General features: G+C 57.0%; 70 protein-coding genes (1 of these 70 cut by a window edge). 56 read left to right on the top strand and 14 right to left on the bottom strand.

The window, feature by feature from the left end; genetic code table 11:
• The 9 genes from L4923_RS18800 to L4923_RS18765 all read left to right on the top strand — a co-directional run.
• On the top strand, positions 1-470 hold the 3' portion of the coding sequence (locus L4923_RS18800; RefSeq protein ID WP_239367891.1) for a siphovirus Gp157 family protein. Its footprint begins 40 nt before the window's first position; 470 of the gene's 510 nt are visible here — the last part of the coding sequence; the start codon falls outside the window, past its left edge; the stop codon is at positions 468-470.
• Between the two features lie 333 nt (positions 471-803).
• Positions 804-2,156: a DNA-methyltransferase gene (locus L4923_RS18795; RefSeq protein ID WP_239367889.1), complete on the top strand. Its 1,353-nt coding sequence runs from the start codon at positions 804-806 to the stop codon at positions 2,154-2,156.
• Complete coding sequence (locus L4923_RS31225; protein WP_425530973.1) at positions 2,153-2,488, top strand: DUF6511 domain-containing protein; 336 nt, start codon at positions 2,153-2,155, stop codon at positions 2,486-2,488. Before L4923_RS18795 ends, L4923_RS31225 begins: the two co-directional genes overlap by 4 nt.
• Before the next feature lie 50 nt (positions 2,489-2,538).
• Positions 2,539-4,884, top strand: coding sequence for a bifunctional DNA primase/polymerase (locus L4923_RS18790; RefSeq protein ID WP_239367887.1), 2,346 nt, complete (start codon positions 2,539-2,541; stop codon positions 4,882-4,884).
• 270 nt (positions 4,885-5,154) lie between these two features.
• Positions 5,155-5,640 carry a VRR-NUC domain-containing protein gene (locus L4923_RS18785; protein ID WP_239367885.1) on the top strand — a complete coding sequence of 162 codons (486 nt, stop codon included), beginning with the start codon at positions 5,155-5,157 and terminating at the stop codon, positions 5,638-5,640.
• A 61-nt stretch (positions 5,641-5,701) separates the two neighbouring features.
• The gene (locus L4923_RS18780) at positions 5,702-5,857 is read left to right on the top strand and encodes a hypothetical protein (protein ID WP_239367883.1); all 156 of its coding nucleotides are present in this window, start codon (positions 5,702-5,704) and stop codon (positions 5,855-5,857) included.
• A 292-nt stretch (positions 5,858-6,149) separates the two neighbouring features.
• Entirely contained in the window at positions 6,150-6,347 is a 198-nt protein-coding gene (locus L4923_RS18775) for a helix-turn-helix domain-containing protein (RefSeq protein WP_239367881.1), read from the top strand.
• 150 nt (positions 6,348-6,497) lie between these two features.
• Positions 6,498-7,052, top strand: coding sequence for a GIY-YIG nuclease family protein (locus L4923_RS18770; protein ID WP_239367879.1), 555 nt, complete (start codon positions 6,498-6,500; stop codon positions 7,050-7,052).
• The gene (locus tag L4923_RS18765) at positions 7,039-8,004 is read left to right on the top strand and encodes a hypothetical protein (protein WP_239367877.1); all 966 of its coding nucleotides are present in this window, start codon (positions 7,039-7,041) and stop codon (positions 8,002-8,004) included. The genes L4923_RS18770 and L4923_RS18765 overlap by 14 nt, the downstream gene beginning before the upstream one ends.
• A 401-nt stretch (positions 8,005-8,405) precedes the next feature.
• On the opposite strand, the gene L4923_RS18760 is transcribed toward L4923_RS18765, so the two are convergent.
• On the bottom strand, positions 8,406-8,585 hold the full coding sequence (locus L4923_RS18760; protein WP_239367875.1) for a hypothetical protein: 180 nt from the start codon (positions 8,583-8,585) through the stop codon (positions 8,406-8,408).
• Positions 8,586-8,631: 46 nt separating this feature from the next.
• Here L4923_RS18760 and L4923_RS30960 point away from each other — a divergent pair, with 46 nt between their 5' ends.
• The 16 genes from L4923_RS30960 (at position 8,632) to L4923_RS18685 (ending at position 19,662) form a co-directional block, all read left to right on the top strand.
• Positions 8,632-8,766, top strand: a complete 135-nt coding sequence (locus L4923_RS30960) for a hypothetical protein (protein WP_275448473.1) — start codon at positions 8,632-8,634, stop codon at positions 8,764-8,766.
• Positions 8,759-9,076 carry an HNH endonuclease gene (locus tag L4923_RS18755; protein ID WP_239367873.1) on the top strand — a complete coding sequence of 106 codons (318 nt, stop codon included), beginning with the start codon at positions 8,759-8,761 and terminating at the stop codon, positions 9,074-9,076. The genes L4923_RS30960 and L4923_RS18755 overlap by 8 nt, the downstream gene beginning before the upstream one ends.
• A gap of 196 nt (positions 9,077-9,272) precedes the next feature.
• The gene (locus tag L4923_RS18750; protein WP_239367871.1) at positions 9,273-9,665 is read left to right on the top strand and encodes a hypothetical protein; all 393 of its coding nucleotides are present in this window, start codon (positions 9,273-9,275) and stop codon (positions 9,663-9,665) included.
• The gene (locus L4923_RS18745; RefSeq protein WP_239367869.1) at positions 9,631-11,532 is read left to right on the top strand and encodes a terminase large subunit; all 1,902 of its coding nucleotides are present in this window, start codon (positions 9,631-9,633) and stop codon (positions 11,530-11,532) included. Before L4923_RS18750 ends, L4923_RS18745 begins: the two co-directional genes overlap by 35 nt.
• Complete coding sequence (locus tag L4923_RS18740; RefSeq protein ID WP_239367867.1) at positions 11,533-12,831, top strand: phage portal protein; 1,299 nt, start codon at positions 11,533-11,535, stop codon at positions 12,829-12,831.
• Positions 12,828-13,451 carry an HK97 family phage prohead protease gene (locus L4923_RS18735; protein WP_239367865.1) on the top strand — a complete coding sequence of 208 codons (624 nt, stop codon included), beginning with the start codon at positions 12,828-12,830 and terminating at the stop codon, positions 13,449-13,451. The genes L4923_RS18740 and L4923_RS18735 overlap by 4 nt, the downstream gene beginning before the upstream one ends.
• Before the next feature lie 95 nt (positions 13,452-13,546).
• Positions 13,547-14,824, top strand: a complete 1,278-nt coding sequence (locus tag L4923_RS18730; protein WP_239367863.1) for a phage major capsid protein — start codon at positions 13,547-13,549, stop codon at positions 14,822-14,824.
• Positions 14,825-14,875: 51 nt separating this feature from the next.
• Positions 14,876-15,250: a hypothetical protein gene (locus tag L4923_RS18725; protein WP_239367861.1), complete on the top strand. Its 375-nt coding sequence runs from the start codon at positions 14,876-14,878 to the stop codon at positions 15,248-15,250.
• The gene (locus L4923_RS18720) at positions 15,250-15,477 is read left to right on the top strand and encodes a hypothetical protein (RefSeq protein WP_239367859.1); all 228 of its coding nucleotides are present in this window, start codon (positions 15,250-15,252) and stop codon (positions 15,475-15,477) included. The genes L4923_RS18725 and L4923_RS18720 overlap by 1 nt, the downstream gene beginning before the upstream one ends.
• Positions 15,437-15,970: a head-tail connector protein gene (locus L4923_RS18715; protein ID WP_239367857.1), complete on the top strand. Its 534-nt coding sequence runs from the start codon at positions 15,437-15,439 to the stop codon at positions 15,968-15,970. Before L4923_RS18720 ends, L4923_RS18715 begins: the two co-directional genes overlap by 41 nt.
• Before the next feature lie 9 nt (positions 15,971-15,979).
• Complete coding sequence (locus L4923_RS18710; RefSeq protein ID WP_239367855.1) at positions 15,980-16,393, top strand: hypothetical protein; 414 nt, start codon at positions 15,980-15,982, stop codon at positions 16,391-16,393.
• A 4-nt stretch (positions 16,394-16,397) separates the two neighbouring features.
• On the top strand, positions 16,398-16,736 hold the full coding sequence (locus L4923_RS18705) for a head-tail adaptor protein (RefSeq protein WP_239367853.1): 339 nt from the start codon (positions 16,398-16,400) through the stop codon (positions 16,734-16,736).
• Positions 16,736-17,191 (top strand): HK97-gp10 family putative phage morphogenesis protein, encoded by a 456-nt coding sequence (locus tag L4923_RS18700; RefSeq protein WP_239367851.1) that lies wholly within the window; start codon positions 16,736-16,738, stop codon positions 17,189-17,191. Before L4923_RS18705 ends, L4923_RS18700 begins: the two co-directional genes overlap by 1 nt.
• Positions 17,184-17,591, top strand: a complete 408-nt coding sequence (locus tag L4923_RS18695; RefSeq protein ID WP_425530972.1) for a DUF3168 domain-containing protein — start codon at positions 17,184-17,186, stop codon at positions 17,589-17,591. Before L4923_RS18700 ends, L4923_RS18695 begins: the two co-directional genes overlap by 8 nt.
• A 241-nt stretch (positions 17,592-17,832) precedes the next feature.
• The gene (locus L4923_RS18690; RefSeq protein ID WP_239367847.1) at positions 17,833-18,279 is read left to right on the top strand and encodes a phage tail tube protein; all 447 of its coding nucleotides are present in this window, start codon (positions 17,833-17,835) and stop codon (positions 18,277-18,279) included.
• A 1,023-nt stretch (positions 18,280-19,302) separates the two neighbouring features.
• Positions 19,303-19,662, top strand: coding sequence for a gene transfer agent family protein (locus L4923_RS18685; protein ID WP_343303610.1), 360 nt, complete (start codon positions 19,303-19,305; stop codon positions 19,660-19,662).
• Between the two features lie 196 nt (positions 19,663-19,858).
• Here the strand turns inward: L4923_RS18685 and L4923_RS18680 are convergent, their stop codons facing one another.
• The gene (locus L4923_RS18680) at positions 19,859-20,182 is read right to left on the bottom strand and encodes a hypothetical protein (protein WP_239367843.1); all 324 of its coding nucleotides are present in this window, start codon (positions 20,180-20,182) and stop codon (positions 19,859-19,861) included.
• Positions 20,183-20,230: 48 nt separating this feature from the next.
• Between L4923_RS18680 and L4923_RS18675 the strand changes: the two genes are divergently transcribed.
• The 28 genes from L4923_RS18675 to L4923_RS18540 all read left to right on the top strand — a co-directional run bounded on the left by L4923_RS18675 (position 20,231) and on the right by L4923_RS18540 (position 42,253).
• Complete coding sequence (locus L4923_RS18675) at positions 20,231-23,179, top strand: tape measure protein (RefSeq protein WP_239367841.1); 2,949 nt, start codon at positions 20,231-20,233, stop codon at positions 23,177-23,179.
• A 1-nt stretch (position 23,180) separates the two neighbouring features.
• Complete coding sequence (locus L4923_RS18670; RefSeq protein WP_239367839.1) at positions 23,181-23,867, top strand: hypothetical protein; 687 nt, start codon at positions 23,181-23,183, stop codon at positions 23,865-23,867.
• A gap of 71 nt (positions 23,868-23,938) precedes the next feature.
• Positions 23,939-24,550 carry a hypothetical protein gene (locus L4923_RS18665; RefSeq protein WP_239367837.1) on the top strand — a complete coding sequence of 204 codons (612 nt, stop codon included), beginning with the start codon at positions 23,939-23,941 and terminating at the stop codon, positions 24,548-24,550.
• A complete protein-coding gene (locus tag L4923_RS18660; protein WP_239367835.1) occupies positions 24,550-24,945 on the top strand; it encodes a DUF6950 family protein in 396 nt (131 codons plus the stop codon). The genes L4923_RS18665 and L4923_RS18660 overlap by 1 nt, the downstream gene beginning before the upstream one ends.
• Before the next feature lie 14 nt (positions 24,946-24,959).
• Entirely contained in the window at positions 24,960-27,056 is a 2,097-nt protein-coding gene (locus L4923_RS18655; protein ID WP_239367833.1) for a phage tail protein, read from the top strand.
• 52 nt (positions 27,057-27,108) lie between these two features.
• On the top strand, positions 27,109-29,781 hold the full coding sequence (locus tag L4923_RS18650; RefSeq protein WP_239367831.1) for a NosD domain-containing protein: 2,673 nt from the start codon (positions 27,109-27,111) through the stop codon (positions 29,779-29,781).
• Between the two features lie 74 nt (positions 29,782-29,855).
• Positions 29,856-31,205 carry a hypothetical protein gene (locus L4923_RS18645; RefSeq protein WP_239367829.1) on the top strand — a complete coding sequence of 450 codons (1,350 nt, stop codon included), beginning with the start codon at positions 29,856-29,858 and terminating at the stop codon, positions 31,203-31,205.
• A gap of 491 nt (positions 31,206-31,696) precedes the next feature.
• Positions 31,697-32,284, top strand: coding sequence for a carboxypeptidase (locus L4923_RS18640; RefSeq protein ID WP_239367827.1), 588 nt, complete (start codon positions 31,697-31,699; stop codon positions 32,282-32,284).
• Complete coding sequence (locus tag L4923_RS18635; RefSeq protein WP_239367825.1) at positions 32,281-32,517, top strand: hypothetical protein; 237 nt, start codon at positions 32,281-32,283, stop codon at positions 32,515-32,517. Before L4923_RS18640 ends, L4923_RS18635 begins: the two co-directional genes overlap by 4 nt.
• A complete protein-coding gene (locus L4923_RS18630; RefSeq protein ID WP_239367823.1) occupies positions 32,517-32,924 on the top strand; it encodes a hypothetical protein in 408 nt (135 codons plus the stop codon). The genes L4923_RS18635 and L4923_RS18630 overlap by 1 nt, the downstream gene beginning before the upstream one ends.
• Positions 32,921-33,121, top strand: coding sequence for a hypothetical protein (locus L4923_RS18625; protein WP_239367821.1), 201 nt, complete (start codon positions 32,921-32,923; stop codon positions 33,119-33,121). Before L4923_RS18630 ends, L4923_RS18625 begins: the two co-directional genes overlap by 4 nt.
• Positions 33,122-33,293: 172 nt before the next feature.
• The gene (locus L4923_RS18620; RefSeq protein WP_239367819.1) at positions 33,294-33,938 is read left to right on the top strand and encodes a S1 family peptidase; all 645 of its coding nucleotides are present in this window, start codon (positions 33,294-33,296) and stop codon (positions 33,936-33,938) included.
• Entirely contained in the window at positions 33,938-34,261 is a 324-nt protein-coding gene (locus tag L4923_RS18615) for a hypothetical protein (RefSeq protein WP_239367817.1), read from the top strand. Before L4923_RS18620 ends, L4923_RS18615 begins: the two co-directional genes overlap by 1 nt.
• The gene (locus L4923_RS18610; protein WP_239367815.1) at positions 34,258-34,761 is read left to right on the top strand and encodes a hypothetical protein; all 504 of its coding nucleotides are present in this window, start codon (positions 34,258-34,260) and stop codon (positions 34,759-34,761) included. The genes L4923_RS18615 and L4923_RS18610 overlap by 4 nt, the downstream gene beginning before the upstream one ends.
• On the top strand, positions 34,761-35,327 hold the full coding sequence (locus L4923_RS18605) for a hypothetical protein (protein ID WP_239367813.1): 567 nt from the start codon (positions 34,761-34,763) through the stop codon (positions 35,325-35,327). The genes L4923_RS18610 and L4923_RS18605 overlap by 1 nt, the downstream gene beginning before the upstream one ends.
• A gap of 85 nt (positions 35,328-35,412) precedes the next feature.
• A complete protein-coding gene (locus tag L4923_RS18600; RefSeq protein WP_239367811.1) occupies positions 35,413-35,562 on the top strand; it encodes a hypothetical protein in 150 nt (49 codons plus the stop codon).
• Positions 35,549-35,767, top strand: a complete 219-nt coding sequence (locus tag L4923_RS18595; RefSeq protein ID WP_239367809.1) for a hypothetical protein — start codon at positions 35,549-35,551, stop codon at positions 35,765-35,767. Before L4923_RS18600 ends, L4923_RS18595 begins: the two co-directional genes overlap by 14 nt.
• Positions 35,764-36,216 carry a hypothetical protein gene (locus tag L4923_RS18590; protein WP_239367807.1) on the top strand — a complete coding sequence of 151 codons (453 nt, stop codon included), beginning with the start codon at positions 35,764-35,766 and terminating at the stop codon, positions 36,214-36,216. Before L4923_RS18595 ends, L4923_RS18590 begins: the two co-directional genes overlap by 4 nt.
• A 4-nt stretch (positions 36,217-36,220) precedes the next feature.
• A complete protein-coding gene (locus L4923_RS18585) occupies positions 36,221-36,778 on the top strand; it encodes an RNA ligase family protein (RefSeq protein WP_239367805.1) in 558 nt (185 codons plus the stop codon).
• Positions 36,778-36,978: a hypothetical protein gene (locus L4923_RS18580; RefSeq protein WP_239367803.1), complete on the top strand. Its 201-nt coding sequence runs from the start codon at positions 36,778-36,780 to the stop codon at positions 36,976-36,978. The genes L4923_RS18585 and L4923_RS18580 overlap by 1 nt, the downstream gene beginning before the upstream one ends.
• A 342-nt stretch (positions 36,979-37,320) precedes the next feature.
• Entirely contained in the window at positions 37,321-38,547 is a 1,227-nt protein-coding gene (locus L4923_RS18575; RefSeq protein ID WP_239367801.1) for a helix-turn-helix domain-containing protein, read from the top strand.
• 282 nt (positions 38,548-38,829) lie between these two features.
• Positions 38,830-39,033: a hypothetical protein gene (locus L4923_RS18570; protein WP_239367799.1), complete on the top strand. Its 204-nt coding sequence runs from the start codon at positions 38,830-38,832 to the stop codon at positions 39,031-39,033.
• The gene (locus L4923_RS18565) at positions 39,030-39,863 is read left to right on the top strand and encodes a hypothetical protein (protein ID WP_239367797.1); all 834 of its coding nucleotides are present in this window, start codon (positions 39,030-39,032) and stop codon (positions 39,861-39,863) included. Before L4923_RS18570 ends, L4923_RS18565 begins: the two co-directional genes overlap by 4 nt.
• The gene (locus L4923_RS18560) at positions 39,860-40,138 is read left to right on the top strand and encodes a hypothetical protein (RefSeq protein WP_239367795.1); all 279 of its coding nucleotides are present in this window, start codon (positions 39,860-39,862) and stop codon (positions 40,136-40,138) included. The genes L4923_RS18565 and L4923_RS18560 overlap by 4 nt, the downstream gene beginning before the upstream one ends.
• A gap of 187 nt (positions 40,139-40,325) precedes the next feature.
• Positions 40,326-40,523, top strand: coding sequence for a hypothetical protein (locus tag L4923_RS18555; RefSeq protein ID WP_239367793.1), 198 nt, complete (start codon positions 40,326-40,328; stop codon positions 40,521-40,523).
• 237 nt (positions 40,524-40,760) lie between these two features.
• Complete coding sequence (locus tag L4923_RS18550) at positions 40,761-41,126, top strand: CAP-Gly domain protein (protein WP_239367791.1); 366 nt, start codon at positions 40,761-40,763, stop codon at positions 41,124-41,126.
• The gene (locus L4923_RS18545) at positions 41,123-41,617 is read left to right on the top strand and encodes an HNH endonuclease (RefSeq protein WP_239367789.1); all 495 of its coding nucleotides are present in this window, start codon (positions 41,123-41,125) and stop codon (positions 41,615-41,617) included. The genes L4923_RS18550 and L4923_RS18545 overlap by 4 nt, the downstream gene beginning before the upstream one ends.
• Positions 41,618-41,677: 60 nt before the next feature.
• Positions 41,678-42,253: a hypothetical protein gene (locus L4923_RS18540; protein WP_239367787.1), complete on the top strand. Its 576-nt coding sequence runs from the start codon at positions 41,678-41,680 to the stop codon at positions 42,251-42,253.
• Positions 42,254-42,549: 296 nt separating this feature from the next.
• Here L4923_RS18540 and L4923_RS18535 read toward each other — a convergent pair whose 3' ends face one another.
• The 5 genes from L4923_RS18535 to L4923_RS18515 form a co-directional block, all read right to left on the bottom strand.
• Positions 42,550-42,969 carry a hypothetical protein gene (locus L4923_RS18535; RefSeq protein ID WP_239367785.1) on the bottom strand — a complete coding sequence of 140 codons (420 nt, stop codon included), beginning with the start codon at positions 42,967-42,969 and terminating at the stop codon, positions 42,550-42,552.
• A 732-nt stretch (positions 42,970-43,701) separates the two neighbouring features.
• Positions 43,702-43,920, bottom strand: a complete 219-nt coding sequence (locus L4923_RS18530) for a hypothetical protein (RefSeq protein WP_239367783.1) — start codon at positions 43,918-43,920, stop codon at positions 43,702-43,704.
• On the bottom strand, positions 43,920-44,183 hold the full coding sequence (locus L4923_RS18525) for a hypothetical protein (protein ID WP_239367781.1): 264 nt from the start codon (positions 44,181-44,183) through the stop codon (positions 43,920-43,922). The genes L4923_RS18530 and L4923_RS18525 overlap by 1 nt, the downstream gene beginning before the upstream one ends.
• The gene (locus L4923_RS18520; protein ID WP_239367779.1) at positions 44,180-44,386 is read right to left on the bottom strand and encodes a hypothetical protein; all 207 of its coding nucleotides are present in this window, start codon (positions 44,384-44,386) and stop codon (positions 44,180-44,182) included. The genes L4923_RS18525 and L4923_RS18520 overlap by 4 nt, the downstream gene beginning before the upstream one ends.
• A gap of 702 nt (positions 44,387-45,088) precedes the next feature.
• A complete protein-coding gene (locus L4923_RS18515) occupies positions 45,089-45,361 on the bottom strand; it encodes a hypothetical protein (RefSeq protein WP_239367777.1) in 273 nt (90 codons plus the stop codon).
• A gap of 179 nt (positions 45,362-45,540) precedes the next feature.
• Here L4923_RS18515 and L4923_RS18510 point away from each other — a divergent pair, with 179 nt between their 5' ends.
• The 3 genes from L4923_RS18510 (at position 45,541) to L4923_RS18500 (ending at position 47,313) form a co-directional block, all read left to right on the top strand.
• On the top strand, positions 45,541-45,891 hold the full coding sequence (locus L4923_RS18510) for a hypothetical protein (RefSeq protein WP_239367775.1): 351 nt from the start codon (positions 45,541-45,543) through the stop codon (positions 45,889-45,891).
• Between the two features lie 79 nt (positions 45,892-45,970).
• Entirely contained in the window at positions 45,971-46,405 is a 435-nt protein-coding gene (locus tag L4923_RS18505; RefSeq protein ID WP_239367773.1) for a DUF4440 domain-containing protein, read from the top strand.
• Entirely contained in the window at positions 46,402-47,313 is a 912-nt protein-coding gene (locus tag L4923_RS18500; protein WP_239367771.1) for an alpha/beta fold hydrolase, read from the top strand. Before L4923_RS18505 ends, L4923_RS18500 begins: the two co-directional genes overlap by 4 nt.
• 148 nt (positions 47,314-47,461) lie before the next feature.
• Here the strand turns inward: L4923_RS18500 and L4923_RS18495 are convergent, their stop codons facing one another.
• From L4923_RS18495 to L4923_RS18465, 7 genes are all read right to left on the bottom strand, one after another.
• Positions 47,462-48,487 carry a COG3904 family protein gene (locus tag L4923_RS18495; RefSeq protein ID WP_239367769.1) on the bottom strand — a complete coding sequence of 342 codons (1,026 nt, stop codon included), beginning with the start codon at positions 48,485-48,487 and terminating at the stop codon, positions 47,462-47,464.
• 166 nt (positions 48,488-48,653) lie between these two features.
• A complete protein-coding gene (locus L4923_RS18490; protein ID WP_239367767.1) occupies positions 48,654-49,457 on the bottom strand; it encodes a MipA/OmpV family protein in 804 nt (267 codons plus the stop codon).
• 53 nt (positions 49,458-49,510) lie between these two features.
• Entirely contained in the window at positions 49,511-50,887 is a 1,377-nt protein-coding gene (locus tag L4923_RS18485) for a sigma-54-dependent transcriptional regulator (RefSeq protein ID WP_239367765.1), read from the bottom strand.
• A complete protein-coding gene (locus tag L4923_RS18480) occupies positions 50,880-52,625 on the bottom strand; it encodes a sensor histidine kinase (RefSeq protein ID WP_239367763.1) in 1,746 nt (581 codons plus the stop codon). Before L4923_RS18480 ends, L4923_RS18485 begins: the two co-directional genes overlap by 8 nt.
• Positions 52,626-52,860: 235 nt before the next feature.
• The gene (locus L4923_RS18475) at positions 52,861-53,328 is read right to left on the bottom strand and encodes a DUF2147 domain-containing protein (RefSeq protein ID WP_239367761.1); all 468 of its coding nucleotides are present in this window, start codon (positions 53,326-53,328) and stop codon (positions 52,861-52,863) included.
• A gap of 218 nt (positions 53,329-53,546) precedes the next feature.
• Positions 53,547-53,933 carry an EamA family transporter gene (locus tag L4923_RS18470; RefSeq protein ID WP_239367759.1) on the bottom strand — a complete coding sequence of 129 codons (387 nt, stop codon included), beginning with the start codon at positions 53,931-53,933 and terminating at the stop codon, positions 53,547-53,549.
• Positions 53,930-54,925, bottom strand: a 996-nt coding sequence (locus tag L4923_RS18465) for a GNAT family N-acetyltransferase (RefSeq protein WP_239367757.1), incomplete at its 5' end; no start/stop codon positions are given. The genes L4923_RS18465 and L4923_RS18470, both read right to left, overlap by 4 nt.

Below are 54,925 nucleotides of genomic sequence, written 5' to 3'. Positions count from 1 at the left end.
AGGCGCACATTCATGCGCTTACGATGCAGTTTCCGGAACTTGCGGAAGACGAAGACTTGCGCCGAGATATGCTGGAGGGCGAAACGGATATGGACTCTGTGTTGACGCGCCTTCTCTCCATGCAGCGTCATTCGGCAAGCATGGCTAAAGCAAGGGCGGACCGCATTAAAGACCTGCAGTCGCTTAAGGCCAAGGACGAACGGCGAGACGAGATTGCGCGCGCCATGCTGTACCGCGTGCTTAAGGCGGCCGGCCTGCCGAAAGCACAGCTTGTCGAAGGCACGGTTAGCATTGCTAAGGGCCGCGACAGCGTCGAGGTGACGGACGTCATGAAGCTTCCGAAGTGGGCTTATGTGACGGAACGCAAGCCGGACAAGAAGGCAATCATGGAGCGCTTGGCTGCTAACGAGTCGGTCAAGGGTGCGGCGCTCAAGACGGGGCAGGAAACGATTTTGATAAGGGCGGCGTGATGGTTGGCGGACCGTATTACTATATGCCGACGCCTGTTGATAATAACGGCAACGGGCCGGCTGGCGCAACAGAAACCGTACGCGTTCTTCACGAAGTGTGGGACGCTCATTGCAACACAGTTTGTTCATGTTCCGACGAATCGATGGCGCGATGGGTTGCACAAACGCTAACCGCCGCCGCTACGCAAGTTGAGGCAGCGGAATGAGTTACGCTTGGCTAATGGCGCCGCACGAATACGAGCCGGATTATGACTTGTATCTAGCCGACCTGTGTTCATTGGAAGATGCAATGATGAACATCGCCACGTACGCCGACTATTTTGTGGAGTGGGAATGACAACGAAACTTGCACCAGCGCAAATTTTTCTCGACGGCAAGGTTGAATTGCGTCCAGGTGATTGCCGCGACGTTATCCGGGCTATGCCAGACGACAGCATTGACAGCGTTGTGACGGATCCGCCGTATGCGCTGGTGTCCATTCAGAAGCGGTTCGGCAAAGAGGGCAGCGCGCCGACGCGGGATGGCGATGTCTATTCGCGCTCATCGGCTGGCTTCATGGGTAAACAATGGGATACCGGCGAGACAGCGTTTGCCGTCGAGTTTTGGGCAGAGGTGTTTCGTGTTCTAAAGCCGGGCGGGCATGTCGTGGCGTTCTCCGGCACGCGTACCTACCACCGTATGACTGTTGCGATCGAGGACGCCGGCTTTGAAATTCGCGACCAGTTGGCTTGGGTTTATGGGTCGGGATTTCCGAAGTCGCATGATGTGTCGAAGGCGATTGACAAGCACTTCGGCGCGGAGCGTGAGAAGGTGCGCGTTGACGCATCGAAGCTTGGCAATCCGCCCAATCTAGTCGGCGGCGCGATCAAAGGCGATGATCGCCCTTGGCGGTTGGAGGCCCTTGAGCGCGGCTATCACGAAAAAGCAGGAGACGAAGCCGCCACTCCGCAGGCTGCGGAGTGGCAAGGATGGGGCACAGCGCTCAAGCCCGCGTGGGAGCCGATCTGCCTCGCGCGCAAGCCGTTGATTGGCACGGTTGCCGCAAATGTGCTCGAGCACGGGACGGGCGCGCTGAACATCGACGGCTGCCGGGTTGGTGATGAGGAGCGGTTTAACCCTAGCGCCAGCAGCAATGACATCTACGGTCAGTTCAAAGGAGACGAGAGTGGTGGCCGGGCCACCACTGGCCGCTGGCCCGCCAACATCGCGCACGACGGCAGCGACGAGGTGCTTGCGGGGTTTCCTGACAGCAAGGCGGGCACCGAAACGACCGCCCGCGGCACGGGCGGCATCTGGTCCGACGTCAGTAATTCGCCCTGCGGGCCGCAGTACGGCGACTCCGGCTCCGCCGCCCGCTTCTTCTACACGGCCAAAGCCGACAAGCTAGACCGCATAGGCAGCAAGCACCCGACCGTAAAGCCGGTCGTCCTGATGCAATGGCTGGTGCGACTGGTCACACCGAAAGGCGGCCTCGTGCTGGATCCCTTCGCGGGCAGTGGCAGCACGGGCGAGGCGGCATGGCGCGAGGGCATGCGGTGCATCCTTATCGAGCGCGAGGAAGAATACCAGTCCGACATCGCCGAGCGGCTTCGGCTTGCGGACAAAGGGCCGGCAACCCGCCGTGCAAAAGCAATAAAGCAGGTAGCAAACGACAATCTGCCGTTGTTCTCAACAGGTGCAGCATGAGCGAACATGACCCAGCCGAATGCTGGTTTTGCGGCGATCGCGCTTCCGGCATTGGTATCGGCCTGACAAACTCCAGAGACAACGACCCTAAATGGCTATGCGTATCCTGCGTGCCTCTAATTGACGACATTCGACGCCTTAAGCGGCCGGACGCATACAAGCTCAAAGCAAGGGAGGGTGGTATGGATGCGGCTGCCCCGCTTGTCGAGGAGTTCGGCACTGACCTTGGCGAGTGGGACCAGGAACAAGTCCTAATGTTCGTCGGCGCCATTTGGGATGGGTGTTCGAAAAGATTGAGGCAACTTGTTAGAGATAGAGACGCGCCTTTCTAGGCGTGTCTCTTTTTGACTTTCTGAATAGACCTTTCACCAAAGGCATGAAATTGACCACACCTCGTGACGTCGCCCTTTCGTATGCGGGCGCCAACGTTCCCGTTTTCCCGTGCCGTGAGGCGGATGAAACAACGAACGAATTCGATCCTGAAACCGGCGAAATCATCGTTCTTAAGGCCAAGACCCCGAGGCTAAGCAACGGATTTAAAGGCGCCACTTTAAGCCCCCGCATCATTAATATTTTGTGGGAAAGAAATCCCGGTTCAATGATTGGATCGCCAACCGGCGAACAATTGGGCGCGTGGGTGTTGGACATCGACGTTCACAAGGACGACGATGGCAATATCATCAACGGCTATGAAACTTTGGCGGCGCTTGAAGAGAAACACGGCGCTCTGCCCGCCACTGCAACAGCGAAGACCGCGGGTGGCGGCGAACACCGGTTCTTCAAACACAACCAAGGCATTCGCAACCGTGGTGGCCTAGGGCGCGGCTTAGACGTGCGCTCAAGTGGCGGCTATGTGGTAATGCCTGGCAGCCGCACGGCAGATGGTCGCGAGTACGTATGGGTCGACTATGACGGTGAGGGCTTGCCGCCTCTAGCTGAGGCTCCGGACTGGCTTTTGGGGCTCGTGCTGCCAAAGCAAGCGCCCACCATCTGTGGAAACTATACCTATACACCAGGAGAAAACACGGTCTATGTGGAGCGCGCCGTAGAAGCTGAGTTGCGCGAGTTGGCGACGGCTCAACAAGGCGGACGGGGCGAGGCGGTAAACCGCAGCGCATTCAACTTGGGCACATTGGTCGGAGCAGGTGCCTTGTCTCGCTCCGAGGCCGAACACGGTTTGTACGACGCCGCTTATGCTAATGGTGTTGTGGCCAAGGATGGTGAAAGAGAAATCCGCGCCAAGATCCGGCGCGGTCTAGACGCGGGAATCAAGCAGCCAAGAGCAATACCGCAGCCGGAATATCAAGACGACGGCACGCGGGACGTCGACATTACACCCATGGTTGAGCGAGCCTTGGCTAAGCAGAAAAGGGCAGCCCAGCCTGTCGCGGACACCCCAGCGCCCGAACCAGAGCCGGAACATGAAGAAGACGAACATACACTGGATTACAAACTTGAGGCTATTTCGGACCTCGAGGCACTTACGCGGCCGGGCGGCTTGGTTGAGGATATCATAGACTGGATCGTGTCTTCGTCCGAACAGCCATGCCGCGCTTTGGCCCTGGCTGCAGCGCTGCCGTTGGTGGCATCCCTCGCCGGATCCCGTTTTTCGACGGGCGGCAGGGACACGCGGCCGAACATCTACACGGTAGCTTTGGCTGAGTCCGGTTTCGGTAAAGAACACGCGCGCAGCCAGATCAAGCGGCTGCTTATGGCAAGCCAGGGCGTCTTTGAGAGGTTCGGCGGTCCAGCGCGAATTATGTCGGCGTCCGCGTTGCGAGAGGTGTTGGAAGAAAACCAGTCGGTGAACTGCCAGATTGACGAGTTTGGTGGTTTCATTCGTGACATTACAGATCGAAAGGCCGGAAGCCACCAGCGTGCCATTTCCACTGATTTGCGCGACTACTATTCGGCAAGCTCAACCTATTTTGAAGGAGCAGCGTACCGCGGAAGTCCGCCCAAGCGCATCTACAACCCAAACCTGTGCATTCATGGCACTTCAACTCCAGAGCAATTCTGGAGCGCCCTGTCATCGGCCAGCGCAGAAGATGGGCTGTTGCCTCGGCTGGTGCTTTTCCATGTTACCGGAAGTCGGCCCGATCCAGTAAAGCCAAAGCGCGACGTTCGTTGGGTACCGCACGACATCCTTATGAAAATGGCTGACGTGGCCGGCATCGATGTCGCAAAACAACGCGGCAACCTCGCTAAGGCAAAGATTAAGGTCGCCCCGTTTGGTGAGAACAAGCCGTACGTCGTGCCGTGGACTGAAGATGCAGTTGGTTTGTTTGCGTCGGTAAAGGAGTCGATTGACGAGCGCAGTCGTAAGGTCAATCCAGAATCGCGGCCATTCATGCAGCGTATTCTTGAGAACGCCATCAAGCTTGCGCTTATCGTTTCTGTCGGCACCAACCCGGAGACTCCGGAAATATCTGAAGCCAACATAGAATGGGCGGCAACGCTTGCCTGGACGTGTGCTGCGTCCATGCTTGCCGAGGTGGAGGACAGGCTTTCCGATAACCAGCGCGAGGCCAATTACAAGCGCATTGCCGGCCTCATTCGTAGCGCTGGAAAGAAGGGCATAACGCGCGGCCGGTTGGCCGACCGTTTGAAGGCGATCGACGCGCGTCAGCGTGATGAAATCCTGAAAGACCTAATGGCGGCGGGCAAGGCGATGGAGGTTGAATTGGAGACGAAGGGACGGTCAAGCAAGCGCCTTGTTTGGTGCTAGGAACTTTCGTCCGAAAATGCCATCCAAGGGTACCCTTTCGTCCATGGATGAAAGAAAACTTTCGTCCGTTTTGTCCACTTTCGTCCATACCCAAAATTGACGAAAGGGTACCCAATAATCTATATATAATACAATACCTTATATATATATTATACCCTTTTATCCATTCATCCATAGAGATTCATTAAGAGGTGTTTTTAAGGGGTTTTCCGACCCCTGTATAAGACACCACGGACAAATGGATAAAAGGTCGGCCAGGGAGACAATCACATGACCAAAACCACCCGACAGACGGTCCGCATAAATGGTGTCCGCACCGTCCTCACGACGCGCAACGGGAAGGTCACCACCAGGCCAGCCGACCCGAAGGAATGGGAACTGCAGGCGGCACAAGTGCAGGCCCTGCGTGCGCTGCCGGAATACGGCAGGCTGTTCCTGCTGGCTGGTGACCAGAACAGCGCTAAGCGCGGCCCGCGTGCACAGGTAGAGGCAACGGCGGCAGGTATGACGCCGGGTGAGGCCGACATGCGAATTTATCTTACCGGTGCCCGGATCCGGATGTTTGAGAACAAAGTTGGCAACGGCAAGCTAAGCCCGGCACAAGTAAGCAGGCACGCAGCGCTCGCTAAGATTGGGCACACTGTCGAGGTTGTGCGAGCCACCACCAAAGCCGAAGCGGCAAGCAAGGCGGTTGCTCTTGTGCGGGGTTGGTTGGCTGATAATGATAACGAAAATAATTCGACAAAAGCAGCGTAACGCTATTGCGCTAGTAACGCTTATGCGCTATATGTATCTCAACAACGAAGGAGATACGGAAATGACCAAAGAACAGACCCGCCGCGTTATCGAAGCGATCAGCGAATGCGAACGAATTCTTGCTCGTGCGCGCTCCTACATGGAGCATAACCAGGACAAGGCGCTTATCGCCGCATACGAGGCGCAGAAGGAAAAACTTCAGGGGATGTTGGCGTGAGACAGTATGGGAGCGACGACGTCGATTACTCAACGTGGTACACGCCGTGGATGAAACAGTTAGCACGCTCCTATTCGCGCGACCAACTTGAGCGAAGACTTGGTAACAACCGAAGCGAAGCGCCAAAAGCCGGAAAAGCACATCTGCGTGCCATTAAGTCTTCATCGTCAATGGGCAGCCAGTCCATGCGACGAGCACATGGGCGGAACGTTGTCGCGGCCGTTGGTGATGAAGCCATCGCATTGCGTGGCGCTCTTGAGATTCACGACCTATTTCCAGAAGAAGCGGCCACATGACACCCGCCACCTTCAAAGAAATCAGGCTCCGTTTGGGAATGACCCAAGCGGAGCTTGCCGCATTGTTGGATTACGGCTCGCCAATGCGGATTAGCGAATTCGAACGGGAGACGAACCCGCGTCCAGTTCCGCGCCTGCTGACGCTTGTAATGCAGGCGCTAGATAGCGGTTGGCGTCCAACCAAACTGGAATAAAAGCCGCATAAAGCATATATTGTGTTATGCGGCAGTGCCGCACCTATATTTAGTGCCTTGCGTTTATAAGCCAGCAGATGCACGGGGATTTTATTGCGGAACGAACCATACTTCAATTTGCACGGAGGCGGACCCGGAAGGGCGCCATCAATGACAAAGGACTTCCGTGCGCCAGGAGGCGTTGTGGCAATGGATAGGTTTCACGATACGGACGCAATTCATCTGGCGGAAGCACGACGTCGATTGGCTGCTAACGACAATCGAAAGGTAATTTCGATAGGGCCACGCAATCCGCAAAATAGCGGAATTGCTGAATTGAGAGCGCTAAAATCACTGACCTCGACGGCAAGTGAGATTCTTACCGTCATGAAGGCTGCCGTCTATGTGATTGGTGTATCTGATGCAAAATGCGTGAAAATTGGGAAGGCAACATCACCGGCAAAGCGATTGGCTACATTACAAACTGGCAATCACGAGCCGCTATTTCTTCATCGCGTGTTTTGGGTGCCAACGGTTCGGGAAGCGGACAGGGTGGAGAAGCTAGCGCACGAATATTCCGGAACAGACAGCATTCGACTTGAGGGTGAGTGGTTTGAATGCTCTCCATATCAAGCTCATAAAAGCATCGAAAGGGCTCTGGATCATTTCGGCTCGCATTATTGCGTTCTTACGCCAGCGCTAGAGGAAGTTTATGACGCAGCCTAAATTCAAATCATTTGCCGACGCTCTTACTGCACAAAACACACCACAAGCAGCCAACGACAACAAACCCACCAAGAAGCCAGAACTTCGTTACCGCGGTACGCTGCCTGCGCTTAGGTGGCTATATGACAACCATCCGGAATTGGCTGAACCGGTAGCGGAAGCCGTGCAATCGCTCTCAACCAGCAATTGGGATGTTGAGGCTGGCGACGATTACCTGGAGATACGCCCCACCATTGGCGAGCTTTTGCGGGCCGTTGTAAACAAGCATACAGGTGAGGAATATAGGCCAGAGGCGAAGCGCGATAAAGACGGCAACGCGTATATTCAGTTTGGCGAGTTAAAGTTTGTTAAAGGCCAGCTTGTCGAATACGGGAAAACCAAGAAAGGCCGCAAGCTCACTCCTCGTGATAAAACAAGAGCACGAACTGACGAGCCATCTAAAGCACGCAATCCGCGCTTCTACGTGTTCAAGTTAAGGTCAACCACTCCTTCGCCATTGCACGCCGAACCGTATCAGCGTCCCTTTAGCGGTGAGCCAGCATTGCCACCTATGTACGATCCGCAAAGGGGCGTAGAGACGACGCGCGCTACACTGCAAGCCTTTGGCGTAGATGGTTCAGTAAAGTTTGAAGATTTGCCGTTTCCTGCTACGCGCTGCCCAACGGCAATTGCCAAAGGCGCAGAGTTTCTTGGAGGTATTGCCCAACCAAGCGGCAACTCGTCATCTGGCGCCGTCAACCTTGGTGAATTGCCGGAGGCGCCGAAAGGCGAGGTGCGAAAAATTGTTGAGGATATCGCATCAGGCGCAACGCTGAAGGATATTGGTGAGCGGATGGGGTACGGCGGCAGCAAATATGCGATTGAGGTGGGCCGCACGGCTGTCAAAGGCGCTGCTGTGACGTTGGTAGCGGCCAACGACAACAATTTTCGCAAAAACCGCAAAGCGGCCTGACTTTACCGCCGCCCCGCAACGTATGTCTATGAAGGGGCACGTTTGCGAACATAGCTCCCGCTCGGCAGGTGACTAGCCGGGCGTAACTATAGCGACAGTCAATCTGGCTTTGCCACGGGGTTAGGCTTTACGCCGACCGCTGTCGTTCTATCCGCCTTGGCGCGCTACCTCCGGCGCGACTTGGCGTTTCAGCGGCGGGTTGAGCTTAGCGCAAGTGCAGGCTCCCCGCCGCTATCGAATTATGCTAGCAGCAATAGCCACGGCGCAGCGTGACAGAGTCTGGACGATTGTTGATCCCGAAAAAGTAAGGGCTTGACGCGCTAGACCGCTTCAGTGAGGCGCGACACTCAATACTGCGGCGGACGTGGGTTCGAATCCCTACCGCGCGCCGTGGCTATCTTTCAATCCGGCTTATCCCTTAGCGGCTTGAGCTTGTGCTTGAACACCTTCTTTATCGCATCCTCCTGGACAGGGATCGGATACGCATAGCCAGGGAATTGAATTCGAAATTCCTTTTCGGCATCCACCCACACAACAGTGCCACGGACCAGGACTTCGTCATATTCGGCGATATCTGGCATTGGAGCTCCTTTTCCGTCAAGTCTACACTACCACAAGGACAGCATCATGCAGGCTAAAGCCGACTTCATGCGACTGTATTCAGCAGTGATGGCATGTAATGGCGTCAAAGAAACCACCAAAGATGAGTGGCGCAGGCTGCAGGCTAAGTTCGGTGGTGGGTTCTGGAGTATCTTTGGCTAGACCCGACCAACGCAGTGCCGAAGCTGCTGAGTACCGACGCTGGTATAAGCTGGCCATCTGGTGCGGCAAGCACGGTCTACGTGAACAGCAGTTGATGCGACAGCCACTGTGCGAGCGTTGCCTTGTCAGTGAGACGGTTGAGCCTGCTACCGTGGTCAATCACCGCATCAAGCACAACGGCAATTGGGAGTTGTTCATCGATCCGAACAACCACGAGTCGTTGTGCAAGCCACACCACGATAGAGACGCGCAGCTTGAGGACAAAGGCAAGGTTGTCTTGCAGTTCGATGCCAGTGGGTGGCCCCTCTGACTAGGACTAAATGCCTATGTGCAGTGCAGCATCATTGCGCATCGCAACAAGTATGGTGCGCCGCAACATCAACGTGTTGCAAAAATGTCACGACAAAAAAGGGGGGGGGTAGTTGCAGGTCTGCAACACCTCAATTCCCCGGACCGGCGTGGGCCCAAAGCGCACACGATTTCAATTCAAAATATGAGGGTCGACTGTGGCCAGAGCGAGAACGCCGAAGGCCAAGGCGGACATAACTGGTCAGTCGGTTAAGCAGAAACGAAAGTTCGACGCACGCAAAGAACCAAAGGTTCTGGCCGGGGTTGGGGAGCCATACGAGTGGCTCAGTGATAACGCAAAGAAAGCGTGGCGAGAAATCGCGGCGGAAATTCCGTGGCTCAACCAGAGTCATCGTGGGTTGCTTTCTGTTGCCGCAAAGCTCCGTGGTCGAATGATGGGTGACTCTTCGAACGGCGAATCCGACTTAGGCATTCAGGGCCTAAGCCTGTACCAGGTGTGCCTCGGCAAGATGGGAGCAACGCCGTCCGACGCGTCAAAGGTAACGCTCCCAAGCAATGACGAAGACGACGAAGACGACCTCGACGACTAGTGCACTGGAAAGGGTTAGTGCTTATGCGCAGGCTGTACACGACGGCGCTATTGTTGCTGGTCCTCATGTTCGCAACGCCTGTCGCAGGCATTTTGACGACTTGGCAAAAGGCGAAGCTCGAGGAGTTTATTGGGATGACACCTCGGCTCGCCGCGTATTCAACTTTTTCGAGCGCAAGCTACGCCTCTCAGAAGGCCAATTCGACAATCAGCCGTTTGTCCTGCAGCCAATGCAGGAGTTCATTCTAGGTTCTATTTTCGGATGGAAGCGGGCGGACGGTACGCGCCGCTTCCGACGCGCTTACATCGAGGCCGGTAAAGGGTGCGGCAAGTCACCACTCGTTGGTGGCATTGGTCTGTACGGGCTCGTTTACGACAACGAGCCGGGTGCGCAGATTTATGCTGCAGCCGCGACGAAGGACCAGGCATCCATTTTGTTCCGCGACGCCGTGAAAATGATGCGGCAGTCGCCGGACCTTGTGAAGAAGATTAAGCCGAGCGGCGGATTTGAGCGCGAGTACAACCTGGCGCACCTGAAGACCGCTTCGTTTTTCCGACCAATGTCGAAAGAGGCTGGGAAAACAGGCTCCGGATTGCGGCCGCACTTCGCGCTCTGTGATGAGGTGCACGAACACCCCGGCCCGGAAATCATGCGAATGCTGGAGGCGGGCTTCAAGTTCCGCCGTCAACCGTTGTTGATGATGATTACCAACAGCGGGAGTGATCGCCTTTCCGTTTGCTGGCGCGAACACGAGATGGCCTGCGCTGTTGCGGCCGGGACACAAACACCAGATGAGACGTACGAGTACGTTGGCGAGACGTGGCCTGGCAGTGACGAACTATTTTCGTACGTTTGTGCGCTAGATAAGGATGACGATCCTCTAGAAGACGATTCTTGCTGGATGAAGACCAACCCCCTCATGGGGGTGACGGTAAGCAAGGAATACATCGCCTCGCAGGTTGCGTTTGCGAAGAACTTCCCGTCAGACGCACCCGGCATTTTGCGGCTTTATTTTTGCGTTTGGACGGATGCTCATTCGTCGTGGATGCCTCGTAAGACCGTTGAAACGGTAATGCGAGACTTCAACGTCAGTGAGAATGAAGGCAAAAACAAACCTGTATTCCTTGGCGTGGATCTTTCGTCACACAAGGATATGACGTGCGTCGCGTATGTCCTGCCGACTGGCCACAAGGAAATGGAGCGCCCGGACGGAACCAAGTTTCTGGCGCCAACATTTGACGCTTGGGTGGATAGCTTCACTCCTGCTGATACGCTTAAAGAGCGGGCTGAGGCGGATAAGGCACCGTATTTGGAGTGGGCTGCCAAGGGATATCTGACACCAATTCCAGGCGAGCGAATTCGCTACGACTATGTTGCCTATAGCGTTCTGCAGGCATCCAAGAAATTCGACATAAAGGCGGTCGCATACGACCAATACGCCTATGCTGAATTCATGGAGGAGTGTGGCGCGCTTGGTCTTGAGTTGACGCACCGTAATCACCCTCAAGGTGGCTTGAAGCGCAGCAGGCCGGACGAAGCGCTGGTTGAGCAGGCCGAAGCGGAGGGGCTTCCGGAGCCTGGCGGCTTGTGGATGCCTGGATCAATCCGCGAGGTTGAGTCGCTTATCGTTGACAGGCGGATTCGTCTTAGATCGAACCCACTCGTCATGACTGCACTGATGGCGGCTACATTCAGCAAGCCGGACGCGCTTGGCAACAAGTACCTAGTCAAGTCATTAGCGCACAGGCGTATCGATGCGGCGGTGGCACTCTGCATGGCAGTAGGCGCGGCTTTGGACGGTGCACCAGTGCCGGTAGTGGCCACATCCCCATGGGACGACCCGAATTTCAGCTTAAACGGCGGATAAATGAAGATTTTAGGCTTTGAAATCCGCCGAAACGGCTCGGATTCGCCGCAAAACACGACAGAACGGCGTAATTCCATCGAAAATCCGACAGTGCCGGTTAGTTCTGAGAACTTTCTGGCATTTTTCGGCGTTCAGTCGGCCAACCTGCCGGCCGTGACGATCGACAGTGCGTTGTGCGTTCCGGCAGTGTTGGATGCGGTAAGCTTCATGTCTAGGACGTTGGCGGCTCTGCCGTTCCATGCCTACCGCAGTACAAAAGATGGGCCGATTAAGGTTGGCGGCAAGCTGCAAACCGTCATCCACGACGCCCCAAATGAAACGCAGGGTAGTTTTAAGTTCCGTCAGTATTTTTGGCAGCAGGTTTTTACCGGTGGTCGCGGTCTCGCCTGGATTGAGCGTTCAGCGCAGGGCGTAGAGGCCATTTGGCCTATGGACCCGACTAAGACGGTCGTTAAGCGTATCAATGGCCGCATTAGCTATCAGTATTCCAGCCCAACTGGCACAAGGGATTATGACGCCGTCGACGTAATCGATATCCCCTTTATGCTCAAGTCTGATGGGCTTAAGCATTATGGGCCAATATCGCAGGCGGCGAAGGCCATTCAGCTTGCGCTTGCGATGAACGACTACGGCAGCAACTTCTTTGCTGGCGGCGGCGTTCCTCCTTTGGCGCTTGAAGGCCCGCTTCCGGCTGGCCCTGAAGCCATGAAGCGCGCTCAGGCGGATATCAAGCGATCGGTCGATGCGGCGAAAGATGCGAACGAACCGGTCTTCCCGATTCCGCCTGGATACAAGCTATCCCCGGTAGGTCTTGACCCCGCCAAGGGGCAGATGGTCGAGGCCAGGCGCTTTCAGATCGAAGAAATTGCGCGAGCCTACCAGCTACCGCCTGTTTTCCTGCAGGATCTGTCGCGCGCGACGTTCTCTAATGCAGAACAGCAAGACTTGCATCTTGTGAAGCACCTTGTCGGCCAGTGGGCCAAGGCGCTTGAAGATGAGATGAACCTTAAGCTGTTCGGGCGCGGAAATTCAAGCCGCTACGTCAAGCACAATCTGGACGGGCTGCTGCGCGGCGACTTCACGTCGCGAATGAACGGTTACGGGCAGGCCGTGCAGAACGGCATTCGCACACCAGATGAGGTGCGCGAGCTTGAAGACCTACCAGCTAAAGGCGGTCCGGCTGACAAGCTTTACATACAGGGGGCGACGGTGCCCCTTGGCTCTCAACAGGTTGTGGCTGCTGGAGAGCCGGCAGCTAATGACAACCAAGCAACGGACGATGAGGCGCAAGCCGCATGACAGACTTTGAGAAGCGCGGCGGCGTCCACGGCGTAGAAACGCGGGCCGACGACGGTAAAAAGACGCTAATTGGCTATGCCGCTGTATTCAATAGCGACACCACCATTGGCGATTATTTCATTGAACGTATTGCGCCAACGGCTTTTGACAAGGCCATTAAGGGCGATGTTCGTGCACTGGTAGATCACGACACCGGGCGGGTGATCGGGCGCACAAAGAGCGGCACTCTTAGGCTGGCAGTTGATGAACGTGGCTTGCGCGTCGAGATTGACGTGCCTGATACGGCGGACGGTCGCGACCTGTGGACGCTTGTTGAGCGTGGCGACATTAGTGGAATGTCGTTCGGGTTCCGCGTTACTAAACAGGAGTGGGACGAAACCGGCGACTTGCCCAAGCGCACAGTTCTTGAGGTCGAGCTTTACGAAGTGAGCGCGTGCGCGTTCCCGGCTTACGACGATACCGAGCTTGGTATGCGTGACCTCAATAGCGCACGCCAGGAAGCCGAGGCGTTGGCGGCGGAGCGCGACAAGCGTGCCAAGGATGCCGCTGCTGCAGCTAGGCGCGTTGCAGAAAAACGCGCCACAATGGAACAGAAGATTCGGGGCATCCGGCAGGGATAACCCGTAGTCACCCGGCTTAAGCCGGAGGGCAGGCTAACCCTGCCACTTATTGCTGGCCGCCTTAGCGGCCTTTTTCATATCAATAGGTATATTTGATGTCTCTGAAAGAACTTCAGGACAAGCGCTCTAAGCTTGTCCATGACGCCCGCGAAGCTATGGGCGAAATTACCAAGAACACCGACGAAGCGCGTTCGGCCGAACTCGAAAAGCGCCATGATGATATCATGGTGGAATTCGACAAGATCGAAAAGCAGATTGAGCGCGAGGCTCGCCTTGTTGCCGCCGAAGAGCGCATCAACAAGGCCGCAGAAGAAGAGCGCAAGGCCAAGCGCCCGAATGGCTCCGACACCGAGCAGCGCGCCGTTGTTGAAGGCGACAAGCCGGAATACCGCGAGGTGTTCTACCGCTTCCTAGCTGGTGGCGCCGATCTTGGCGAGCTTGACCCGGAAGAGCGTAAGATTCTGCGTGCCGGCCTGACCAAGGTTGACGCTGAAAAGCGTATTCAGACCGTTGGCACGACCACTGCCGGTGGCTACACGGTCCCGACCGAGCTTGCAAACTTCATCGTCCGCTCCATGAAAATGTGGGGTCCGATGTACGATGAAGACATCTGCACGACCATTACGACCTCCAGCGGCAACCCGATCAAGATCCCAACCGTTGACGACACGTCGAAGTCTGGCGGCCAGCACACCGAAGGCACTGCGCTGACGGATGATGGTTCGGAAGACGCAACGTTCGGCCAGAAGTCGCTTGACTCGTATGGCTACGACACCGAATTCGTCAAGTTCTCGCTTGAGCTTGCCCGCGACTCCATCTTCAATATGGAATCGCTGCTTGGCTCGCTGCTTGGTGAGCGCCTTGGCCGCATCGCCAACACGCAGCTTACGACCGGTGACGGCACTGGCGATCCGAATGGTATCGTTACGGCTTCCTCGCTCGGCAAGACTGCCGCGGCTGCTGCAGCGATCACTTTTGACGAGGTTATTGACCTGATCCACTCGGTTGACCCGGCTTATCGCCAGTCGCCGAAGGTTCGCTTCATGTTCAACGACCTGACCCTGGCTGCGCTGCGCAAGCTGAAGGATGGCAACGGTCAGTATATCTGGACCATGGGCAACGTGCAGACCGGCGTGCCGGGTAACATCCTTGGTTACAACTACAGCATCAACCAGGCCATGGCGAACATCGCCACCGGCAACAAGACGATGCTGTTCGGTGACTTCGGCAAGTACTTCGTCCGCAAGGTTGGTTCGCCTCTGATCGGTGTTCTGCGTGAGCGCTTCTGGCCTGACCTGGGCATTGCCGGTCTTATCTACCTCGACGGTGAACTTGGCGATACCGCAGCCGTCAAGCACTTGATCCAGGCTTAATTTTTCTAGGGGCGCCCGCAAGGGCGTCCCGCTCTTTCTGGAGAAATTGCTATGGCTGATTTCAGCACAACCGGTTACCGCAACTCTGACGGCGTGATTGTCACGCAGGGCCAGACTGCCGTAACTCAGGCGACCAGCATCACCACCGGCGTTACCTGCAATGCCTATACAGGCGTCATTACCACGGTCAGCCAGACGGTTGCCGCTGGTGCGGAAGCCGAATTCACTGTCACCAACAGCAAGGTTGCTGCCACCGACGTAGTTGTGGCTTGCATCAAGACGCACACCTCTGCCGGAACGTTTGACGTTTCCGTGTCCGCCGTTGCGGCAGGTTCTTTCAAGCTGCGACTGACTAACCTGGACGCCTCCGCTGCAGGCAACAACGTTCTGGTTATCAACTTCATTGTTTTGAAGGCTTCGGCATAATGCAGGTAAGAATGCTGGTTGGCATTTCCGGCCCGCATTATCTGCTTAACCCTGGCGATGAATATCAGTTCCCAGCCGATGAGGCTTTGCGCCTCATCGAAGCTGGTTTTGCAGTGCCGGTTGTCGAGACGACGATAGAGACGGCTACGCGGATTCCGGATGCAGAGCGTCGGGGGAGAAAGCGCAATGTGGCTGACGCCAAAAGTGGTGACGCCGCCAACGGTTGAACCTGTTTCGCTGCCAGAGGCAAAAAGACATGCCAGGGCGGCTGATTTCAATGACGATGACGATTACCTTGAAGACCTGATTGCGGCCGGCCGGAACCACGCAGAAGGATATTGCGGCGCCTTCTTCTCGCCATGCGACGTCGAAGTTTCAGCAACAGATTGGTGTGACTTCAATCATGTGCCAACCGTGCCGTTGGGTGACGTAACATCGATTGAATATGTCGACACAACGGGTGCGGTGCAGACCGTAAGTGCCGATGTGTACGAGCGGCGCGACAATGCCATTGTTACTAAATATGGTAAGCAGTGGCCACCCATTCAGATTGGTTCTCTTATTAAGCTTACCGCTACAGTGGGATTCGAAGACTGCCCTAGTGCGGTAAAGCATGCAATGCTTCTGTGGATTGCAGGGGCATATGAAAAACGTGAAAGCGCAGCGTTGGACAATTGGACAACGATGGACGCGCTTCTTTGCAATCATCGATATTACTAGGAGGCCGACTTGGCCGATTTGACGATTACCGCGGCGAATGTGGTCGCCGGCTCCAACGCGCGCACCGTTCACGGCGTTGCTGGCGTTGCCATCACGGCTGGCCAGGTCGTGTATTTGTCGCCAACTAGCGGCAAATATGAACTTGCGGACACCGACTCGGCGACTGCCGCGGTGCGTTCAGCACATGGGATCGCACTAAATGGTGCGGCACTAAACCAACCGATCAGCGTCATTACCGAGGGTGATGTGACTATCGGTGCGACCATCGAGGCGGGCACCGCCTATTACCTGTCCGGTACGGCTGGTGGGATTTGCCCAGTGGCTGACGTTGCCGCAGGCGATTATCCGCTCATTCTCGGCATGGGCAAGAGCACTACTGTGCTGGCTGTGAACATCCAGTATCCCGGCGTCGTAAAGGCATAGGCTAATGGACGCTGGGCGTCTGAATAGGCGCCTCCAGTTCTCCAAACGGCAGGACCAAGACGACGGCGCAGGGAACACCAAGGGAACTTGGATCCCACAATTCGAGTGTGCGGCCGGCATCAAGCGCCTGAAGTCTGGCGAGGGTGTCTTGGCTGCGCGCCTTGAGGCCAAAGAACAAATCATCGTCACGGTGCGCCGTAGCGCCAACACCAAGCAAATCACACACGAGTGGCTTGCCGAGGATATGCGCAGCGGTGCCGTTTACATGGTCAAGGAAGAACCGCGCGAAAGCGACGATCGGGGATTCTTTGATTTCCTGGCAATGAGTGGTGTGGCAGCCTGATGGCTCAAGCGACGTCCGACCGGCTTGGCGGCAAGTTCAAGAAAATCCGAACGAAGGCTAAGGCTGCCGCCGTTGCTGCATTGAGGCAGGGGGCATACGAGATTGCAGAATTGCAATATTCGCTAGCTCCTGTCGATGACGGCGATTTGCGTAACAGTATCGAGGTTACGTCGCCGGGTGAAATGACGCCGCCTTATTCTCAACCAGGCGGCAGGCAAATAGCCCGCGAAGGGCAGTTCCTGATCACGGCCGGCAACACGAAGGTGCGGTACGCACATCTGGTTGAGTATGGCACTGCACCGCATGTAAATGCTGGTCAGTTTCCAGGCACATTAAATCCAGGCACTAAGGCGCAACCCTTTTTCTGGCCGGGGTACAGGGCTTTGCGTAAGCGCGTTAAGTCGCGAGTGACACGCGCCATAAATAAAGCCGTAAAGGATGGCGCCGGTGGATAGCCTGGAAGAACTGCAGCGGCTACTTTACGCAACGCTTAAGGCGGACACCGCGGTAATGGCGATTGCGGGCGGCGTGTACGACAACGTACCGACCAACCCATATGCTGGCAAAACCGCATATATCTCTTTCGGTCCAGTCGACACGAACGAAGACGACGCCGAGTGCATCAACGGCCTAACCATTACGGTTCAAATTGATATTTGGTCAAGTGCGGTTGGGGCGGTTGAGACAAAGAAACTCGTTGGCGCCGTCCGCAAAGCATTGCACCGCAAAGCGCTAACGCTGACCGACAATGCGCTTGTCGATATTTGGGTTACGGTTACTCGGATCATTCCGGATCCTGCCGGTATTGACCACGGCATTGTCACCGTGTCGTGCATGATAGAGGAGCCGGCTTAGCCGGTCTGTTATCACCATAGCATGGGCCATTTTTACGCGCCGCTTCGGGTTCGATCGGCGCCCTAAGCATGCCATTGCCTTCGACATACAGCCGAAAGCAGAGCCGCAATCATGGCCGCGCGATGTGATCGACGCGGCGGTTGCAGCGGGAGCCGCCAAGACGTGCCGCCCGCCTAAGAAACTGAAATCAGAAAATACTATGGCCGCTTAGTGCGGCCTTTCTTTTGAAAGGACGAGCCGCATGGCTAAAGCGGTCACCGAGAAATTTGAAGAGCTTATTTTAGACATTGAAACCGCACCGGGTAGCGGTATCTATGCTCCTGTTTGTGGCCTTATCGATTGCACGATTACGCGCACGGCCAACGTAGACACGGCCGAAGTGCCTGATTGCGCAGACGAAAGTTTGCCTCTGAGCGTGGAACGCCAAGTGCGTTCAATTGAAGTAACGGTAAGCGGCACTGGCGTGTGGGCACGCGAGAGCCAAGATATGCTTAAGCAGTGGTTTTATAGTTCGGCCACGAAAAATATTCGCGTACGCGATACCGCTGCGGCGTCTGGTGATGCCGAAATTGAGTCTGGACCGGCGCTGCTCACCACGCTTACGAACACTCGTACGAAGGGGCAAAAAGTGTCTTGCGAGATAGAACTGGCCTTCGATGGCCAGCCTACATTGACGGACAAAGCCTAGACTAGAATAAATAGGCTCTAAAGCCTATATTGTGTATTGCCACGGCTAGACCGGCCAGTCGAAGAGCGCCCATCCAGCGCCTGCCGTGGCACCACATGGATACGCAAGAGGGAAACTTGCAATGGGCGAATTTGTTTATGCTGGTGACGCAGGACTGTTCAGGTTGTGCGATTGTTGCGAAACAATCAAACTCGTGAACTCATTCCGACCGAAGCACAACACGTGCAGGCGCTGTATTAACTCTGAGAGGCGGAGTAAACGCGGCACCAGGGCGATTAGTTGTGTCGAGTGCGGTATTGTCGTTTCTCCAGCCACGTCCCGTCAAAAATATTGTGAAAATTGCTCAGTAGAAGTCATAAAACGGCGCGGCTGCAAGGGCGGGCACAAGCCTCGTGTTTGCTTAGAATGTCTTCGTGATTTCATACCAGACTCAAGCGCTCAAAAATACTGCTCGATAGAATGCCGAAACACCGACGAGAACAGGAAGATTCGCGAAAAAACCATTGAGCGCGGAGGCAACTCGCTTGGTGCGGTCTTTTCATGTGAATTGTGCGGACAAGACGCTATTCGGAAAAGTCCATTTGCTAGGTTTTGCGAGGGCTGTCGGTCTGAAGCGAGAAAAATTGGTCGGGCTAATTGGCGGATTAGAAATCCCGACAAAATACGCGAGCGCAAAGCGCGATATCGGAAAGACCCGCGTAATCGCCTTGACAACCGCATGGGATGCGCAATTTGGCAATGTCTTCGTGATGAAAAAGGCGGCTGGAGGTGGGAGTCTCTTGTCGGGTATACGCTTGACGAGTTAATGCGCCATTTGGAATCTCAATTTGTCGACGGGATGTCTTGGTCCAACATGGATGAATGGCACGTTGACCACCGGATTCCGAAATCTTTATTTCAATACGAAACGCCTGATTGCCCTGATTTTAAGCGTGCATGGGCGTTAACAAATTTGCAGCCGTTGTGGAAGCTTGACAACCTTAAGAAGGGTGCCAAGCGGCTATATTTGGTTTAGGGGGAAGAGTGGCTAAAGGCGTAGAACTTACGTGGTCCGGAGGGGAACACGAGTTCAAATTGAATATCGATTTGCTGCGCGCGCTTCAAGAGCGCTGTGACGCCGGCCCCCAGCACATCTTCAATCGTCTCGGTACCGGTGAGTGGATGGTGGACGACATCACCTCTACGATTCGATTGTCGTTGGAGGGCGGCGGCCTTGAGAAGGAAGAGGCCCGCAAGCTGGTTAAAAAGCACGTCGAAGACAGGCCGCTTGTTCTTTCCGTGCTGACGGCGCGCCTTGCTTTGGCACACGCTCTTTTCGGTGACGAAAACGAAGAAGAGGGCACCGACCAATCGGGGGAAGTGAAGGCGGTAGTGGCGGACTGAAGCCACTACCGCGTGGAAAAATTCGCTGGAGCAGTGTCTACAAATGGGCAGCCGTATTGCCAACGCCAGTTGGGCAGATGACGCTATGGGAATTTGCAATGGCCCAGCGCGGATTTAACGAGGCAAACGGCAAGGCAAAGCCAGTTGGCGGCACCATTAGCGATGATAGGCTCGCCGAAATGGGTATTGTAGGTTTTTAGTCCCTGCGCACCGATTCTAAGAAACAGTCAACCTTATTGGCGATGATGCGATTTGACATCGTCGCCCTTTGATTGGCTGTCTCACCAGGCTCCAGATTGGCGACATAAACCGGCACGGAATCTATGCGCTGGCCGTCGCTGTCGCGAAACGTGCAGTACATAAATGCCGACTTAATGCGCGGCCCGGCAAGGTTATAGACCGAGAGATCGGCCGCACCTGCAACAATGCCTGTTACGTTTATTGCAACGCCGTTCGTTGTGGTTGCCTGCGCGTTGGTTGCTGCCAACGCCGCGAAGCCAAGCATCAATATCTTTTTCATTGTCGTGACGCCCCGTTAAGCGCGCACCTATAGCACGGAATTCTGCGCATGGCTACAGACCTTGAACGATTGATAGTGAGCCTGGAAGCCAGGACCAAGTCATTCGAGAACGCGCTTATCAAAGCCGACAAGGTAAGCCAGCAACGCCTTAAGAGCATTGAACGCCAGTTCGCGCAAACAAATAAGAAGCTAGAAAAGGGCTTGTCGTTTGCTGGATTGAGTGGGTCGCTTAAAGGTGGTGTCGGCGCCATTATCGGCTCGGCGGCAGTCAACACCGTAAAGAACTACGCTGATGCTTGGACGGAGGCGGGCAACAAGATTGCCGCGGCGTCTGCGGTAAGTGGCAGGTCTGCGCGTTCCCTTGATGACATAAACAAGATTGCCACAGATACGCGCTCTGGCATTACAGAAACCGTTGACCTTTACGCTAAGCTTTTGCGATCCACCAAGGATGTCGCGAAAAGCGAGCAGGAGGTGGCTACCGCTACTGAAATCGTCAACAAGGCATTCAAGGCGGGTGGCGCGTCGGCTAGCGAACAGGCTGCCGGCGTGCTGCAACTTAGCCAGGCGCTTGGTAGCGGTATCTTGCAAGGCGATGAATTGCGGTCTCTGCGCGAGAACGCGCCGCTTATCGCGCAGGCGATCGCCAACGAATTCGAGACCACAATTGGCGGCCTCAAGCAGCTAGGCGCAGACGGCAAGCTAACCGTTGACCGGGTGTTCAAAGCCATCCTTGACGCCAAGCCGCTCATTGATCGGGCATACGGTTCGACCAACGCGACGATTGCGGAGGGCATCTCGCTCGTAAACAACTCGCTCACCGCATTTGTCGGCAAGCTGAGTGAAGTTTCTGGTGTTGGTGGTGAGGTTGGCCGGTTCCTTGGAACTGATTTGGTCAACGCGATTGACAGCCTGTCGAAGTCGCTCGAGGCTCTTCAGGGCGGTGGCGGTGCTGGTTATCTTGGCAAGGTTGCCGAGGCGCTAAACACCATCAACGAATACGCCCAAAAGTTGGGCGGCGGCATCGGTGATGCGACCGGTCTTTCAAGCCTCGGTTCCGGCCTGTCCGGTTCGCTTGGGTCCGGAGACCTTTTGAAGGAACTGGACGAAGCCAAAGACAAAATTGACAAGCTCTTTGATCGCCTGGAGAAGGCAGCCAAGGCCGGCATCGTCAGCGACGTTCAAATCAAGCAGTTTCGCAAGCTGCGCCAGCAGTTGCGTGACGGCACGATTGATGCAGACGGAGCGAGTAAAGCGATTGCCGCTATCGCAGGCAACAACCCCGGTCTTTCGGAGTTGGTCGGCAAGTTTGACGCCATCATTGCACGCGTTCGCGAGCTAACCGCGGAATCCAATAAAGCGGCCGCAGCCACGGCAAATATTGCCGGCGATGCCGTCACTGCTGGCTTGAACACTGATGACCGAGCCGATTCGCGCGCGTTCCAGAAGAACGGCAAGGACTACGGCGACTTCATAGCGGGCCGCAACGCTGACGCGCAGCGGACAGATCTGCAGAAGGAAATTGATGACCGCGCCGACAAGATAATCAAGGCGGCCGGCGAGGTTGGCGTCGCGATTACTGAGGCCGCCGCCAAGATCCAGGCTGCGAAGGAAATTGCAGCCGAAAATCTTGTTAAAAGTACAAGCGTCAGCGTTTCGAGTGCGGCTGAAGTCATCAAGCAGTTTGAGGGGTTCATTTCTCGGCCGAAATGGGACGTAAACGCGTTCCGCGCTGGATACGGATCCGACACAGTAACGCTTGCTGATGGCTCTATTCAGAAAATCACGCAAGGCATGTCGGTCTCCGTTGCCGACGCAAACCGTGACCTGGTTCGCCGTATTGGTGAATTTCAGGATACCATCAAGCGCCAGATTGGCAGCGACACCTTCAGCAGCTTTGATGAGAAACAGCAGGCCGCGCTAACGTCGATCGCCTACAACTACGGCTCGCTGCCGCAGCGCATTGTGGATGCGATCAAGACCGGCAACCAGGCAACGATTGTACAAGCCATCCGTGGCCTTGGCGGCGACAACGGCGGCATCAACCGCAATCGTCGCAACACCGAAGCCGATATGTTCCTTGGCGGGGCGCCCAGCGGCGTACAGGACGCCGTAAAGAACGAAGATCGCTTCAATGAGCGATTGAGCGACATGCAGTTGCGCATTGACCTTCTGAATAAGGAGGCTGCTGCGCTTGGCTTGGTCAATCCGCTTATCAACGATTACGGCTACGCGCAGACCAAGGCAGAGATTAAGCAGAAGTTGCTTAACGATGCCATGGACAACGGCATTGAGATTACGCCGGCATATGCCGCCAAGATCGATGAGCTTGCCGAGAAATATGCGCGTGCCGATGCCAGCCGCGAGCAGATGCAGCAAGGGGTCCAAAACCTCAATCAGCAAATGTCGCAGTCGTCGGCGTTCGGCAAGGACTTGCTAGGCGGGTTTATTCAAGACCTAAAAGACGGCAAGTCGGCTTCCGAAGCACTTTCGAATGCACTGAGTAAGGTAGCTGACAGGCTGCTGGATATTGCCCTGAATAGCTTGTTCGATGGTGGTGGCCTTGGAGCAACGCCAGGCGGCGGCATTTTGGGTGGGTTGTTCTCGTTCCTGTTTCCGTTTGCCAATGGCGGCATTGCCAAGAACGGCAAGCCACAGCCACTTAAGAAGTTTGCTCGAGGCGGTGTTTCAAAGACCGCGGCAATCTTTGGTGAGACCGGGCGGGCTGAAGCTGCTGTGCCGCTGCCGGACGGCAGACGCATTCCGGTTGATTTGCGTGCAAGCCAAGCCATTCCGCAGAAGAACGCGGACAGCAGCAACATCAACGTCACGGTAGGCGTGTCAGCCGATAACAACGGCAATCTGATGCCGTTCGTTGAAAGCGTGTCGAAGTCAACGGTGCGCCAGGCTGCGCCTGCCATCATTCAGGCGTCGACTAAGAACGTCCAGAAGAACTTTCCTGGCATGATGGCCAACGCTCAATCGAGGACTGGATAACGTGACCATAAGATGGCCGGTGCACGTCTTGCGGCCGCGCGATGTGTTGTTTGAGGTGTCGCCACGAACGTTGGCGGCACCAGCCTCGGTGTCGGGGGCGACTCAAACGGTTGCCTCAGACGCGGGGCTCTGGAAGGCAACCTACAGCAATTTGATCATCCGTGAGCGCAACCACGTGTTGGCGTTCCGGGCGATCGCAAATTTGCTGGAAGGTAGGTTAGGATCGATAGTCATCCCGCTTTGCCGCGCATATCAGCCGCTGCCGGATGGTTTTACGTCAACCGAAACTGCTGCGCTGTTGGACGGCGTTCCGCACTGGGACGACGCGCCGTTTGGCGACGACTCGGAATATGAGGGCGGCACCATGTCGGTGGAGCTGTCTTCCGGCATTTCTGCGCGTGCTGTGTCGGCGAATATCGTTGTGAACTATGGTGGCACGATAGAGCCCGGCCAGCACTTTTCTATTGGTGAACGGCTCTATCGTGTGCGCACGATAACGTACACGACTCCCACGACCGCCGCCATAACATTCCGCCCCCCGCTGCGGGAAGCGGCGGCTGCCGGAGCCATACTGGATTTTGACGATCCGGTTGTTCGCGTTCGCTTGGCGTCTGACGACGCGATGGATTTGGATTTGTCCGGTCGGCGTTTCGCCAACCCCTCCGTGAGCTTTATCGAAGATGTATAAACCAGACAAGAAGGCTATTCGCGCCTGGGGCGCATTGATTGAGGCCATTCTAAGAAAATAAGCGGTAGCGCATGTCCTTTTTCACAGCCGACCAGCTTGCGTTGCTGTCGGGGCGGAAAGTCATTGTCGACTTTCTGGTTGAGATGCAATTCCAAAGCAGCACTGTGCGCCTGTGGAATGGTTACACCGACCTGGTATCGGGTGGCTTTACTTGGTCCCCTCTTAAGGGCGCCGCGGCCATTGACGGGCTTGGCGTGTCGGGCGGTACGGTATCGGAAAGCGTAACGTTCACACTCAATGGCTTGCCTGATCAAGCAAACGACTTGCTTGGACTTGCTCTAGCCGAAACGCCAGACGTCGACCAGCAGTTAGTCAAGGTCTATCTGCAGCTTTTCGCTGGAGATGATCACCCAACAGTCGAGGCTTGGAACCCGGTCGGATCGCCACTCGCGGTTTTTTGGGGCTTTCTCCAACCGCCAAAGGTTTCGCGCACGCAAATGGGCGATACACAAGGCGCAGTGCAGTCAATTTCGATTACTGCGGAAAACGTCTTCTTCAATCGGTCGAAGCCGCCTAACGGCAGATTCACCGATCGCGACCAGCAGACGCGCCATCCGGGCGACAAGTTTTTTCAGTTCACGCCCAACCTGCTTTTTAAGACGTTCACATATCCGGACTTCTAATGACTCTTGACGAGTTTTTGGCGCGGGAGGCGGCTAAGCCGTTCGCGTGGGGCCTAAACGACTGCACCATGATGTGCGATCGGTGGGTGCGACTTAAGTGCGGTGTGTCGCCAGTTGCGGCTGGCCCCATCATTTATGGCGACAAGGGTGGCGCGATGGCGATCTTGCCGCACCTGCCGCTTATTATGAATGCAGCTATGCGCCGCGCAGGGCTTGTCAAAACAGCCAGCCCGCAACGCGGCGACGTCGGACTCGTGGATGTCGGTGAGCGCATCGGTCCGGCCATCCACGCTGGTGGTCATTGGATCACCCGCCACGAAGACGGTTTTTTTACAGCGCCACTGGCGAACGTTTGGAAGGCTTGGCGCATATGCGATTTTGGCGCAACAACGTAACTGGCGACAGCCGTATGGCTGCGATGGGTGCCACAAAGACAGGATTTATTGAGGGTCTTGTATTTGGGTTGCTAACGTCAAGCTCTGCAACGATTGGTTTGGCCGGATCCGCTCTTGCGATTAGCACTATCACTGGACTTGTGACTGGCGGACTGGCGGTTGGCTTAAATCTTTTAGCTTCATCGCTATTCAAGCCGCAGTCTCCAAAACCCGAAGACGTACAGCAATCCGTTCGCCAGCCATCGCAGCCACGAGCGCGCCACTACGGCCGCGTTAAGGTGTCGGGCCCTTGGGTGTTTGCCGAGGGCAAGGAGGGGTCTTTCTATAAGATTCTTGCCTTGGGGCAAGGGCCGATTGATGCAATTGAAGAATTCTGGCTTGATGACACGCACGTCACGCTCGACGGAAATTCAGACGTTATAGAGGGAAGATGGATAGGCGGCGACGGGTCACTTGTAAATATCCAAAACCGCTTGGGTGGAGCATCCGAGACTGTCTACAGCCACATAGCGGCTGCATTTCCCGAATGGACCAGTGCCCATAAAGGCAATGGAGTTGCGTCATTGGCAATTCTTCAGCGCCCGGTCCCTGCCGAGGATTTTCAAGGCTGCTTTCCAAACGGCATTAACACCAATTACCGCGCTGTGTTGCGCGGATGCCTGGTTTTAAATCCGGTGACCGGTGTGTTGGCTTGGTCAGATAACGGCGCCGCGGTAATTCTGGATTATATGAAGCACGGCGACGGCATGCGCTTGCCATCTTCGATCTTCAATACGCCCCTGGCGTTGGCCAAGTGGCAAGAGTCTTACACAAGGTGCGCGCAAGCTATTACGCTCAATGCCGGAGGCACAGAGCCGCGGTATAGGCTTTGGGGCAGCTACTTCCTTAATGAGCGTCCGGCCGATGTTCTTGGCCGAATGCTGGCATCAACGGACGGCAGGCTATACCCCACTTCGGATGGGGGGCTTGCACTGGATATTGGCGCTTGGTCTGAGCCAACCGTCATCTTGGACGCCGATGCAATCATTGGCTTCAATGACGTGGCGCGCGGCCGCGATGTTACGACGACCGCCAACGTCATTCGGTCGACTTACCTTGGTCCCGACCAAGATTACCAAACCACTGATGCGGATCCGTGGATTGACGAGGCGGATGTATCAGCTCGCGGCGAGATAGAGCGTGATACGCCTTTTATCATGTCGCCGTCTCACTCGCAGACGCGCAGACTAATGAAATTGGATGCATACAGAGCCAATCCAACTTGGGTTGGAGCATTCCAATGTAATTTGCGAGGCTTGGCGGCGCTGGGTGAGCGCTTCGTGCGCATCCAGTATCCTCTATTCAACATCGATGAGGTGTTTGAGGTCCAGGATTTCCGCTTTGACATTGCGGAAGGAAATCTGCTGCAGGGCGTGACGCTCAACGTGCAGTCGATGCCATCGGCAGCATATCAGTGGTCTCCTGACCAAGAGGGTGTTGCACCAGTTAGAGACGATACCGTTGTTGATAGAACGATACCGGATCCGACTGGCTTCAATGTTACGATCACTCGCAAAACAGTTGCCGGTTCGCCTGTACCTTATGCAAGCTTATCGTTTAGTGCGCCACCTGTGGCTTCGCTTAAGGTGCAGGCACGTGGTAAGCGCACGGCCGATACGCAATGGATACCAATTGGTGTTCAGGATGGAGCAACAAGCGCCGAGAGTTTTGCTCTCTCCGATGGCGAGCAATATGAGTTCCAGATTCGCCATGTTTCAGCATCGGGTAAGCCGGGCGACTGGACTTCCAGCATCGTCATAACGCCAGTAGCAGACACAACGGCACCTGGTGTTGTAACAGGAGTTGGCGGCACCGGAGGTGCAGGACAGGTTGCGCTGACGTGGACGGCACCCAATAGCGCGAACTATCACGCAACGAATATCAGGCGCAACACCGTCAACAACGAAGGTACTGCAACGCTGGTGCGTACCGAGTATGGCGCACCATCTACTGCTGACTCTTGGACAAACACCGGGCTTAGTGCCGGTACTTACTATTACTGGCTTAAGGCGCGCAATGCGTCGGGCGTGGAGTCGGCCTCGGTGGCGACAGGCGCCAAGACCGTAACCTGACGGTAGCGGCCCGCCAGGCAACAGCACACAATGAGCATGAATGGAGCTTGGCTTGGTCGATCTTGCCAACGCGATTTTTCGCGACTTTGAAACTGATGGCGTACCGTCTTCGGGCACGCACAAGCCAAGAAAGCCCAAGATTCGAGAGTGGGGTACTTGGCTAGAGGCTATGGTTTCAGCCGGTCTCTCTTCCGGTAGTAGCGCAATCTACGACACCCGCGCAAATCTTGAAGCGAATCTGGTTTGGATTGCCAACACGCTCGCCTGGGTCGTGGCTGACCCCGTTGTCGCAAATAACGGCATCTATCGCAAGATTGGTGCTAGCGGCACGGGTTCATGGGTTCGTGTTGCTGACTTACCATACAGCTTCATTCGTCTTAACGATGCTGGCGCCGGAACTGCCAACGCCATCATAGCCACGTCCAGCCTGCCGCTGCCGGCTTCGCCATCTGCTGCGTTGCTGGTAATGAATGTGTTCGAAGCGAACACCGGAGCGGTCACGATCGCCGCTAACGGAGCGTCTCCAAAGCCGCTTGTAACAAATACAGGCAATGCGCTTTCTTCTGGCTATTTGCAAGCCGGGATGTTTGTGGCCTTCCTAGACGACGGCACTAACTTCAGGCTTTTGACGGATGTGGCAAGCGCTGCCATTCAAGCGGCAGCAGAGGCTGCTGCAGCGGCGGCACAGGCTGCCGCCTCCTCAGTTCAGTCACCCAAAGCGACCATTGCCCAAGTTCAGTCGGATACCCCTGCGAGCGATCCTGATTACTACATCGTAGCCTTTTACGATTCAGCGCAGCAATCGGGCAGCGGGTCTATCCTGAAGAAGGTTGTATCAGGAGGGTCGTTTCAAAACGGGAACGGCACACGCTACGAGGTAACAGATCCATGGTTACGGCCCGAACAATTTGGCCGGATCGGTGTCAGCGCAGCCGGTGATACATCTGCTTGGGTGGCTATGGTTGCAGCGGCAAATGCCCGGGGTGGAGACCTGGTAATCGAGCTTTCGCAATCCACTTATCAGATTATTGGAACGGCTGTCGCCTCCACGTCCGATCCTCAAACTTTCCATAACTTCCGATCGATCTGGATAAGAGGGAAAGACGGCGTTGAAGTTTGGCAGAAGAATTCTCTGTCAAAGACACTTAAGTTCATTTCTACGCCATATTCCAGCACCGGAAAGGTGAAGGTCACAGGTGTGACTCTGGTTGGTTATGCGCAGACAAGGATTAACGCGGGACAATCTCCGCTGCTGCCAGGAGGTGAGATCGATTATGAATCCTCAAGCCTCAATGATGTTGCGGGAATCTACGCGGACAGCCTTTACGAACTATTTATTTCTCGTTTAACAACCCGGAACCATGCGGGGTGCGATGTCGTTTGTTTCGGTGTCCTGAATGTAACCATCCGCGACTCTGATTTTGTGGGTCTTGGCCCTACTTACATTCGGCCTGAGATTGACGGAAATCAGGGCAATGGCTCGGATGCCGCTATCTACTCTATCCCCAAATTCGACGGGTCTTACTACAACCCAAGCAATACGACTGCATACAAATCCCGCCTCGACGTTTGCAACTGTCGCATCAAGTGGCACGCCATCAGCTTGCGCACCATTATGAATGATGTGCTTCTCCTGCACGATAACTACTTTGGGGAGGCTCCGGGGCAACATCAAGTATACGATTCTGACAGTGACGGGCACTCTGTAATCGGCAACACCTTCGATACTTGTCGCCAGATTGGCTACAAGATGCAGTTTGAAAATCTCGCGGGATTTTACTACGGACCAGCCTGGGCAACGGCGACGGCCTACGCCGTTGGCGATATCGTCCGCTCCACTTCGATCCTGTTTGTTTGCAAAACCGCGCATACGTCTGGCGTATCGTTTGACAGTACCAAGTTCAGCATTCATCCGAGGTTCCGTCGTCAGGGCGCGGTCATTCAAGGAAACAAATTCATCAACTGCGGTTACGGCGGAGGTTCGGGTATCAGTTCGGTTGCGGCGTCCGGTGTTAACGGGCGCAACATCTGGGCGGAAGGATGGGTGATCAAGGGCAATGACTTTGATCGTTGTGATAGCGCGATCCGCTGCGACCGATTGCGCAAATCCACCATTGAAGGGAACTCGATAAGGAACGTAAATAGAGGAATTTGGACCGGCTGGTTTGGCGGAACTATCAAAGGAAATTCTGTCTACAAGGCGGCGCTCAACGGCCTCTTCGGCAGCATTTCCAACCACACTGTGATTGAAGAAAACAAGATTTGGAATTGTGGTAAGTCGGGTGTTGGTTCAGACCAACAGTCGCCTGTGCTTTACACTGCTTTTGCAGATGGAAACGGCCCCCCATTGTTCGAGGCAACGCCAACCATCTGGTTTAGCCGAAATGCCATTGGGTTTGATAATGATGACGGTGACAGCGTTCTGGATGCTGTTGGGCCTTATCTTGCTTGGTTCTCCGACACAAGGCTTCGTCTAGAAGTAGTCCAAAATTACGGAACAACGTCCACGAAGCTCTATCGGGTAGACGGCACGATAACATACTTGTTGGGCAACTCATTCCCTGGCTATTTCAACACGGCGCAAAATGAACCGACATGGACATTGAACAATGAAACGACGTCCTTCACCCTGGATCCAACCACGGCAACGACAAAGCAGGTGGCTGATGTTGTTGCAACGTTGCTCAATGTCTTCTCCGGCAAGCGCTTGAATAAGACATTGTAGTCTGTCGGCAGTGTTGCAAAACCTTCGGCGCGATCATAAAAGGCGATCCTGTGGTGTTAGGGGGGTCGCGCCGAATGGTTTTATCTCAAAATGAAGACAGATTCTCGTCTATTGGCGGCAAGCTCGCCTGTGTCTTCTATCTCGTGCTTTTTCCAATATTTTTTGCTTACCACCTACTAGCCGCGCTTGGTGTCATGCCTCTTTTCGCAGGTGCTTGGTGGGGTGCCTCTACCTTGGTCTGCCTGCTTGTTCTTGGATTTCTTGCGGCAAGGAAGTCCTTCGTATCCGGTCCATGGATTGTTCACGGCCCGGTTGTCATCCTTGCTGCTCTGGTTGCCGTCTGCGCTATTTACTACCGATTTTGGGGCCACGAATGGCAACAAAATTCGGAGATGTTTACCGGGTCGGTGAAGCTGTTAATCGCGTGGGGCGGCCTCTATAGCTTAGGTTTTTTGCTCGAGTACGACGAACGATTGAAAACAGCAGCGTCTGTTTCTCTTTGGGCGATGGCTTGCGCTGCGTTCTTTCTGATAGACCCGTTTGATGTCTCCTTCATCCCCACGGAATGGAAGGACGTTCAACCGGGAATCGCAGGCTATCAATGGTTCAGCCAAGCCGTGCTGTTCACCGGTATCCTGGTCCTGAGTTATGAAAGGCGCCCGCAAGGTCAAATCGTTTCCCTGGCTGTTATGGATGCAACGTTGTTCCTGACGGCTTCAAGGGCTGATCTGCTTGCGGCGTTGGTGGTGACGTTCGGATGGTTTGTCATTCAGGTGTTTAGGCGACGTTATCTCCTCACGATCCCCGCTGCGGTGGCGCTTTTTCTCACGGCGCTTTTTGTTTACATCTACCCGGCCGCCTATCTGGCGGTGGAACGGGCGGTTCCGAAAGTCATTGCTTATTTTTCGCCTGCCGATGCTCCCCCGTTGATCGTAGAGCGCGTGGACAGCGATGAACGAAAAGGCGGCAAGAAAACCGAGACCATTGAACGCTACGCTGAGATCGGAGACCTGGCTAGCTCGCCATCGATGCACGAACGCAGCAAGTATTTCTGGAGCGGATGGGAGTCTATCAAGCGGTCGCCGTTGACGGGGGACTACGGTGGCCAAATCCGCGATTATGGAGAATACGGCACCTACATGCACAATGTGCTCGGCGTCTGGCGTGATTATGGGATTATTTCATTCGCGATCTTTGCGATGCTGACGGCTGCAGTTCCACTCGTTGCGATGTGGCGGGTGCTATGGGATGGCAGTGACGATCCAATGTGGGTATTTACGCTATACGCGGGCGGCGTGATCCTGATTTCGGCGCTGGCCGTGAAGTCAGTCTATTGGCCCTTGCCGGCGCTTGGATGGGGACTGCTCGCTGCTAGCATCGTTCGTGAGCGCCGTTCTGTGGCGTCGGCAATTAGTACTGAATGAACCAAGTCCCGATTTGCCACAGGACGATGAAGAACGCGACTATCGCGATAACCTTTAAGATTCCCGGCCCATCACGAGGCGCCGAGGGTGCAGGATCAGAGTCATTTTTGCTCACTATGGAACTCCAGATCGTCACGGCTTCCTACATTAGCAAATCATTCTAGGTCTTGCCGACCCATTTTTAAATAGCCGATAGGCCAGAAACCCCAGCGCGAGTGCGCGTCCACTCGGCGGCTCTGGTGGTTCTTTTCGCCAAGTTGGCTTCAATTCATTCGCGAAATGGGCGGTGCAAAAATGCACACAACAACCCTTGGCCGCCTGTCCAGGTGGCTCAACCGGCTCTCTGGCGGGGAGCCCGGACAAACGCTTTGCGCGCGCATAGCGGCGGCACGCGGTGATGGCTGTAGATTCTGCCGATGGGTAGCGCGGTTCACCGAGCCGAACCACTGCGCGATTGAGCTTGCGCGCTGGCGCGATAGGAAGGACAAAGAATGCCAAACATGAACCTTGGCGACACTCGCCTGATTGTCGACACATGCAAGAAGGCCGGATTGCTTCGCAATGAGACGGCCTATGTGCTGGCCACGTCTTATTGGGAAACTGGCCGCACCATGAGGCCGGTGCGCGAGTACGGCGGCGAGACTTATCTCAAGAGCAAGGCTTACTATCCCTTTGTAGGTATGGGCTATGTGCAGTTGACGTGGGAGCGCAACTACCGAGACTGGTCGCGCAGGTTGGGCGTCGACTTCGTTGCCAGCCCAAGGAAGTTGCTCGAGCCGCAGTATGCGGTGCGCATCCTGGTTGACGGCATGCGGCTGGGCACGTTCACCGGCAAGCGTTTGAGCGACTACATCACCCTGTCGAAGTCAGATTTTGTCGGCGCGCGCCGCATTATCAACGGCACGGATAAGGCCGCATCGATCGCCGCCATTGCGCGAGACTACGACGCCTCGCTGAAGGCGGAAGGGTATGGCGTCGGCGGCAAGCCAACCGTCCCGGCGCCTGCCAACGACAACAACCAGAACTGGATTGCGCGCCTTATCGCTGAGATCCTGTCCATATTCAAGAAAGCCGCATGATGCTGCCCGATGTAAAAAGCCTTTGGAGCCATCTTGTCGGGTGGTTCCACGATTCCGAAACCATTCTTTGGGCCCGTCTGCAGGCCGTGCTGGGCGTTGTTGCCACGATCGTTACCTATGTGGATCCGGCCGTATTGCAGCCCATCCTGCCTCCGGCCTGGTTCCCGGTGCTGCTGGTGCTCAACGGCATCTTCACCGAATATCTGCGCCGCAGGCGTGAAGCGGGCATGTAATGTGGGCCGCCATCGTTAAGTGGCTGACCAGTTCTCTGGTCGGCCAACTCACCGAAGCCTATAAGGCGAAGCTTGCCGCGCAGAATGACGAACAGCGCTTGGTTGCGGAGGCGGCCATTAAGCAGCTTGAAGCCGAAATGCAGGCTCGCGCTGGCGCCAAGGAAATCCGCCTTGCCACGGCTGGCTTTTGGGAAATGCGCGTCATTGCCGCAGTGATTGCGGGATGCTTCGCACTGCATCTCCTGCTCGTGACACTCGATACTTGTTTTTCGCTTGGTTGGCGGGTGGCCGCATTCCCGGCGCCCTTTGACCAGTGGGAAGGTACTATCTTGCTTTCATTCTTCGGCGTCCAGGTTGCCGGTCAAGGCATCACGGCGATTGCTTCCGCCATTCGAGGCCGCAAATGACCGCGGCAGAAAACGAGCGTTTGGCTCGCCTCGAAACGCAGATGGAGGACATGAAGACCAAGGTTGATGAAATGCATGCCGCTTTTCTGGCTGCACGCGGCGCCAAGTGGGTCATCATCACTCTGTGGATTGGCCTTGGCGCAATGATCGCCAACGTCAAGTGGATACTCACCGCCATGGGCGTGAAGTTTAACTGATTTTATTACCTATCCATTTCCAGAAAGCCCCGTTTGCCTTGACCGGCAGCGGGGCTTTTTCTGTTTGTGGTACTCTCTAGGCGCTTTAGCATAACCGCATTGACATTCTAGGCGAAAACGCCTAATGTAAGAATCGCAAAGGAAATACACCCTTCAAATCAGGACAACGGCCATGCGCGCACGATCGTTTGCAGCAGCCCTCTTTGCCGCCTCTATGCTGGCCGGATGCGCCAGCACAGATCCAATCGAAACAGGCGGCGTTCCAAGCGCAAGCAGCGTTGTGCGCATTGAGACGGACACCGGGCTTGGTAGCGGTGTGTACATCGGCGGTGGCGTTGTCATCACAGCAGCGCATGTTGTTGCCACATCATCCGGCACAATTAAGCTTCGCAGCGACGACGGCGACGTGCAGCAAGGCGAAGTTCTGTGGATTAACCAGCAGTACGACATTGCCGCAGTGCGACCGGCCAACAGCAAGCGGTTTGCCGCCGCATCGTTGTCGTGCCGCACGCCTAGTGTTGGTGAGGAAATCACGGCCAAGGGGAATCCTTTTGGCCTCAAGTTTATCACCATGCGCGGTTACGTGGCATCAAAGCCTAGCGAATATTCGCCAAGTTGGAAGTCTGCCTTTATTGTCGACGTCAGTATGGCTAGCGGCATGAGTGGCGGACCGGCTTATGACCAATATGGCAAGGTTGTTGGCATCAACGTTGGCGTAGTAGATCCGCACGGCAACGAAAGAGGCTCCACTAGCGGGTTTGCCTTCGTAGTGCCGTCTAACGCCGTGTGCGGCCTGCTTGGGCGGGAGGGCGTGTGATGCCTACGAAACCAAATAAGGGTGAAGTTAAGAAGACGCCATGCGGGCCGCTCGTATTGGTCGCTTACGTTGTTGCCGGTTTCCTGACTTTTGGTCACGTATTTAACCGGTCTTATGAACCGCCGACATCTGTTGTTGATTGCGGTGAAGTGCCAGACATATTGTCGAGCGAATGGGACAAGTATTGGGTCTGCCGTCAAGACAATATTAGAGCAAAGTACAGCGGCGGAAGTTTCGTACAGTCTGCATTGCCGGCAATGGCGGCAGGGTTGATCTGGCCAATCTATTGGGGTGGCGTTGCGGCCATCAAGGTGACGAAATGACCGTCGCCAAGCTATTCATCGTGAATTTCGGCGGCGCGTGCGTCTTGGTGTGGGCCTACATGATGGGTTACCTGCAACGCCTTGTTGCGACCGACGCCTCGCACATCGGACTGCTTATCGTTGCGGTGTTTGCTGCTGGCGTCGTGTCGACATTCCTACAGGCGCGCAAGGTGGATAAGGCGGCACAGAAGTCGCACAAGTACCAACGTGAACGCGCCAAGGAAGCTATTGAGATAGATAGCGCCCATCTGTCAGACCTTAGAAAGCTGCTGTTCATCTTTGGCGTACTTGGCAACGCAATCGGACTCATGATCGCATTCAGCGCGATCAAGTCCGGCGCTTCGGCGCAAGAGGTTAGTGCTGGCGGTGCGCAGTTTCTTGCCGGAGTTGGGACCTGCTTCTCGGCAACCGTGGCGGCGTTGTCTCTAGCGTGCTGGACCATCGTGAACATTCGCATATTGACAACGGCTACGGACAAGCTTGCGCCGGAGTACAACTAATGGCTTCCCGCAAGCACGACGATGACGATTGGCTTTGGTCGTATGTGGATCTACTTGGCGTTCTAAGCGCCGCCTTGCTGGCATTCGTCTATCTCATGTTGCCACTCATCAACGAGCCGTCGAAGGCACAAGACAATATACCGCCTCCAGGTAACATAGCTGTTTTGGCGTGCTGGCAGACCGGCGACATCGATGTAGATTTGTGGACGGATGCGCCCGGCCAGAAGGCTGCGACAGGTTATAGCAACAAGTCGGGAGCGGTTTGGTCGCTGTTACGAGACGACCTTGGCCAGGAGAACGATAGCGGACCGTCAAACTGCGAGTCGGCATTTGCCAGAGCGACGCCGGCAGGCGAATTCGTGGTCAATCTGCACGGTTATTCACTGCCGACCGGTCCCGTAACGGTCCATGTCGAGATCGCTATCAACGGTCGGCTTTTGCTGTCGCGCGATATCGAGATTAAGCCAAAACAAGAGCGTACCGTTGTGCGCTTTACGCTGGGCGAAAACGGCCAAGTCGTAAGCAGCAACGAGGTATTCAAGCCGTTACGGAGCACCGTCAAGTGACGTTCATCTACGCTGGAATGTTCGTTGTGCTTGTCGTGGCTGCCGTTGGGTTTACGGCCTATTCCAAATGGTCGGAGCGCCGCAGATGATAACCCGCATTATGGCTTGGTGGCATGCCGGACAAGCGCGCAGACTTGAAGTAGCGGTGCGCCATTACGCGATAGCCTATCAAGCTGCGAAGGCGCGTTACGAAAATGCGCTGTTGGATGTGAGGGCTAACAATGACGAAGAATGACGGTGGGCCGGCGTTTCCTCAGATATTCAATACAGACGACCGCCCATACAACCCAGATCCAGGCATGTCTTTGCGCGATTTTTACGCCGCGCACGCGCTCACTGGACTTATCGCCAGAATGGTCCACGCTCAAGATTTGACATCTAAGACCGTCAAGTGCGCATTTGACGTAGCCGACGCCATGATTGCGGAGCGCAACACGTGATCGCTCTCACAACCATCTGGCTGGCCATGTGCCTGGCACTTTGCGGTTATGCTTGGTACGGCGTGCGGCGTCTGTGGGCGCTACCGGCGCTTGCCGTTATCGCCGCTATGGCAATCTATGCGCCGACCGGTACGCCACGATACACTGCGCCACCGGCAGGCCAATACACGGTGCTGGGCGCACGGATTGACGTCCCTGACGGTAACGGTAGTGGGGCAATCTACGTCCTGCTCGACAACGGCAACGGCGAGCCCACCTACTACCTTCTCCCCTATACCACCGGCCAAGCTAACGACTTGCAAGAGGCGTTGGACACGGCTGGCGAAGGAGGAACAGTTAAGGCCACCATGAACGGCGAGGGGGGCGGCATGTCTTACGACGGCGAAGCGCCGGTTACTGACGACAGCAACAAGGCCGAAGAGCGGCCGCAGATTGAGATTGGAGGGTGATGCTATGAACGACGTTGCATCTAACGACAATGCTCCTTTCGTACCGTTTCCCAAGATCCCGCGCCTGAAGCGTGGATGCGTCATTACGGAGAAGATTGACGGCACCAATGCACAAGTTGTCGTCGGTGAAGACGGCTCTGTGCGAGCCGGTTCGCGTAATCGTTGGATTTCGCCAGAGGATGACAACTTTGGTTTTGCAAGGTGGGTGGCCGAACACGCGGACGGACTTCGCGAACTTGGTCCCGGCCAGCACTTTGGCGAGTGGTGGGGCTTGGGCATTCAGCGCGGCTACGGCCTGCACGAGCGCCGTTTCTCGCTGTTTAATGCCGGTAGATGGAGCGGCGAGCGTCCTGCGTGCTGCGGTGTGGTTCCGGTGTTGTATGCTGGTGACTTCACGACCGACGCTGTTGACGACGTGGTTGCAATGCTTCGCGCAAACGGCAGTACGGCTGCGCCAGGTTTCACCAAGCCAGAAGGCGTTGTGGTCTACCTGACCGCAGCGCGACATACCTACAAGGTCATGTGCGACAACGATGATGTTGCCAAGGGGGAGGCGGCTTGATGTTGGACGCCGGACAAGCGCTGATGCGCAACTGCCGTATGTGGAAGCGCATCGGCACGTCACTAGAGAAGGCGGCATATAAAGCCGCAGAGGGTGGATTAGATAAGCGCGCCATTGCGCTGGCGAAGACGGCAGAAGCTTGTTTTTGGCAGGCGACAGGTGACAGTGACGCCGTAGACCCGAAGAATATTCCGTCATGACCTGGCACCCACACAAAGGCGGCGACGCACCAACGAAAAGCGCCGTCGCCATCAAGCGGCGTGACGGCCGCGAAGTTGAAATGCCGGAAGGTTGCGCGGTGGATTGGGCGCACACCGGAGCGTCTAGTGACATTATGGCTTGGAGGAAGTTGTGACACGCTTCGCAGCAATAATGCTTGGTTTCGCTACTTCTGGCGGGGTCGCTGCCATACTTCATGGAATAGCCGCAAACGAATGGGCCGCGGCCTTAAGTGCGATTTTCGCCGGTCTATGCGTAACCGTAGCTTTGATCGATCTTATTAAGGACTAACCATATTGCATCTCCTTACCGATGAGCAGATTATGGAGGCTGTGCTTATGCGCGCCTCCTGCGACAGCGACCGTGAGGCGGCGCGCCGTCTTGGTTGCGCCTACAGCACTCTCCAGAACCGCCTGAAGCGGGCAGCAGAGCGCGGCCTTGTGAAGCCAGGCACTGAGACTATGCCGGGTTATGTGATCAAGTCGCTTACGGAGACACCGCGCGGCACGTTCACCAAGCAGGTGAAGGAGCACGGCGGGCCGTTCGAAGTTCCGCAAGGCCACATCGTCAAAGGTGTGTCGTCGCTGGTTGACGGTGACGGTCGGGTTGTTCTGCAGTGGAACAAGACGGCGCTTGAGCGCAGCCCGGTCGACCTTGCTGAAGTTCTAAAGAAGGCTTTCGAGGGTTACGAGCCTGCCGCACCGGTCAGCGAGCCGCCAGCCTATTGCGACGACGCGCTTTTGACGCTCATTCCGTGCAATGACTGGCACGTCGGCATGTTTGCCTGGCATCGCGAAACCGACACCAATTGGGATCTGAAGATATCAGAGCGCGAGATTGGGCGCGGCATTGAAGATGCGATTGCGCGGTCGCCTCGAGCGGGTACGGCAATTGTTCTTGGTGGTGGCGACCTGACGCACGCCGACAACCACAACAACGAAACCGAGCGCAGCCACAACAAGCTGGACGTGGACGGTCGGCACACCAAGACCGTTGAAGTCGCGGGACGCCTCATGGCCCGCACCATCGATGCCGCGCTTCGCCACAATGGCCGCGTCATCGTTCGAAACCTAAAGGGCAACCACGACAAAGAAACCGCGCCGGCCGTGGCTTGGTATCTGGCGGCTTGGTATCGGAACGACCCGCGCGTTTATGTTGACCTGGATCTGTCGCTGTTCTTCTATCACCAGCACGGCAAGGTGATGCTGGCCGCTACTCACGGCCATGAAGTCAAGCTGCGCGACATGCCGCAAGTCATGGCCAGCCGAAGGGCGGAAATGTGGGGCGCCACCAAGTACCGGTATGCGCACGGCTTCCACGTCCATCACAAGTCCGGCTTCGTGACGGAGGGCGGCGGCGTTGTGTGTGAGTCGCATCAGGCGCCAATTCCTGCCGACGCGTGGCACTACGGTGCCGGGTTCTCGTCTGGCCGGTCTTTGCAGACGATCACCTACCACAGTGGCATGGGCGAAATTAGCCGAGTGCGAGTGGCGATGATGGATACGCCCGTTGCAGCAAACGACAATCAACCCGAACGGAGGGCGGCATAATGAACTGGAAGACGAAGCGTCTTATTGGAACCGCGCTCTGGTGCCTGGTTCCATATCTTGGAATGTCGTTCGTGGCTTTCGACTTGTCGTTTGCGCTATCTGACAGTGGCGGCCGAGCAGTCCTGCTCCTGCTGACCAGTTCTCTTGGCTTCTTGGCGTTCAGCTATCCAGGTTGGAAATATTGACCACCACCGAAGTGTGGGCGTTCCGGATATTCGGGGCGCTCCTGGTTCTTGGCTTTGCCAACTGGCTTTTTCAGGAAGTGATTAGGGAGGTTGTGTGATGAAGCGCCTGCTTATGGAACCGGACGGCTGGCCGTGCACATACGAAGAATGCCGTCCGGGATTTTTCGTATTGGGTGGCGACGTCCTTCTTAAGAGCGAATACGGATCGCAAGGTTATTGCTCGAGCGGTGAGGCGTTTGCCGGAAGTCATGAATTGGTCGTGCAGCCAGTAACGGCTGTTTGGCAGGAGTTCGAGGAATGATCACAGACAATCTTGCCCGCCAGCACGTCGAGCATAATCCCGACGACCTGGCGACAGCCGCGTTCGGGCCGCTGCATATGTATGGAATTCACGAATGCGAGCGGGAGCTTGTCATTCCGTTGGCTCTTGGCCGCCGTTTGCCGGTCGGCGCTAATGACAATGCCACGATTCCCACCACAGATGTGTGCCAGGTTGCGGGGGCCGCAACGGAGCGCAACAGTTATAAAAACCCGCGCAGCGTCAACATTACCGATTGGGCTAAACCAAAAGACCGCGGACCGTACATCACCACGTACACCGGTCGTTTTTATTTCAACGATCCTCGCCCGGAAGACTTTGAAATTGAGGACATCGCGCACAGCCTGGCAATGACGCGCCGGTATAGCGGCCACGGTCGGCGTGAGTACACAACCGCCGAACACAGCGTACATGTCTATCGCTGGCTGGTTGCGCAGGCAGCTTCATTGGATACGAGGCTTGCCGGGTTGGTGCACGATGCACCAGAGCCTCTTTCTGGCTTCAACGACGTGGCTAGTCCGCGCAAGAAGACGTGTTCGGCCATTGCGGCAGCAGAGTCGCTTATTTGGCGGAAAGCGATCGCCCCAAAGTTCGATCTTCCGGAGCACATTCCAGGGGCAGTGCATGAAGCAGACAAGCGCATTTGTCACGACGAGATGACTCAAAACCTTTGGGAAGTTGACCCCAATGTTGGGCCACCGCTCGGCGTTGAATTGGAGTTTTGGCCATTTGAACGTGCGCGTGCTGAATTCCTTCGTGCGTTTTACGAAGTGCAGCGCCAGCGCCAAGAGCAGGCGAGGGCGGCGGCGTGAATGAGATTCCTGAAGATGTAGCGACGCAAGCTCGAATTGCCATATCAGGATGGACGATAGACGATGGAACGGTTTTCCAGTTCGACCAATGCGCGCATTCAGTAGCCAGGGCCATTCTTGCCGAACGTAAGAGGTGTGCGGGGTTGGCTCGCTCTTGGGAGGCAACAGCGCGCAAGCTGGCCGAAGAAGAGAAGGACGGTGAGCGAGCCCTGTATCACCATTTGGCGGCTGATATGGCCAGCAACGTGGCATCAAGCATCGAGTCTGGCCAATGACAGATAGATACTTCATGTCCAGAGACTGCAGTGGACACTGGTACGTAGTTCCAGTTGACAAAGCTGTTGCCTGGGAAGAGTGGACCGATATTCCAGAAGACGACGAACGGTCTTGGACGGCGCCTGAGTTCGCTATTCCTGTTGGCGGCTCGCCGTCGTGCGTCACATTTAGCGCTCCGGTAGTTCCATGACCATCCGCATCACCGACGATTTTGCGGTGCGCCGCATTGGCTCCCTCATGACGGCAACAATCATTGAGGACGGCTTCCCGGCCAGAGCCACGCTTAATGCCAAGCAGGCACGCGATGCGGCCGAAGCGTTCAACGTGCTGGCCGTGATGCTGGGGGCTTGTGGTGATGAACAGGAAGAGAAGGAGGCGGCGTGACCTGGTGGATTCAACGAACAAACGTGCCGTCGTTCTCGGTTGACGACGTGCACTTTGTGCAGCCGGTCGGCTTCGTATGGTTTAGCAAGCCGAGATATCGCGTGAAGGCCGGCAGGAGGGTAATTCAATGACCGTATTTGGACTTGTTGTTGCCTTTATCCTCGCCTGTGCGTGTTTCTGGCCGGAAGACACTGGAGAATGGCTTGGCAAGATTGCCAAGGGCTTTAGGAGTGTTCAGTGAACCACTTCTACGTCGGACAGCCTGTCGTCTGCGTTGACGCCAGTCGACCGCACAACATTGCCAATTGGGAATTGGTGCAGGACGCCGTCTACACAATTCGGTGGCTGGGCATGTTCTCGCACTACATTGATGGCGATTACCTTGGCGTCAAGCTTGTCGAAATAGATCGCGGCGAAGATCCTGAATTCGGTTATCACGACATGCCGTTTTACGCGCGCCGTTTTCGACCTGTTGTCAAGGATCCGCTGGCCGTGTTTCGCAACGCGCTTTCATACACAAAAGGCAATCCGCCTTACATGCCGGATGCGCCAGAAGAGCCGCGCCGTCGTGTGAAGGTGCGGGAAGAGGAGGTGTGTGAGTGACGTTGACGCAACAGCGGCTGAAGGATGTCATGCATTACGATCCGGAGACCGGGCTGTTTACTTGGCGCGTAACCTTAAGCAATCGGGCGAAGGCAGGAACCACCGTAGGCAGCGATGATGGTCGCGGGTATATCGTTATCAGACTGGACAAGCGGCGCTACTACGCTCATCGATTGGCCTTTTTGTATATGACTGGTGAATGGCCGCCACACCTCGTAGACCACGAAGATCTAAATCCATCTAACAACCGATGGAAAAACATTCGCCCTGCCACATTCAGACAAAACATGTGCAATCAAAGTCTTCGTAGTGACAACAGCCTAAAATTAAAGGGCGTCTATGAACAGCAGGCAGGGAAATTCATTGCCACAATTCATTTGGGAGGTCGCAAGAAAAAGCATCTTGGCACTTTTGCGGATCCACAGATGGCACACGATGCATACATTAAGGCAGCAAACGATACTTTTGGCGAATTCGCGAGGGCCGCATAAATGCAAGCAGCTACTTCTTGGACACCATTCGGACAGATGCCGCTCGCAACGCGAGCCGTCATGGCGTACGCCAACGACAACCTGCCACTTCCGATGATCGGTCTTACCGGACGCCGTAATGTCGGCAAAAGCACAGTCGCCAATCTTCTGGTCAAGGAATTCGGCTATCAGAAGGCGCACGCTTTCGAAGTCGGATTGGAGGCGGCCCGCGAATTCTTTATCGCTATGGGCTTTGACGCTGATGATGCGTGGGAAATGACTTACGGCGATTTGAAGGACGTTCCCAATGAAGACCTTCCGGGTGGTGTTGCGCCTCGGTACTACTTAGAGAAATCAGGTCACTTCCATGCAACCGTTCTTGGCACGGAGTGGACTCTAGCGCTGGCCATCAAATGTGCCCGCCGTCGCGCTCCACACGCTCCAATCGTCGTGGAGTCGCTTGTCTACGAAGCGCCGTGGTTCAAGCAGCAAGGCGGCATCGTGTGGCGGCTCGAGCGTCCTGGCCACGAGGGGCCAGCCGGCGTTGAGTCCGACAAGGTGCAGGCGTTGATTGTTGCGGATGAAGTGATTGCGGCCGTGACAAAGGAAGAACTTTTGTCCAGGGCGCGGGAGTCGGCGCGGAGGATGGTTGATTGATGAGTGACCCGTTGAGGGAAATACGCGAGACGCTGCGCCAAGAGAACGGCGGGAACTATGGCTTTGTCTGTATTTGGCGTCGCGGCCAGCAGGGCGCCTCGGCACGTCATGTGACTGTGGGTGAGTTTTTGTCTGACCCAAATAATCAGTCCGGAGAATGGTACATCGACGGTGGGTGGGGCGGACCTCCAGGGCCGATAGTTGTTCGTTGGAGCGGTAGCCACTGGATCAATGGTGGGTATTGCGGCCACCGCTTTGAGTAAACAACTAGGGCGCCCTTCGGCGCCCTTTTCTTTTTAAGCCTCGCCAGCCGCAACTGCTGCTTTGCTTGGCACTAGTTGACCCGTGACAGGGTCGCGACGACGGCGCCGCTTCTTCTCACCACCGCCAATCGTAACAGCCTTGGCGCGTACATCATCAACGCCACGCGGCGCGCGAATGTATGTGGCCGGATTAAACTGACCGTCGCCACGCGTAAATACGTCAACCATCTTGTCTGATAGTAGCTGATTGTCGTGCAGCCATTTGAGGCCAGCCACAACGGCGTCAACGTGCTTGCTGGCCTCCGCAACAATAGCCGCACGCCGCTCCTGTTCGGCGCGCTTGTGCTTCTCTGCAATGGCCATTTCGATTTCGTTACGCAAACGCTCAAGCTCTGCGTCCGACTTCTCCAAGAGTTCCGGACGCAACTTTTCAATATCAGACACCATGCTCAACACCCTTCCTTGTTGTTGAGCAGGGCTATATCACACCAGCGCTATGACGCAACGCTCGCTAGCAACTGTTGCTCGTCGTTCTTTGTGTCCGTCGCTACCCGCCTTGGGCATAAGGACGTTTGCGCAAGAAGGCACGGCGAGCAATCTTCTAGCCCCGGCACCTTCAAGCACTCACCAAGCACAACGCGATCGCGTATCGTGTCCTTCATTGCGTAGGATCTAACGCCATAGACCTCGCCGGCTCTGCCGCACTTTTGGCGCGACGTTACCAGCGACGGCATCGGCTGATCACGATGAGACACGCATTCCCCAACTGCGAAACGGTAGTCGTCCGCAGGCCCAACCCTGGTTACCATTTTGTGGTGGCTCCCCGCACCGCGTGCCGCCCTCGTAACGGCACTGTGTTACCTACGCGGCACCGACGAGGCGAAGCCGGGGGTTGATAACCGGATCGGCGTCCGGCCGATGGGTTTTAGCTTTCGCCTGGACATAACGCACCGCCCCCGGCCGTTATTGGCCAGGACGTGCGCGCCGCCGAGCAATCGCACAAAATCAATCGGCGCTTCCTCGACGCCGACGAAAACCGGGTTATCAAGCCCACTAAAGCAATTAGCATGAATTAATCTTTTAGCAACAGCGAATTCGCCTTGAAACAATTTGTGATAATGGTTCGGCTAACAAAAAGCCCGCTGGAGCGGGCTGTGAAAAGTATACGTGTACTTTAGTGCTATTTTATTCTGATATTATCGTACCCCTTAGCGTCAACTCCAGTTCAGGGCCGGGCTTCAGTATCTGGTAGCCGCCACCGCTTTCCTCCTCTGCGTCAAGGTCCCTGACCGGCTCGCGCCGCACCTCAAACAAGCAAGCTCCAAATTCGTAGAGCTTGCCGCCTAGGTTTAGAGTCGTGCGGTGTGTCTTGTCGTCTGTGGTAATAGTTATGGTGTGCTTCATCACTTCTCCCCACGCGCCAGCGCAAGTGCGGCGTCCACTCGTTGTTGCAGATCCCTGTATTCGTCGTCTGAGACGCTCCAAACAGGACTATCATAAGGCATAGCCTCCCTGCATTCGCCTAGGAGCGCAATAAGGTTGTCTATAACCTCTTCAGATTTTTTCCACGCCGCTTCCATCCCGATATAGGCGTGCTTCCAGTTAACGCGCGGCCGCCTTGTCACATCTTCGCTATAGCCGGGATAGGCGTCTCGTGGCAGATTCATTTCCGCTCTCCTTTAGCCAAAGCCAAGGCTGCGTTGAGCTTATCTAGGCGGCTGTGGTTTTTGCCCCATTCTGCGGCGATTTGTTTGTGAGCGTCGATCGCTGCCGCCATGAGAACGTCTATAATATCTTGTTGCCGATCTTGATACATAGACTCTTTCTCTACGCGCTCGCGAGTGTCACCAAAGCTTTCATATTCGCACATATTAATCTCCTGCCATCCTTGACTCTACGCTCTACCAGTTCCTATTTCGTTCTCATGCGCAAATGGGAAACATTGACGGATCTTGCCGAGCTAATCATTGCCCGCTCCCGCACCGGAAAGCCAGTCACCCTTACGCCAGACACCGCTTTCCTGGTTGGCCTGAAGCTCATGACAGCGGACGCCAAGCCGTCGCACCACGATATCATCGCGGAAATCTGCGACAGCAAATGCACCCAACCGTGTGTCCCATGCACCTTCAAAGCCAATGCCATCGTGAGGTTGTACGGGCAGGGTCGTAACGCCACCAGTAACGCGCAATAACGCGACCGTTGTTTTAGTTCACTTTTCACCGGCACTTTCGCTAACAAGCCGTCACAGAGTTGACTTTGGAATTCTGCACGTCCTAATACAGAAAACGTGCAAAATACGTGCAGCTTTCAAAATATGACCCTGTACGCCTTGCGCCATAAGGGTTTGTAACTTCCAAACCAACCCTTGGTAAGGGAGAGGTCGAGAGTTCAATCCTCTCTGGCAGCACCATTCTTCTCCCAATGGAATTCATAGATCGCCTCGTCTCCGTGCGCGAGGCAAGGCGGTTCCTGACCAATCGCGGATTTGCAGGATTTGTGCCGTGGAATCAGGACTGGTTTGCGATGAGACCCGGCCGATTGCGGCTTCAAGCAATCGGCCGGCGTGCAATCATTATTTCTCGCTTTGAGCCGTTTTCGAGTTGCGGGCGGTCAGCACAAGCAGCGGCAGCGCTATGATTCCCCCGATTGCATAGATCACCAGCGCATCCAGGAATGTGGAACCTGATTGGCCAAGTGTATAGAGATAGCTGCCAATCAAGACCGCAGCCAAAATGCCTATGGCGTAAGAAGGCACTAGAGACAGGCTGACGATTTTTCGCAGAATCCATGCGAACAACGCGCCGAAGAGCGCCATCGCAAGCGCTGCACCTACCAATTGTCCCATTTTTTCCCCCAAGGATGATCCCGATATCGGTTGATGTGACAGGCTTGAAAAGTTCCTGTCGTGGCTCCCGTTTGGTCACGATACCACAGGCAATGGAAAGAACAAAATAGGAACAAAATCCTTGACTGGTTCTCCGTAGGGATGGCAATCTGAGGTCATTAAACCGATGGAGAAAAACAATGACCGAACCTGCGAGGGGCGCGGAGAGTGAAGCTTTGCCCTTGCGTCTGAACTGGAGGCAGGCGGATCGCGAGGCTGATTATGTTGCCGACGCGGACGGCTACGACGGCTGCGTCGGCCGCATCTACCTGCGCGGTGACGGCCCGCAGCAGGGGCTGTGGTTCTGGGCGATGAACGCGCACGGCTCGGAAATCAGCCGCAACATCGATAGCCTCAACGGTGTCGAGAAGTCGGCGCGTGCGGCGGCCCGCATGGTCGAGGGCGCCTGGTTCGCAGCCATCAAAGGATCATCGCTTGACCGACCGCTTCCGAGGCGGAATGCCTATGCGATGGCGAGAACAGGGGAGTGATGGCAGGCAAGCGGGCAGCCAAACAATAATGGAACCTGTGCTTGCCCCCGTACTTTTCGCTTCCAACGGGAGACCAATGATGGAACCGAGCATCAGGAAGTTCTTCGAACGATACGCGGATTTTTTCAATCGTTCGCTCGGCGGCAACATGGATGAAAACGAGCTGGCCTCGCTTTATGCCCCGGCCTTCATAGCGGCGTCTCCAAATGGCGTGATGACCGGCAAGAACGATGACCAGCTCAGGCAGACCATGGTGGAGGGCTATGCGCACTATCGGGAAATCGGCACGAAGGATATGCGGATCCGCGATATCCGCGTTTCCGCCATCGATGACCATCATTGTGTCGCCCATGTCGCCTGGACGGCAACCTATGCCCGCCAGGATCGGCCGGACATCTCGATAGATTTCGACGTCCACTACCTGATGCAGGAACTGGACGGCGAACCGAAGGTCTTCGGCTGGGTGGCAGGCGACGAGCAGGAGCTTCTGAGGAAGCACGGCATCGTCTTATGATGACTGGGTTCGAGAGCCGCAGGGTCGCGACATCGCAGGGCGGTGTGTTTGTACAACTGGCCGGAACAGGCCTGCCCTTGCTGCTGCTGCACGGATTTCCCCAAACAAGCCTGATGTGGCGCGACGTCGGTTTGCTGCTTGCCCGGCATTTCACCGTCATTGCCGCCGACCTGCCGGGTTATGGCGCCAGCGATTGCCCGCCTGCCGGGCAAGGGCATGAAGCCATGTCGAAACGCGCGATGGCGACGACACTGGTCGAGGCTATGGCAGTATTGGGGTACGATCGCTTCGCGATAGCGGGGCATGATCGCGGCGGCCGGGTGGCCTATCGCGCAGCACTCGACCATCCGGACACGGTGACGAAGGTGGCCGTGCTCGATGTCATCCCGACCTTCGAAGCGTGGGACCGTGCGGACGCACGCCTCGCCTTGGCGTTCTGGCCGTTTTCGTTGCTGGCTCAGCCGGCGCCTCTGCCCGAGCGGCTGATCGCGGCAGCGCCGGAGGCGATCATCGACAATGCCTTGCGGGAATGGGGATCGCCGCCGGAGGTTTTCGCGCGCACGGTGCGGGACAGCTACGCGGATGCATTGCGCGACCCTGCACATATCCATGCGATCTGCGAGGAGTATCGCGCAGCCGCCGCCGTCGACCGTGAGCACGACCGCGCCGACCTCGAGGCGGGACGGCAGATCGCTTGCTCGCTGCTGGCGCTGTGGAGCGCGCATGGCGGGCTGGCGAACTGGTATGGAGATGCCGGCGGGCCATTGGGCATCTGGCGCCGCTGGGCGAAAGACGTGCACGGCCATGCTGTCGACGGCGGTCATTTCTTTCCCGAGGAAATGCCGGAAGCGACCGCTGGTCTGCTGCGGGATTTCTTCGAAAGGGAAGGCGCTGTCGAGCGGTCCTAAGGCTGGTGCCTCTGAACCCAACGCACGTCGGCAACGCTCCGAGTCAGTCGCGGCGCTATGCGCCTGTATCACGGGCTCAGAACATTGCGTTCCGGTTGGCCGCCTTTTCGGACGCAGACTGAACAAAGCCCCGCTTGCGTCGCAGCCGCTACCGAATGACCTCGCCTCCCTCGGCGACCACCTTCGGGTAAGCTCCGCTGGTAAGTGTGTAGTTGAAACGGGCCGCGCCCTTGGCCTGTTTGTTCCGCACTACATTGCGGACAATCCAGTCGTAGGTTCCCGACACCATGCAGCGATCGTTGGCGCAGGTTACCATCACGCTTTCGTTGCGTATCCGATAACCACGCTCGGGCCATCTCTGGAAGTAGCCCCGCTTGTCCGCGACGATCTCGGTGAGGTCCTTCATCTTCCCGTAATAGTTCACTCGAGGCGCATAAGTGGCGACAACCTGGCCGATGGCCATGTGCTCAATCGGCTGTTGTTGCTCGATCAGTTCCTTCACCACGGCGAGCGCGGCGGCCTCCGGCTCCACGACCGGTGGCTGTGCGGTCTGCGGCCGCGCGGCTTGTGGCGGCGCGGCCTGCACCTGTGTGGCTTCCTGCGTGGCCGGCGCGGTCCCGGCGGCATTTAGCACCCGCTCGATGTCCGAAGTGATCACGTGCAGGTCCGCCATTTCGCTGGAAGACAAATAACGCATATCCGACCGGTCGTAGCTCAGCGCCATAGCCAGCAATTTGGGGTCGACTCCCATCTCGGTGAGATAGGTTATGATATGAGCTGTGAGCACCTGGATTCCGGCCACGGCATCACCGGCTGACATCGAGGCTTCGTCGGAGAAAGACGCGCGATGAACCCCGATCGAGCCCGGGTCGGCCATGCGTTCGACGCCGCCCATGAAGGCCAGCGAACAGGCCGATGCGCATTCCGTGAAGCGCAGTTGAAACGTATTCAGCCCGGCGGCTCTTATCATCTGCCCAAGCTCGATGGCGGTTTCGACATTGCCGCCTGAAGAATCGAATGTGACGTATTTCGCGCCGCTTTGGCTGACCGCATTCGTGAACCCAGCCAGGGATTCGTTGGCCTCGAACTCGCCGGTCACCATCACAAAGGTCAGGCTGCCGGCTGTCTTGGTGTTGAATTCCAGCCCCCACGCGCCTTGCGTGAGCGCGATCAAAGCCGCTCCCGCCAATCCGATTCCGTTAAGGAAACGCATATCCCGCAAACCCTGCAAGCCCGTCGCCAGTAAGAGCCAGCTTTGAGGAGATTTCAAGTGTCAACTTGGCGTGAAAGAGGTCCGCCGTCGCTCGATGCAATGAATCGTCCAGCCCGGCAGCCCCAGCCTATTCCGCCGTGAACGAATAGGTCGCACCCACCCCAAAGGTGAACTGGTTGCGGGAGCCGAGATCCTTGACGATTGGGCTGTCGGCGGCGTCGCCTACCATGTAGTCGAAGCGCTGGTAGAGCGTCGTCGTCCATTCCTTCGACCAGATATAACTCTGTGCAGCCGACAGACCAACGCTGGCGATGCCGCCCTTGGGATCGAAAGCGGCCACGCTGCCGTCGCGGATCGCTGCTTCGGGCGAGACGCCGTATTTGACGTTCATGACGTTGTCGTCGGCCAGCACGAGGCGAGGCCCGCCGGACAGCGTCAGCTGGCCGTAGTTCTGCACATAATCGGCCATGATGTCGGCGCTGAAGCCGTCATTGGAGCGCAGGCCGTGGCGCAATTCGCCGCGCAGCCGCAACTGATCCTCGATCGGCCAGAACTCGGCGAACACGCCGGCCTCGACCGTCCACGGATAGGTGTCGAACCCTTCCAGCCTGCCGCCTTCGTTGGAGCGGCCGGGCCGCAGGCTGGCGACGGGACCGATGGCGAAATGCTTGCCGGTGAAGAAGGTGATGTCGAAATTGTCGTCGGGTGCCGAAAAGGTCTCCGGCTCGGAGGCGCGGCGGAACGAGATCGAAGGCATGCTGCTGAGGCCGTAACGCGACGAACCATCCCATTTCGGGCTCACCGTCATCATGCCGCCGACGCTGATGATCCAGGGGTCGTTGGAAGCAATCGGCTTTTCGTCAAGGTTCTCGGCTGCTCGTGCGTTGCTGAGCGCAAACGCGCTACTGGCAACAACCAGCAATGCAGACACAAGCGAGCCACCTTGCCCGCGGCCAGACTGGGAAACTCGACGCAAAACGAACCTCACCTTGCTGTCTTGGCGATCTTGATACCAAGTTTCTTGATCCGATGCCAAAGGCTTCGTTCTGCAATACCCAGCCGTTCGGCGGCCTTGACCTGGACGCCATCGGTTTCCTGCAGGGCGGCGAGGATGAAATCGCGCTCGATGCGTTCCATCTCGCCATCGAGATCGGAAGGCACGGCAGGGTTCGTCGCGGCCGGCCGTTTTGCGCGGGTGACATAACCCGGCAGGTCCTGCGGCGTGATCACGTTCTGGGAAGCGACGATGGTTGCCCGTTCGATGGCATTCTGCAGTTCCCGGATGTTGCCCGGCCATTGATAGGCTGAAAGCGCTGCCTCGGCTTCCGGCGCAAAGCCCGAGATCTTCTTGGTCATTTCGGCAGCGAAATGGCTGAGAAAGTGGCTGGCGATCGGCAACACGTCGCCGGCGCGTTCGCGCAGGGCCGGCACGCGGATCGGGTACACGGCGAGGCGGTAATAGAGATCCTCACGGAAATCGTCGTCATCCATGGCGGCTTCGAGGTCGCGATGGGTGGCGGCGATGATGCGCACGTCCACCTTCACGCTGCGGTCCGAGCCGACCGGCTCGAAGGTCTGGTCCTGTAGGGCGCGCAGCAGCTTGGGCTGCAGGGAGGCGGGAAGGTCGCCGATCTCGTCGAGGAAAAGCGTGCCGCCATTGGCGGTGACGAAACGGCCTTCGCGCGCCGCCACCGCACCGGTGAACGCGCCCTTGGCGTGGCCGAACAATTCGCTTTCGAGCAGGTGTTCGGGGATCGCCGAGCAGTTGATGGCGATGAAAGGATTGTCCCGCCGCGGGCTGTTAAAATGGATGGCCCGGGCGACCAGCTCCTTGCCGGTGCCGCTCTCGCCCTGGATCAGCACCGTGGCGCGGCTTTCGCACACTTCCGCGATCTGCCGCAGCACCTCGGCGAAGGCAGGGCTGGAGCCGATCAGATTGCCGAAGCTGTATCTGCCTTCCAGTTCGGCGCGCAGGCGGCGGTTTTCGTTGACCACCTGCGTCAGGCGCAAGGCGCGCCGGGCGGTGGCGATGACGTCGTCGATCTCGAAGGGCTTCGAGATGTAATCGAAGGCGCCGTCTTTGACCAAGGCGACCGCATCGCGCAGCGAGGCATAGGCCGTCATCACCACCACGGGCATGTCGGGGCGCTTGCTCTGCAGTTCATGCAGCAAGTCGCGCCCATTGCGCCCAGGCATCCTGAGATCGGTGATGACAAGGCCGAACTCGCCTTGTTCGATCCGTTCCAGCGCGCTGTCGGCGCTGGTCACGAACTCGCTGGTCAGGCCGCCGCCTTCGAGGGCCAGTGCCAGCGTCTCCGCCAGGCGGGGCTCGTCGTCAACGACCAGGATCGAACTAGTCATTCGCGCTCTTCTTCTGGTTCAGCGGCAAACGTATAACGATGCTGGTGCCGCTCTCCAAGGCGCTGGTGCAGGTGATTGCCCCGCCGTGATGTTCGACCACGGAGAGCACTTTTGCGAGGCCGAGGCCCGTGCCCTTGGTCTTGGTGGTGAAGAACGGGTCGAACATGCGGTGCACCACATCCGGCTCCATGCCGGTGCCGGAGTCGGCGATGGTCAGCACCGCTTCCGCCGCCTCCTCGTCCGCTTCGGCCTTGACCGTCAGCCTGCCGCCGTCGGCCATCGCCTCCATGGCGTTGAGCACCAGGTTGATGATGACCTGATGGATCTGGTCGGCATCGGCCTCCACCACCAATCCGTTCGTCACGGCGATGTCGCGGGCGATGCCGCGTTTGTCGAGCTCGGGCGCCATGAAGTCGACGGCTTTGTTGACGATCTCATCCAGGGCGACCGCCCGCATGGTCGGCCGGTTCGGCCGCACATAATCGAGCACCTCTGTGACCAGACGATCGATGCGATTGACCTCGTCGAGGACAAAACCCAAGAGCCGCTCGTCGGGCTGGGCGAGGTAGCTGCGCTGCGCCACCAACTGACTTGACGTCTTGATGATGCCGAGCGGATTGCGGATCTCATGTGCGATGACGGCGGCAGCCTCGCCGAGTGCCGCCAGTTGCTCGCGCCGGCGCATCTCGCCTTCCATCTGGCGCAACCTTTCGAGCTGCCGCGTCATGATGTTGAAGCCACTCGCCACTTCAGCGATTTCCGGGCCGCCACGTTCCGGCAACTGCAAGCGGTAGTTGCCGGAAGCGACCTCGCGCAAGCCACGCTTCAGGCCCTGCAAAGGCCCCGTCAACCGGCTGGCCAGCACAATGCCGACAGTAATGGAAAGGCTGGAGGCGATCAGCGCCAGGATGGTGAACAGGCGCCAGTCTATCAGCTGTTCGAACACTGGCCGCCGTGCCGTCAAGCCAAAAGTGACGATGCCAACCAGCCGACTGGAATCGTCGCGAATGGCGCCGTAGCCGGTGGCCAGTCCACCGCTGCTCCTGTCCGGCACGACCGTATAATTGTCGCCCCGGTTGAGGACGGCCAGCACGTCGTCGGATATCGTCAGCGGATCGCCGCGCCCCTCGCGCACCAGCGGGATCATGCTATTCCCCTGCAGGCGATAAGCATGGATGATGATGGCCGTCTTGGCGCGCGGCGTGGCAAAGAAGGAATCGTCGAGCTGGTTGGCAACCAGCACATGCAGCACCTGCCCGTCACGCTCGAACAGGCGGGTCGCGCCGACGACGAGACCTGGCTTGCCGTCCTTGGTCACGGTGAAGACAGAGCGTGTCGAGCTGCGCGGCAGCGGCATGTCGAGCGCCGCGCTGCCGAAACGGTAGAGCGTGTTGCCCTTGTCGTCGTAGATCAGCACGAGATCGTAGCCGACGGTGGAGAGCAGGTCGGAATAGACGCGCAGAGAGGTCGAGTTTTCATTGACCTCACCGGTCAACACGCCGCCATGCGCCGGCAAGGAGGCGCCGAGGATGGAAGCGGCGCGGTCGGCCTCGTCCTCGCTGCTCATCGTTTCGCTGACCAGGAAGTCGGCAGCGCGACCCAGCCAGCGTTCGACATTGTGCTTGAAGCTGGACGAGATCAGCACCGCCGCGACATAGGACGCGATCAGCACCGGTGGTACGGAGACCGCCAGAAAGGCAAGCACCAGCCGCCAGCGCAAAGTCAGCCCGTTGAGCACGATGCCTCCGGTCCACGCATCTCATACGGAATTGCTTCGACCACGAGCGCGGTGCTGCCCCTCATCGCCCTGCCGGGCACTTCTCCCCGTGAACGGGGAGAGGGAGGCTGGCCGCAACGATAGCGCTCATTCTGCAAGGCTGGCGATTGGCGAAATCCTCGCCGAGAGCGTCCCTCTCCCCGTTCACGGGGAGAGGATGCCGGCAGGCAGGTGAGGGGCAGCACCGACGGGTATCTCATTGCTGCGCCGCCGTGGAACAGCGCTGGCCGGCCGGCAGGGCGTACCGCTTCCAGGTGAAGGTCTGGCCGAGTGCCTTGACACCGAGATAGCCGGTGACGGTCAGTCTGTCGGGCCCGGCAAGCTTCAGCGTCGCATCGTAGGTGTCGCCTTCCTCCGGATCGTAGATCTTGCCGCCGTCCCAGCCGCCCGATTTGTCGGGGCTCAGCCCGCTCAGCACGGCAAGGCCGCAGATTGGCCGCTTGCGAAGCTTAGGGCTGGGGTTGTTCTCATCGGTCAGGGCAGCCCCTTTGTCGTCGGTCGGCGTCTTCAGCCAGACGATGCGGCCGCACAGCTTGGCTCCGCAAGGGGCGATCTCGACGACACCCTGGCCGTCATGGGTCAGCCAGGTGGTGGCGATGTCGGTTTGGGCTGAGGCGGCGGTGGTCAGGAGCAGGAGGCTCGCCAGTGCTACAGCGCATCGCACGAAGCCCCCCTCTCCGTCACCGCTTCGCGGCGCCATCTCTCCCCCGGTTTGCGGGGGCGAGGAACCCAAGTTGGATGGGCGTCGGCGCTGCAATCGCGGTTCCTCGCCCCTGCCGAAGGCGGGGGAGAGGTGGATCGCCCGAAGGGCGAGACGGAGAGGGGGCTTTCGCGCCATAGGCAACAGGCTGGCCACCCTTCCACGCAAACAGCCAATCTTCGTCATTCCGGTTTTCCTCGGCCGATCAGCAGGACGCCGGAGATGATGAGCGCGATGCCCGCCGTCTGCGGCCAGGTAAGATGTTCGCCGAACAAAAGCATGCCTGCCGCCGGCACGGTGACATAGGTGAGCGCGGAAAGTGGAAAGGCGCGGCCGAGGTCCATGCGCGCCAATATCAGCATCCACAGGACGAAAGTAAGGGCATATAAGAACACGGCAAGCCATAGCGCCGGCGTCGTCAGCGCCGCCAACAGCCAGGCCGTGTCGAGCGATCCGGCGCCGATGCGCTCGCTCGCCCATTTGAAGGCGATCTGCGTTGCCGTGTCGACGACGACGAACCCAGCGATGATGCCGCGCAGGCCTGGCGAACTGGTGGCCGATAGGCTCATTGTTCACCCACCTTGTTGCGGGCTTTCGCGCGTGCCGCGCGCAGGTCCGGATCCCAGCGGTCGAGCGCCAGCCACGGCGCGATCGCGGCAAGGCCGCGATTGAGCAACCCGTTGGTGTGCTTGGCGTAGATGGCCGAAGGCACCAGCCGGCTGCCCATGCGGAGCTTGGATGCATAGGCGGTCTGGCCGGTCTGTAAAAGCGGCCTTCCGATCTCCCTGCAGAACTGCAGATTCTCCATCCAGCTCACCACATAGAGATTGTGCTCGCGTGCCAGCGGGTAGGCCATGCCGAGGAACTTGTCGATCACGCGGTCGGCGCCGACGAGCAGCAGGTTGAAGGCGGCGAGTTGGTTGCCGACCCAATAGAGCTGGAACACCGCATCCTTGCCGAGGCGCCGCGCGACTTCTGTGAAGTAGGAACGCGGCAATTCCTCGAAGTCGCCATAGCGCAGCTTGCTGTTCTCCTGCGTCGAGCGGTAGAGGGCGGCAATCTCGTCCTCCAGCCCGGCGATGTCGTTGCGCCTTTCGATGCGGATGCCGTCGCGGCTTTTCAGCTTGCGGCGGATGTCCTTGCGCGTGGCGTTCGAAAGCCGCGCCAGATAGGCGTCTTCGGTGTCGTCGACATCGGCCACCGCCACCGGCAGGCTGGCCAGTCGTGTGAAGCCTTTGGCGGCAAGCAGGTTGCCGACCAGCCTCTCGTCTTCGGGCGTGACGTCCTTTAACACGATGACGGCTGCCTTGCGCCGGCGCGCTTCCCGCTCCACCGCGTCGATCAGCAAAGCGTGTGCGGTGGTGCCTTCGCTGGCCGAGAGCCAGTCGCGACGCACGAAGTGGCAGTGGTCGGCCATCGGCGAGCCGACGCCGAGCAGGTCGAGCGCCAGCAGCCCCGGAAACCGGTCGACCAGCCGGCCGGTCCAGGCACCGAGCGAACCCTGGAACGGTGTGTCGAGCCGATAGGTCAGCGAAAACAGCGGCGCCGCCATGGCCAGCCC

Origin of the sequence: Terribium retamae (assembly GCF_022347545.1) — a bacterium.
Lineage (GTDB): Bacteria > Pseudomonadota > Alphaproteobacteria > Rhizobiales > Rhizobiaceae > Mesorhizobium > Mesorhizobium retamae.
This window is presented reverse-complemented; position numbering and strand designations above follow the sequence as displayed.

What these genes read in the sequence shown, in the direction of transcription:
- L4923_RS18795 (WP_239367889.1), top strand. Translation starts at nt 804, where the DNA reads ATGACAACGAAACTTGCACCAGCGCAAATTTTTCTCGACGGCAAGGTT.
- L4923_RS31225 (WP_425530973.1), top strand. Translation starts at nt 2,153, where the DNA reads ATGAGCGAACATGACCCAGCCGAATGCTGGTTTTGCGGCGATCGCGCT.
- L4923_RS18785 (WP_239367885.1), top strand. Translation starts at nt 5,155, where the DNA reads ATGACCAAAACCACCCGACAGACGGTCCGCATAAATGGTGTCCGCACC.
- L4923_RS18780 (WP_239367883.1), top strand. Translation starts at nt 5,702, where the DNA reads ATGACCAAAGAACAGACCCGCCGCGTTATCGAAGCGATCAGCGAATGC.
- L4923_RS18775 (WP_239367881.1), top strand. Translation starts at nt 6,150, where the DNA reads ATGACACCCGCCACCTTCAAAGAAATCAGGCTCCGTTTGGGAATGACC.
- L4923_RS18770 (WP_239367879.1), top strand. Translation starts at nt 6,498, where the DNA reads ATGACAAAGGACTTCCGTGCGCCAGGAGGCGTTGTGGCAATGGATAGG.
- L4923_RS18765 (WP_239367877.1), top strand. Translation starts at nt 7,039, where the DNA reads ATGACGCAGCCTAAATTCAAATCATTTGCCGACGCTCTTACTGCACAA.
- L4923_RS18760 (WP_239367875.1), bottom strand. Translation starts at nt 8,585, where the DNA reads ATGCCAGATATCGCCGAATATGACGAAGTCCTGGTCCGTGGCACTGTT.
- L4923_RS30960 (WP_275448473.1), top strand. Translation starts at nt 8,632, where the DNA reads ATGCAGGCTAAAGCCGACTTCATGCGACTGTATTCAGCAGTGATGGCA.
- L4923_RS18745 (WP_239367869.1), top strand. Translation starts at nt 9,631, where the DNA reads ATGACGAAGACGACGAAGACGACCTCGACGACTAGTGCACTGGAAAGG.
- L4923_RS18740 (WP_239367867.1), top strand. Translation starts at nt 11,533, where the DNA reads ATGAAGATTTTAGGCTTTGAAATCCGCCGAAACGGCTCGGATTCGCCG.
- L4923_RS18735 (WP_239367865.1), top strand. Translation starts at nt 12,828, where the DNA reads ATGACAGACTTTGAGAAGCGCGGCGGCGTCCACGGCGTAGAAACGCGG.
- L4923_RS18730 (WP_239367863.1), top strand. Translation starts at nt 13,547, where the DNA reads ATGTCTCTGAAAGAACTTCAGGACAAGCGCTCTAAGCTTGTCCATGAC.
- L4923_RS18725 (WP_239367861.1), top strand. Translation starts at nt 14,876, where the DNA reads ATGGCTGATTTCAGCACAACCGGTTACCGCAACTCTGACGGCGTGATT.
- L4923_RS18720 (WP_239367859.1), top strand. Translation starts at nt 15,250, where the DNA reads ATGCAGGTAAGAATGCTGGTTGGCATTTCCGGCCCGCATTATCTGCTT.
- L4923_RS18715 (WP_239367857.1), top strand. Translation starts at nt 15,437, where the DNA reads ATGTGGCTGACGCCAAAAGTGGTGACGCCGCCAACGGTTGAACCTGTT.
- L4923_RS18705 (WP_239367853.1), top strand. Translation starts at nt 16,398, where the DNA reads ATGGACGCTGGGCGTCTGAATAGGCGCCTCCAGTTCTCCAAACGGCAG.
- L4923_RS18700 (WP_239367851.1), top strand. Translation starts at nt 16,736, where the DNA reads ATGGCTCAAGCGACGTCCGACCGGCTTGGCGGCAAGTTCAAGAAAATC.
- L4923_RS18690 (WP_239367847.1), top strand. Translation starts at nt 17,833, where the DNA reads ATGGCTAAAGCGGTCACCGAGAAATTTGAAGAGCTTATTTTAGACATT.
- L4923_RS18680 (WP_239367843.1), bottom strand. Translation starts at nt 20,182, where the DNA reads ATGAAAAAGATATTGATGCTTGGCTTCGCGGCGTTGGCAGCAACCAAC.
- L4923_RS18675 (WP_239367841.1), top strand. Translation starts at nt 20,231, where the DNA reads ATGGCTACAGACCTTGAACGATTGATAGTGAGCCTGGAAGCCAGGACC.
- L4923_RS18665 (WP_239367837.1), top strand. Translation starts at nt 23,939, where the DNA reads ATGTCCTTTTTCACAGCCGACCAGCTTGCGTTGCTGTCGGGGCGGAAA.
- L4923_RS18660 (WP_239367835.1), top strand. Translation starts at nt 24,550, where the DNA reads ATGACTCTTGACGAGTTTTTGGCGCGGGAGGCGGCTAAGCCGTTCGCG.
- L4923_RS18655 (WP_239367833.1), top strand. Translation starts at nt 24,960, where the DNA reads ATGGCTGCGATGGGTGCCACAAAGACAGGATTTATTGAGGGTCTTGTA.
- L4923_RS18645 (WP_239367829.1), top strand. Translation starts at nt 29,856, where the DNA reads ATGGTTTTATCTCAAAATGAAGACAGATTCTCGTCTATTGGCGGCAAG.
- L4923_RS18640 (WP_239367827.1), top strand. Translation starts at nt 31,697, where the DNA reads ATGCCAAACATGAACCTTGGCGACACTCGCCTGATTGTCGACACATGC.
- L4923_RS18635 (WP_239367825.1), top strand. Translation starts at nt 32,281, where the DNA reads ATGATGCTGCCCGATGTAAAAAGCCTTTGGAGCCATCTTGTCGGGTGG.
- L4923_RS18630 (WP_239367823.1), top strand. Translation starts at nt 32,517, where the DNA reads ATGTGGGCCGCCATCGTTAAGTGGCTGACCAGTTCTCTGGTCGGCCAA.
- L4923_RS18625 (WP_239367821.1), top strand. Translation starts at nt 32,921, where the DNA reads ATGACCGCGGCAGAAAACGAGCGTTTGGCTCGCCTCGAAACGCAGATG.
- L4923_RS18620 (WP_239367819.1), top strand. Translation starts at nt 33,294, where the DNA reads ATGCGCGCACGATCGTTTGCAGCAGCCCTCTTTGCCGCCTCTATGCTG.
- L4923_RS18615 (WP_239367817.1), top strand. Translation starts at nt 33,938, where the DNA reads ATGCCTACGAAACCAAATAAGGGTGAAGTTAAGAAGACGCCATGCGGG.
- L4923_RS18610 (WP_239367815.1), top strand. Translation starts at nt 34,258, where the DNA reads ATGACCGTCGCCAAGCTATTCATCGTGAATTTCGGCGGCGCGTGCGTC.
- L4923_RS18605 (WP_239367813.1), top strand. Translation starts at nt 34,761, where the DNA reads ATGGCTTCCCGCAAGCACGACGATGACGATTGGCTTTGGTCGTATGTG.
- L4923_RS18600 (WP_239367811.1), top strand. Translation starts at nt 35,413, where the DNA reads ATGATAACCCGCATTATGGCTTGGTGGCATGCCGGACAAGCGCGCAGA.
- L4923_RS18595 (WP_239367809.1), top strand. Translation starts at nt 35,549, where the DNA reads ATGACGAAGAATGACGGTGGGCCGGCGTTTCCTCAGATATTCAATACA.
- L4923_RS18585 (WP_239367805.1), top strand. Translation starts at nt 36,221, where the DNA reads ATGAACGACGTTGCATCTAACGACAATGCTCCTTTCGTACCGTTTCCC.
- L4923_RS18580 (WP_239367803.1), top strand. Translation starts at nt 36,778, where the DNA reads ATGTTGGACGCCGGACAAGCGCTGATGCGCAACTGCCGTATGTGGAAG.
- L4923_RS18575 (WP_239367801.1), top strand. Translation starts at nt 37,321, where the DNA reads ATGGAGGCTGTGCTTATGCGCGCCTCCTGCGACAGCGACCGTGAGGCG.
- L4923_RS18570 (WP_239367799.1), top strand. Translation starts at nt 38,830, where the DNA reads ATGAAGCGCCTGCTTATGGAACCGGACGGCTGGCCGTGCACATACGAA.
- L4923_RS18565 (WP_239367797.1), top strand. Translation starts at nt 39,030, where the DNA reads ATGATCACAGACAATCTTGCCCGCCAGCACGTCGAGCATAATCCCGAC.
- L4923_RS18555 (WP_239367793.1), top strand. Translation starts at nt 40,326, where the DNA reads ATGACCATCCGCATCACCGACGATTTTGCGGTGCGCCGCATTGGCTCC.
- L4923_RS18540 (WP_239367787.1), top strand. Translation starts at nt 41,678, where the DNA reads ATGGCGTACGCCAACGACAACCTGCCACTTCCGATGATCGGTCTTACC.
- L4923_RS18530 (WP_239367783.1), bottom strand. Translation starts at nt 43,920, where the DNA reads ATGAAGCACACCATAACTATTACCACAGACGACAAGACACACCGCACG.
- L4923_RS18525 (WP_239367781.1), bottom strand. Translation starts at nt 44,183, where the DNA reads ATGAATCTGCCACGAGACGCCTATCCCGGCTATAGCGAAGATGTGACA.
- L4923_RS18520 (WP_239367779.1), bottom strand. Translation starts at nt 44,386, where the DNA reads ATGTGCGAATATGAAAGCTTTGGTGACACTCGCGAGCGCGTAGAGAAA.
- L4923_RS18515 (WP_239367777.1), bottom strand. Translation starts at nt 45,361, where the DNA reads ATGGGACAATTGGTAGGTGCAGCGCTTGCGATGGCGCTCTTCGGCGCG.
- L4923_RS18510 (WP_239367775.1), top strand. Translation starts at nt 45,541, where the DNA reads ATGACCGAACCTGCGAGGGGCGCGGAGAGTGAAGCTTTGCCCTTGCGT.
- L4923_RS18505 (WP_239367773.1), top strand. Translation starts at nt 45,971, where the DNA reads ATGGAACCGAGCATCAGGAAGTTCTTCGAACGATACGCGGATTTTTTC.
- L4923_RS18500 (WP_239367771.1), top strand. Translation starts at nt 46,402, where the DNA reads ATGATGACTGGGTTCGAGAGCCGCAGGGTCGCGACATCGCAGGGCGGT.
- L4923_RS18485 (WP_239367765.1), bottom strand. Translation starts at nt 50,887, where the DNA reads ATGACTAGTTCGATCCTGGTCGTTGACGACGAGCCCCGCCTGGCGGAG.
- L4923_RS18470 (WP_239367759.1), bottom strand. Translation starts at nt 53,933, where the DNA reads ATGAGCCTATCGGCCACCAGTTCGCCAGGCCTGCGCGGCATCATCGCT.